Annotated in this window: 54 protein-coding genes and 2 pseudogenes (1 of these 56 only partly in view); 27 read left to right on the top strand and 29 right to left on the bottom strand. The window is 67.1% G+C overall.

Features of this window, described 5'->3' with window-relative positions:
- Positions 1–1,526, top strand: partial view of a sulfite reductase subunit alpha gene (locus H289_RS0121255; RefSeq protein WP_020102843.1) — the 3' portion only. Its footprint begins 217 nt before the window's first position; the window shows 1,526 of its 1,743 coding nt (coding positions 218–1,743); the start codon falls outside the window, past its left edge; its stop codon occupies positions 1,524–1,526.
- Positions 1,516–2,349 carry a ChuX/HutX family heme-like substrate-binding protein gene (locus H289_RS0121250; protein ID WP_029105541.1) on the top strand — a complete coding sequence of 278 codons (834 nt, stop codon included), beginning with the start codon at positions 1,516–1,518 and terminating at the stop codon, positions 2,347–2,349. Before H289_RS0121255 ends, H289_RS0121250 begins: the two co-directional genes overlap by 11 nt.
- Before the next feature lie 5 nt (positions 2,350–2,354).
- Here H289_RS0121250 and H289_RS0121245 read toward each other — a convergent pair whose 3' ends face one another.
- The gene (locus H289_RS0121245; RefSeq protein WP_029105540.1) at positions 2,355–3,593 is read right to left on the bottom strand and encodes a thiolase family protein; all 1,239 of its coding nucleotides are present in this window, start codon (positions 3,591–3,593) and stop codon (positions 2,355–2,357) included.
- Positions 3,594–3,678: 85 nt separating this feature from the next.
- Positions 3,679–4,617 (bottom strand): MerR family transcriptional regulator, encoded by a 939-nt coding sequence (locus tag H289_RS0121235; protein WP_020102840.1) that lies wholly within the window; start codon positions 4,615–4,617, stop codon positions 3,679–3,681.
- Between the two features lie 100 nt (positions 4,618–4,717).
- Between H289_RS0121235 and H289_RS0121230 the strand changes: the two genes are divergently transcribed.
- Together H289_RS0121230 and nei2 are read left to right on the top strand one after the other, a co-directional pair.
- Positions 4,718–5,689, top strand: a complete 972-nt coding sequence (locus H289_RS0121230; RefSeq protein WP_020102839.1) for an NAD(P)H-dependent flavin oxidoreductase — start codon at positions 4,718–4,720, stop codon at positions 5,687–5,689.
- Complete coding sequence (gene nei2, locus H289_RS0121225; protein WP_020102838.1) at positions 5,689–6,489, top strand: endonuclease VIII Nei2; 801 nt, start codon at positions 5,689–5,691, stop codon at positions 6,487–6,489. The genes H289_RS0121230 and nei2 overlap by 1 nt, the downstream gene beginning before the upstream one ends.
- Here nei2 and H289_RS30970 read toward each other — a convergent pair.
- Positions 6,391–7,536, bottom strand: coding sequence for a fatty acid desaturase family protein (locus H289_RS30970; protein WP_051128553.1), 1,146 nt, complete (start codon positions 7,534–7,536; stop codon positions 6,391–6,393). The two genes, nei2 and H289_RS30970, sit on opposite strands and share 99 nt — an antisense overlap.
- A gap of 38 nt (positions 7,537–7,574) precedes the next feature.
- Positions 7,575–8,627: a ferredoxin reductase gene (locus H289_RS0121215; RefSeq protein WP_020102836.1), complete on the bottom strand. Its 1,053-nt coding sequence runs from the start codon at positions 8,625–8,627 to the stop codon at positions 7,575–7,577.
- Between the two features lie 145 nt (positions 8,628–8,772).
- On the opposite strand from H289_RS0121215, the gene H289_RS0121210 reads away from it, so the two are divergent.
- Positions 8,773–9,453, top strand: coding sequence for a TetR family transcriptional regulator (locus H289_RS0121210; RefSeq protein ID WP_020102835.1), 681 nt, complete (start codon positions 8,773–8,775; stop codon positions 9,451–9,453).
- A 10-nt stretch (positions 9,454–9,463) separates the two neighbouring features.
- Positions 9,464–10,237, top strand: coding sequence for an enoyl-CoA hydratase/isomerase family protein (locus H289_RS0121205; protein ID WP_020102834.1), 774 nt, complete (start codon positions 9,464–9,466; stop codon positions 10,235–10,237).
- On the opposite strand, the gene H289_RS0121200 is transcribed toward H289_RS0121205, so the two are convergent.
- The 3 genes from H289_RS0121200 to H289_RS0121190 are packed head-to-tail and all read right to left on the bottom strand — an operon-like array spanning position 10,238 to position 14,012.
- Positions 10,238–10,663: a hypothetical protein gene (locus H289_RS0121200; protein ID WP_020102833.1), complete on the bottom strand. Its 426-nt coding sequence runs from the start codon at positions 10,661–10,663 to the stop codon at positions 10,238–10,240.
- On the bottom strand, positions 10,660–13,569 hold the full coding sequence (locus tag H289_RS0121195; protein WP_020102832.1) for an MMPL/RND family transporter: 2,910 nt from the start codon (positions 13,567–13,569) through the stop codon (positions 10,660–10,662). Before H289_RS0121195 ends, H289_RS0121200 begins: the two co-directional genes overlap by 4 nt.
- Positions 13,566–14,012, bottom strand: coding sequence for an MmpS family transport accessory protein (locus H289_RS0121190; RefSeq protein ID WP_020102831.1), 447 nt, complete (start codon positions 14,010–14,012; stop codon positions 13,566–13,568). Before H289_RS0121190 ends, H289_RS0121195 begins: the two co-directional genes overlap by 4 nt.
- A gap of 144 nt (positions 14,013–14,156) precedes the next feature.
- Between H289_RS0121190 and H289_RS0121185 the strand changes: the two genes are divergently transcribed.
- The gene (locus H289_RS0121185; protein ID WP_020102830.1) at positions 14,157–14,765 is read left to right on the top strand and encodes a TetR/AcrR family transcriptional regulator; all 609 of its coding nucleotides are present in this window, start codon (positions 14,157–14,159) and stop codon (positions 14,763–14,765) included.
- A 7-nt stretch (positions 14,766–14,772) separates the two neighbouring features.
- Here H289_RS0121185 and H289_RS0121180 read toward each other — a convergent pair whose 3' ends face one another.
- Positions 14,773–15,918, bottom strand: a complete 1,146-nt coding sequence (locus H289_RS0121180; protein WP_036421022.1) for a GTP-binding protein — start codon at positions 15,916–15,918, stop codon at positions 14,773–14,775.
- A 127-nt stretch (positions 15,919–16,045) separates the two neighbouring features.
- On the opposite strand from H289_RS0121180, the gene H289_RS0121175 reads away from it, so the two are divergent.
- Positions 16,046–16,594, top strand: a complete 549-nt coding sequence (locus H289_RS0121175; protein WP_020102828.1) for a YceI family protein — start codon at positions 16,046–16,048, stop codon at positions 16,592–16,594.
- A 69-nt stretch (positions 16,595–16,663) separates the two neighbouring features.
- Here the strand turns inward: H289_RS0121175 and H289_RS0121170 are convergent, their stop codons facing one another.
- Both H289_RS0121170 and H289_RS0121165 read right to left on the bottom strand, forming a co-directional pair.
- Positions 16,664–17,302, bottom strand: coding sequence for an HD domain-containing protein (locus tag H289_RS0121170; RefSeq protein WP_029105537.1), 639 nt, complete (start codon positions 17,300–17,302; stop codon positions 16,664–16,666).
- A 106-nt stretch (positions 17,303–17,408) separates the two neighbouring features.
- The gene (locus tag H289_RS0121165) at positions 17,409–17,675 is read right to left on the bottom strand and encodes a UBP-type zinc finger domain-containing protein (RefSeq protein ID WP_020102826.1); all 267 of its coding nucleotides are present in this window, start codon (positions 17,673–17,675) and stop codon (positions 17,409–17,411) included.
- 179 nt (positions 17,676–17,854) lie between these two features.
- Between H289_RS0121165 and H289_RS0121160 the strand changes: the two genes are divergently transcribed.
- The gene (locus tag H289_RS0121160) at positions 17,855–19,036 is read left to right on the top strand and encodes a geranylgeranyl reductase family protein (protein WP_020102825.1); all 1,182 of its coding nucleotides are present in this window, start codon (positions 17,855–17,857) and stop codon (positions 19,034–19,036) included.
- A gap of 5 nt (positions 19,037–19,041) precedes the next feature.
- On the opposite strand, the gene H289_RS0121155 is transcribed toward H289_RS0121160, so the two are convergent.
- The 4 genes from H289_RS0121155 to H289_RS0121140 all read right to left on the bottom strand — a co-directional run bounded on the left by H289_RS0121155 (position 19,042) and on the right by H289_RS0121140 (position 24,103).
- Complete coding sequence (locus H289_RS0121155) at positions 19,042–19,812, bottom strand: SDR family NAD(P)-dependent oxidoreductase (protein ID WP_020102824.1); 771 nt, start codon at positions 19,810–19,812, stop codon at positions 19,042–19,044.
- 205 nt (positions 19,813–20,017) lie between these two features.
- Positions 20,018–20,866, bottom strand: a complete 849-nt coding sequence (locus tag H289_RS0121150; protein ID WP_029105536.1) for a pseudouridine synthase — start codon at positions 20,864–20,866, stop codon at positions 20,018–20,020.
- A gap of 2 nt (positions 20,867–20,868) precedes the next feature.
- Positions 20,869–22,614, bottom strand: coding sequence for a glycerol-3-phosphate dehydrogenase/oxidase (locus H289_RS0121145; RefSeq protein ID WP_020102822.1), 1,746 nt, complete (start codon positions 22,612–22,614; stop codon positions 20,869–20,871).
- 73 nt (positions 22,615–22,687) lie between these two features.
- Positions 22,688–24,103, bottom strand: coding sequence for an NAD(P)H-quinone dehydrogenase (locus tag H289_RS0121140; RefSeq protein WP_020102821.1), 1,416 nt, complete (start codon positions 24,101–24,103; stop codon positions 22,688–22,690).
- Positions 24,104–24,163: 60 nt separating this feature from the next.
- Here H289_RS0121140 and H289_RS0121135 point away from each other — a divergent pair, with 60 nt between their 5' ends.
- On the top strand, positions 24,164–24,631 hold the full coding sequence (locus H289_RS0121135; protein ID WP_029105535.1) for a gamma-glutamylcyclotransferase family protein: 468 nt from the start codon (positions 24,164–24,166) through the stop codon (positions 24,629–24,631).
- Between the two features lie 60 nt (positions 24,632–24,691).
- Here the strand turns inward: H289_RS0121135 and H289_RS0121130 are convergent, their stop codons facing one another.
- The 3 genes from H289_RS0121130 to H289_RS0121120 all read right to left on the bottom strand — a co-directional run bounded on the left by H289_RS0121130 (position 24,692) and on the right by H289_RS0121120 (position 28,185).
- On the bottom strand, positions 24,692–25,579 hold the full coding sequence (locus tag H289_RS0121130; RefSeq protein ID WP_020102819.1) for a type IV toxin-antitoxin system AbiEi family antitoxin: 888 nt from the start codon (positions 25,577–25,579) through the stop codon (positions 24,692–24,694).
- 228 nt (positions 25,580–25,807) lie between these two features.
- The gene (locus H289_RS0121125) at positions 25,808–26,977 is read right to left on the bottom strand and encodes a M20 family metallopeptidase (RefSeq protein WP_020102818.1); all 1,170 of its coding nucleotides are present in this window, start codon (positions 26,975–26,977) and stop codon (positions 25,808–25,810) included.
- The gene (locus H289_RS0121120; protein ID WP_036421082.1) at positions 26,974–28,185 is read right to left on the bottom strand and encodes a M20 family metallopeptidase; all 1,212 of its coding nucleotides are present in this window, start codon (positions 28,183–28,185) and stop codon (positions 26,974–26,976) included. The genes H289_RS0121125 and H289_RS0121120 overlap by 4 nt, the downstream gene beginning before the upstream one ends.
- Before the next feature lies 1 nt (position 28,186).
- Here H289_RS0121120 and H289_RS0121115 point away from each other — a divergent pair, with 1 nt between their 5' ends.
- Both H289_RS0121115 and H289_RS0121110 read left to right on the top strand, forming a co-directional pair.
- A complete protein-coding gene (locus H289_RS0121115) occupies positions 28,187–29,047 on the top strand; it encodes a purine-nucleoside phosphorylase (protein ID WP_081633489.1) in 861 nt (286 codons plus the stop codon).
- A gap of 8 nt (positions 29,048–29,055) precedes the next feature.
- Positions 29,056–30,552 (top strand): annotated as a pseudogene (locus H289_RS0121110) (phospho-sugar mutase); the annotation flags it as partial.
- Between the two features lie 60 nt (positions 30,553–30,612).
- Here the strand turns inward: H289_RS0121110 and upp are convergent.
- The gene (gene upp / locus H289_RS0121105; RefSeq protein ID WP_020102814.1) at positions 30,613–31,236 is read right to left on the bottom strand and encodes a uracil phosphoribosyltransferase; all 624 of its coding nucleotides are present in this window, start codon (positions 31,234–31,236) and stop codon (positions 30,613–30,615) included.
- A gap of 50 nt (positions 31,237–31,286) precedes the next feature.
- Between upp and H289_RS0121100 the strand changes: the two genes are divergently transcribed.
- From H289_RS0121100 to H289_RS0121070, 7 genes are all read left to right on the top strand, one after another.
- Positions 31,287–31,592 (top strand): type VII secretion target, encoded by a 306-nt coding sequence (locus H289_RS0121100; protein ID WP_196810057.1) that lies wholly within the window; start codon positions 31,287–31,289, stop codon positions 31,590–31,592.
- Entirely contained in the window at positions 31,586–32,689 is a 1,104-nt protein-coding gene (locus H289_RS0121095; protein WP_020102812.1) for an NlpC/P60 family protein, read from the top strand. Before H289_RS0121100 ends, H289_RS0121095 begins: the two co-directional genes overlap by 7 nt.
- Positions 32,686–32,874: a hypothetical protein gene (locus H289_RS0121090; RefSeq protein WP_020102811.1), complete on the top strand. Its 189-nt coding sequence runs from the start codon at positions 32,686–32,688 to the stop codon at positions 32,872–32,874. Before H289_RS0121095 ends, H289_RS0121090 begins: the two co-directional genes overlap by 4 nt.
- A gap of 10 nt (positions 32,875–32,884) precedes the next feature.
- Positions 32,885–34,168 carry a protein export chaperone SatS gene (gene satS, locus H289_RS0121085; RefSeq protein ID WP_020102810.1) on the top strand — a complete coding sequence of 428 codons (1,284 nt, stop codon included), beginning with the start codon at positions 32,885–32,887 and terminating at the stop codon, positions 34,166–34,168.
- A 45-nt stretch (positions 34,169–34,213) separates the two neighbouring features.
- Positions 34,214–35,053 (top strand): alpha/beta fold hydrolase, encoded by an 840-nt coding sequence (locus tag H289_RS0121080; protein WP_020102809.1) that lies wholly within the window; start codon positions 34,214–34,216, stop codon positions 35,051–35,053.
- Between the two features lie 193 nt (positions 35,054–35,246).
- Complete coding sequence (locus H289_RS0121075) at positions 35,247–35,723, top strand: MmpS family transport accessory protein (RefSeq protein ID WP_020102808.1); 477 nt, start codon at positions 35,247–35,249, stop codon at positions 35,721–35,723.
- Positions 35,720–38,677, top strand: coding sequence for an MMPL/RND family transporter (locus tag H289_RS0121070; protein ID WP_020102807.1), 2,958 nt, complete (start codon positions 35,720–35,722; stop codon positions 38,675–38,677). The genes H289_RS0121075 and H289_RS0121070 overlap by 4 nt, the downstream gene beginning before the upstream one ends.
- Here the strand turns inward: H289_RS0121070 and H289_RS0121065 are convergent.
- The 3 genes from H289_RS0121065 to H289_RS0121055 form a co-directional block, all read right to left on the bottom strand.
- Positions 38,656–39,741, bottom strand: coding sequence for an adenosine deaminase (locus tag H289_RS0121065; protein WP_020102806.1), 1,086 nt, complete (start codon positions 39,739–39,741; stop codon positions 38,656–38,658). The two genes, H289_RS0121070 and H289_RS0121065, sit on opposite strands and share 22 nt — an antisense overlap.
- Before the next feature lie 28 nt (positions 39,742–39,769).
- Positions 39,770–40,591, bottom strand: a complete 822-nt coding sequence (locus tag H289_RS0121060) for a dienelactone hydrolase family protein (RefSeq protein ID WP_029105530.1) — start codon at positions 40,589–40,591, stop codon at positions 39,770–39,772.
- A gap of 367 nt (positions 40,592–40,958) precedes the next feature.
- A complete protein-coding gene (locus H289_RS0121055) occupies positions 40,959–41,402 on the bottom strand; it encodes a hypothetical protein (protein WP_155944205.1) in 444 nt (147 codons plus the stop codon).
- Between H289_RS0121055 and H289_RS33135 the strand changes: the two genes are divergently transcribed.
- A complete protein-coding gene (locus H289_RS33135) occupies positions 41,389–42,822 on the top strand; it encodes a hypothetical protein (protein ID WP_155944204.1) in 1,434 nt (477 codons plus the stop codon). The two genes, H289_RS0121055 and H289_RS33135, sit on opposite strands and share 14 nt — an antisense overlap.
- Here the strand turns inward: H289_RS33135 and H289_RS0121045 are convergent.
- A complete protein-coding gene (locus H289_RS0121045; RefSeq protein ID WP_020102802.1) occupies positions 42,819–44,108 on the bottom strand; it encodes a thymidine phosphorylase in 1,290 nt (429 codons plus the stop codon). The two genes, H289_RS33135 and H289_RS0121045, sit on opposite strands and share 4 nt — an antisense overlap.
- Positions 44,109–44,193: 85 nt before the next feature.
- On the bottom strand, positions 44,194–44,589 hold the full coding sequence (locus H289_RS0121040) for a cytidine deaminase (protein ID WP_029105528.1): 396 nt from the start codon (positions 44,587–44,589) through the stop codon (positions 44,194–44,196).
- Positions 44,590–44,814: 225 nt separating this feature from the next.
- On the opposite strand from H289_RS0121040, the gene sdhC reads away from it, so the two are divergent.
- Genes sdhC through H289_RS0121020 form a run of 4 tightly spaced genes read left to right on the top strand, consistent with a single transcriptional unit; the run spans position 44,815 to position 48,278 of the window.
- Positions 44,815–45,249 carry a succinate dehydrogenase, cytochrome b556 subunit gene (gene sdhC, locus H289_RS0121035; RefSeq protein WP_081633487.1) on the top strand — a complete coding sequence of 145 codons (435 nt, stop codon included), beginning with the start codon at positions 44,815–44,817 and terminating at the stop codon, positions 45,247–45,249.
- A gap of 59 nt (positions 45,250–45,308) precedes the next feature.
- Positions 45,309–45,728: a succinate dehydrogenase hydrophobic membrane anchor subunit gene (locus H289_RS0121030; protein WP_051128559.1), complete on the top strand. Its 420-nt coding sequence runs from the start codon at positions 45,309–45,311 to the stop codon at positions 45,726–45,728.
- A gap of 8 nt (positions 45,729–45,736) precedes the next feature.
- Positions 45,737–47,491 carry a succinate dehydrogenase flavoprotein subunit gene (sdhA, locus tag H289_RS0121025; RefSeq protein WP_020102798.1) on the top strand — a complete coding sequence of 585 codons (1,755 nt, stop codon included), beginning with the start codon at positions 45,737–45,739 and terminating at the stop codon, positions 47,489–47,491.
- A gap of 1 nt (position 47,492) precedes the next feature.
- Positions 47,493–48,278 (top strand): succinate dehydrogenase iron-sulfur subunit, encoded by a 786-nt coding sequence (locus H289_RS0121020; RefSeq protein WP_020102797.1) that lies wholly within the window; start codon positions 47,493–47,495, stop codon positions 48,276–48,278.
- A 69-nt stretch (positions 48,279–48,347) separates the two neighbouring features.
- Here H289_RS0121020 and H289_RS0121015 read toward each other — a convergent pair whose 3' ends face one another.
- The gene (locus tag H289_RS0121015) at positions 48,348–49,196 is read right to left on the bottom strand and encodes a type IV toxin-antitoxin system AbiEi family antitoxin (RefSeq protein WP_029105526.1); all 849 of its coding nucleotides are present in this window, start codon (positions 49,194–49,196) and stop codon (positions 48,348–48,350) included.
- Between the two features lie 153 nt (positions 49,197–49,349).
- Between H289_RS0121015 and H289_RS0121010 the strand changes: the two genes are divergently transcribed.
- Together H289_RS0121010 and H289_RS0121005 are read left to right on the top strand one after the other, a co-directional pair.
- Positions 49,350–50,327 carry an AurF N-oxygenase family protein gene (locus H289_RS0121010; protein WP_051128552.1) on the top strand — a complete coding sequence of 326 codons (978 nt, stop codon included), beginning with the start codon at positions 49,350–49,352 and terminating at the stop codon, positions 50,325–50,327.
- Positions 50,327–51,757: an FAD-dependent oxidoreductase gene (locus H289_RS0121005; RefSeq protein WP_020102794.1), complete on the top strand. Its 1,431-nt coding sequence runs from the start codon at positions 50,327–50,329 to the stop codon at positions 51,755–51,757. Before H289_RS0121010 ends, H289_RS0121005 begins: the two co-directional genes overlap by 1 nt.
- Here the strand turns inward: H289_RS0121005 and H289_RS0121000 are convergent.
- Positions 51,733–52,467 carry a TetR/AcrR family transcriptional regulator gene (locus tag H289_RS0121000; RefSeq protein WP_029105525.1) on the bottom strand — a complete coding sequence of 245 codons (735 nt, stop codon included), beginning with the start codon at positions 52,465–52,467 and terminating at the stop codon, positions 51,733–51,735. The genes H289_RS0121005 and H289_RS0121000 overlap by 25 nt on opposite strands.
- 50 nt (positions 52,468–52,517) lie before the next feature.
- On the opposite strand from H289_RS0121000, the pseudogene H289_RS0120995 reads away from it, so the two are divergent.
- Positions 52,518–53,129, top strand: a pseudogene (locus H289_RS0120995) (carboxymuconolactone decarboxylase family protein); the annotation flags it as partial.
- A 7-nt stretch (positions 53,130–53,136) separates the two neighbouring features.
- On the opposite strand, the gene H289_RS0120990 reads toward H289_RS0120995, so the two are convergent.
- The 4 genes from H289_RS0120990 to H289_RS33455 all read right to left on the bottom strand — a co-directional run.
- Positions 53,137–53,931, bottom strand: a complete 795-nt coding sequence (locus tag H289_RS0120990; protein WP_231388091.1) for an LLM class flavin-dependent oxidoreductase — start codon at positions 53,929–53,931, stop codon at positions 53,137–53,139.
- A gap of 31 nt (positions 53,932–53,962) precedes the next feature.
- The gene (locus tag H289_RS0120985) at positions 53,963–54,811 is read right to left on the bottom strand and encodes a PhzF family phenazine biosynthesis protein (protein ID WP_029105524.1); all 849 of its coding nucleotides are present in this window, start codon (positions 54,809–54,811) and stop codon (positions 53,963–53,965) included.
- A 192-nt stretch (positions 54,812–55,003) separates the two neighbouring features.
- Positions 55,004–55,435, bottom strand: a complete 432-nt coding sequence (locus H289_RS33460; RefSeq protein WP_020102789.1) for a helix-turn-helix domain-containing protein — start codon at positions 55,433–55,435, stop codon at positions 55,004–55,006.
- 344 nt (positions 55,436–55,779) lie between these two features.
- A partial coding sequence (locus H289_RS33455; protein ID WP_020102788.1) for a DUF6891 domain-containing protein occupies positions 55,780–56,364 on the bottom strand: 585 nt, incomplete at its 5' end.

Here is a 56,364-nt window from a genome sequence, read left to right as displayed (position 1 = left end):
CAGCGGCCAAGTCACAGGGTTTCGACGTCAAGGTCAGCGGACTCGACGAGATCGAACTGGGCGAGTTCGCCGGCCTGAAGTTCGTGCTGATCGTCACCTCGACCTATGGCGAGGGCGAGATGCCCGACAATGCCGAATTGTTCTGGGAGGCGCTGTCGGCGTCGACGGCACCGCGGTTGGAGGGTGTCTCGTTCGGTGTGCTGGCCCTCGGCGACACCGGCTATGACGGCTTCTGCCAGGCCGGCAAGCTGTTCGACATGCGCCTGGAGCAACTCGGCGCGACCCGCGTCGTCCCGCGCACCGACTGCGACGTCGACTACGAGGCACAGGCCGCCGACTGGATCCAGAGTGCACTGATGGCGCTGGTGCCGACATCCGGTGCCAGTGGGCGGCCGTCGGCGCCGCCGCCCAGTGCGGTCGCGCGCTCCGGATGGACGCGGAAGAACCCGTTCGTCGCGGCGTTGGCGGTCAACCGCTTGCTGTCGGGCTCGGGTTCGGACAAGGAGATCCGGCATTACGAATTCGCCTTGGCGGACAGCGGTATCGAATACGAGGCCGGTGACGCGCTGGCTGTGCTGCCGCAGAACAATCCTGCTCTGGTGCAGGCCATCGCCGAGCATTTCCGGGTGTCCGTCGACACGATGGTCGACGGCGAGCCGCTGAGCGAGCTCCTTGGGAATCGCTACGAAATCAGTTCTCCATCAAAAGATTTGCTCGGCGAGGTGGAAAGCCGTGCCGAAAACGAAGAACTGTCGCACGTGCTGCGTGGCGGTGTGAAGGAGAGACTGGACCGCTGGCTGTGGGGTAAGGACATCCTCGACGTGCTGCGCATCGCCGGCGACGACCTGAGCGTCGAAGAATTCGTCGGATTGCTCAAACCCCTTCAGCACCGGGCGTATTCGATCTCATCGAGTGCGCTCGCGCATCCTGATCGGATCCATCTGACGGTGGCCAGCGTGCGCTACGAAATGGGTGGGCGCATGCGCGGCGGCGTGTGCTCGACGTTCCTGGCCGACCGCAGCGAGACGGCGAAAATCTTCCTGCAACCGAACAAGTCGTTCCGGGTACCAGCCGATAACGACGTGCCGATGATCATGGTCGGTCCCGGCACCGGCATCGCACCATTCCGGGCGTTCCTGCAAGAACGCGAAAAGCGCGGTGCCGGCGGCCGCAACTGGCTGTTCTTCGGCGACCAGCATCGCGCGGACGACTACGTCTACGAAGACGAACTGACGGCGTGGCAGGCCTCCGGCCTTCTGGACCGACTGGACCTGGCGTTCTCGCGCGATCAGCGCGAGAAGGTCTATGTGCAGCACCGGATGCGCGAAAACGGCAAAGAACTGTTCGGCTGGCTCCAGGACGGTGGCCACTTCTACGTCTGTGGCGACGCGTTACGGATGGCCAAAGACGTCGACCAGGCTCTGCACGATGTGGTCGCCGAACACGGCGGACTCGATCATGACGCCGCCACTGACTACGTCAACGAACTCAAACGCGAGAAGCGGTACGTGCGCGATGTGTACTGACGGTCGACGATGCCCGAACTGCCCCGCGGGGCGGCTTGCGGCCGGCAGCCGCGCACTGGCCGAAGCGCTGCCCGCGCTGGGCACGGTGGTCTCGGTGACCGCCAATGATGCTGCGCTACTGTCGCAGACCGGCGAGTATGGCGCGGTCGCGCACCCCGGTGAAGCGCTCGTGTACAACGAGGATCGGATCGGACTACGGATCTCGCCCAGTGTGGTCGGGTACCGGACCTCGCGGGCACTGACACTGCTCGACGACTTCGGCACGCACCGCGCCTATCTGACACCGTTGACGGACCAGCTTGTGGTGGAGGCACTCTCGACTACACCGGCCGACGCATCAGAGCCTGTGTCGCCGGTCGACTGGGGTGCCGTCAACTGGGCCGACACCGATCAACTCGACCATCTCGACGATCTGTCGCACGCGCGCTACCAGGTGCTTCCATTTCAGGGCGCCCGGCGGATCGTTCCTGCAGTGGTTCCTCACCTCTTGGCGTATCTGGTGTCCGAGGGGCTGGGTTTCACGGTCGCTGTGCGCGGCGGCGGGTGCGTGCAGCTACACCGCGGCCGGGCGTCGATGGCAGATGGGGCGAACCAACATTTCGCGGTGATATTCGGGGCAGCACGATATGCCGTTGACCCCGTGCAGCTTTCGGAATGCTGGGTGACCCGCGCGCATGGCATATCCGGGCCGACGTCAGCGATCGAGCTGTACGACCACAGCCGCCACTGCGTGACGGTTCTGACGCAGACCGGAGCCGTGTGCGAGCACGTCCGGAAACCCTGGGAAGCCATGGTGGCATCGTTGCCGACCTGCGAGGACTAGAAAACTCAGGCAGCAGAAGGGTTTTCGATCACAATCGCGACGCCCTGACCTGATCCGACGCAGACGCCGATGGCCCCGTACCGGGCGTTGCGCTCGCGCAGTTCGGTGGCCAGGGTCAGGACGTACCGGGCCCCGGTGGCGCCGAACGGGTGACCGATCGCCACGGCACCGCCATTGGGCGTGAGCTTCTCGTCGGGCACGACGAACCCGTCGAGCTGATTCGGCAGCTCCCGCAACACCCCGAGGGCCTGCGCGCTGAACGCCTCGTGGACCTCCCAGACATCGATCTGTTCGGGCCTCAGCCCGGCACGTTTGATGGCCAGGGGCAGCGCCCACGCCGGTGCGAGACCCATGAACAGCGGGTCGATCCCGTACACCGCCGAGGACACCACCCGCGCCAACGGCTCGACGCCGAGTTCCGCCGCGCGCTCCCCCGACGCCAGCACCAGCGCGCTGGCGCCATCGGTGAGTGGTGTCGAGTTGGCCGCGGTCATCTGCGTGGTTCCCGGCTGCGGGCGCAGCGCCGCCAGCTGCTCGGCCGTGGTCTCGTCGCGGATGAACTCGTCGTGCTCGAAAAGCCGCACGGGCGACTTCTTCGTCGCGGCGATCTCGACCGGCATGATCTCCTTGGCCAGGCGCCCGGAATCGCGGGCCGCCTTGGCATTTCGCTGCGTGCGCAGCGCGAAGGCGTCGATCTCCTCGCGCGTCAGACCGTAGCGATCGGCGACCTTTTGCGCGGTCTCGATCATGCTGATGTACGCGTTGCGCGCCAGCAGCGCGGGGTTGGGTGGACCACCGGCACCGGCCCACATGGTGTCGAGCAGGATGACCGGCCCGCGCGGTGCGAACGGCGCGTCGCCTTTCATGTAGGCCCAGCCCGATCGCGACATCGACTCGACGCCGCAGGCCATCCCCACGCCCAGATCGCCGGCCCGGATTGCGTGCGCGACGTTGATCGTGGCGCTCAGCGACGACCCGCAGAACCGGTTGATCGTCGTCCCGGCCACGGTGTCCGGGAAGCCCGCGGCGAGCGCCGCCCAGCGGGCGACGTCACCCATCCCCTCGTGCACCGGATTCACACAGCCGGCGACGACGTCCTCGATGGCTCCGAGCTCGACGCCGACGCGTTCGCACGCGCCCTTCATCGTCATGCCGAGGAGGTCGTCGGTGCGGATGTGCGACAGCGAACTGCCGTACCGCGCAAATGGAGTGCGGACACCACCAAGCACAAATGCTTCTGTCATCAACCGTCTCCCGCTCGATGTCGAGCCGAGCGTACGTCGAACGTGAACGTGATCGCGCGGATCTCGAGAAAGTCGACGATCGGGTTCACGCTCGGCGCAGCCAGTCGAGCACCTGCTGCGCGTGGGTGTTCGGCGGGAAGATCGGATAGAAGACGTGCTCGATCCGGCTGTCCCGGATCACCAGCGTGAGGCGGGTGTAGAGCCGAGGATGCTTGTCTGCGGCGAAGGTCGGGAGCCGCAGCGCGTCGGCCAGCGCGAACGTCTCGTCCGACAACATGTGGAACGGCAGCCGCAGCCGCCGCACCACTTCGGCCTGGTAGTCGACATCCTGGCTGGACAGTCCCCAGACCTGGCTCGCCCCAGCGGCTTTCAGCTCGGCGAAATGGTCGCGGAAGTCGCACGCCTCGGTGGAACATCCCCGAGCCCCGGGAATCGCGTCCCAGCCCGCGGGGAGGTCGGCACCGGGACGGCCGGTCAGCGGATACAGGTACAGAATCGTCCGGCCCGCCGGCAGCTGACGCAGCTGGACGTCACCACCGCCGCTCGACCTCAGCGTGATGTCCGGGACCGGCAGCCCGACCAGATGATCAGCCGCACCGTCGTTTTCGGGAACGGGCAGGCCGGCGGGGAGCGTCGTGAAATCTGTCAACAGTTCATCCTTCTTGTCGAATGCTCGGCACGCGGCGGCGTCGAGCCGCGCCGCGAGGTCCTGCCGCCGCTGTGTCAGCGACGCGATGGTCTCGTCGAGGACCGCGATGCTGTCCCGATACGCCGCAAGCGACTCGGGGCACTCGTCGCTGTGTTCGTGGCCATGACGAAGGCAGTCGATGAACGGCCCGGCCTTCGATGGGGCGATGCCGACCGCGGCGAGCGCACGCACCTCGCTGACGATCTGCACGTCCTCTTCGGTGTAATCCCGGTAGCCATTGGGCAGACGCGACGGCACCAGGAGGCCGAGGTCCTCGTAGTACCGCACGGCCTTGGTCGACGCGCCCGTCAGCCGGGCCAGCTCAGAAATCTGCATGGTCAATGTCCTCAGCCCAGAGGGTAAACATTGCCGCCGGGGGCAAGGTCAACTTCCGCGGCCGCCGGACCCATTCATGCCGGGCTCCTAGAGTGAAGCCATGCCCCTGCACACCCCGCTGACGGAACTGTTCGGCATCGACCACCCGATCGTCCTGGCCCCGATGGGCGACGTATCCGGTGGCCGGCTGGCAGCCGCGGTATCGGAAGGTGGCGGGCTGGGCCTGATCGGCGGCGGCCGCGGTGACCTCACGATGCTCGCCGCTGAATGCCAGCTGGCCAAGCAGGGCACCGAAAAGCCCTGGGGCGTCGGCCTACTCACCTGGGCGGTGAACCCGGAGATCATCGACTGGGTGATCGCGCAGCAGCCCGCCGCCATCATCTTGTCGTTCGGCGACCCCGCCCCGTTCGCCAAGGCCATCCACGACGCCGGCATCCCGCTGCTGTCCCAGGTGCACAGCCTCGATGAGGCCAAGCAGGCGCTCGACGCCGGAGTCCAGGTACTGGTCGCGCAGGGCCGGGAGGCCGGGGGCCACCACGGCGGCAGGTCGACGCTGCCGTTCGTGCCTGCGGTCGTCGACATCGCGCACGGCATCCCGGTTCTTGCCGCCGGTGGGATAGCAGACGGCCGCGGCCTGGCGGCTGCGCTGACCCTCGGCGCGGCGGGCGCCATGATCGGCACCCGATTCGAGGCCACCCACGAGTCCCTGCTCAGCGCCGCCGAGTCCAAGGTCATGCTGAAAGCGAAGGCGGCGGACACCACCAGCGGCCGCGCCATCGACATCGCCGCGCGCCCTGTCGAAACGCGTTGGCCGGCCGAGTATCCGGCGCGTACCGTGCGCAGCGTCTTCACCGACGAGTGGCAGGACCGCGACGCCGAGCTCGACGCGGATCCCAAGGCACAGCAGGAGTTCCGCACCAAGGTGGCCGAGCTGCACATGGATTACGTGCCGATCTGGGCCGGTGAGGCCCTCGACCTCATCGATGAGCTGGAGCTGGCCACTCCCCTGGTCCAGAAGATCGCGCACGATGCCGAACGCGCGCTGACCCGAGCCCACGCCTACATCCGCTGATGCCCGAAGGCGACACGGTTTTTCACACCGCAGCGATCCTCCGCGAGGCGCTGCAGGGAAAGACGCTGACGCGCTGCGACATTCGCGTGCCGAAGTTCGCCACCGTCGACCTCACCGGCCAGACGGTCGAGGACGTCATCAGCCGCGGCAAGCACCTGTTCATCCGGACCGCCGAGGCCAGCATCCATTCGCATCTCAAGATGGAGGGCAAGTGGCAGGTCAACACCAGGCCCCGCCGGCCCGACCACAAGACGAGAATCATCCTGGAAACCAAGGACATCCAAGCGGTGGGTTCAGAACTCGGCACCCTGGAAGTCCTCAAACGGGACCACGACGAGGAACCCGTCAAACACCTCGGCCCGGACCTTCTCGGCCCGGACTGGGATCCACACCGGGCAGCCCAGAACCTCACCCAGGACCCGGACAGGGCGCTGCATGAAGCGCTACTCGACCAACGCAACCTCGCGGGCGTCGGCAACGTCTACGCCAATGAGCTGTGCTTCATCGTCGGCCGCCGCCCGACCGCCCCGGTCAGCACAGTGAAAGACCCGCTGCGGCTGGCGCAGCGGGCCCGGGACATGTTGTGGTTGAACAGAAACCGATGGAACCGCACGACAACGGGCGATACCCGACCCGGCCGTCAACTCTGGGTGTACGGCCGGGCCGGGCAGGCGTGTCGCAGGTGCGGGACGCTGATCGAATCAGGCGACCGGAACCGGCACCAGAACCTCGACGTCGTCGGCGACCTCAACAACCTCACTGACCGGATCACCTTCTGGTGCCCGCTTTGTCAGCCATGAGTCCGGGAGGGCCAGGCGGCAGATCTTCTTGACCACCGAGAAGAACTGCTTGTGGATCGGACCGCTGTTGTAGGGCAGGTCGTACTTCTCGCACAGTGCCTTGACCTCGGGCGAGATTTCCGCGTAACGGTGCGCCGGGATGTCGGGGAACAGGTGGTGCTCGATCTGGAACGACAGGTTGCCGCTGAAGATGTGGAACCACTTGCCGCCAGACAGGTTCGCCGAACCCAGCAGCTGGCGGTAGTACCACTGGCCGCGGGTCTCGCTCTTGGTCTCCTCGATGGTGAACTCGTGGGTGCCCTCGGGGAAGTGACCGCAGAAGATGATCACGTACGACCACACGTTGCGCATCAGGTTGGCGGTCATGTTGCCGGCGAACACGAACGGCAGGAACGGTCCGGCCAGCAGCGGGAACGCCACGTAGTCCTTGACGGTCTGCTTGCGGACCTTCGCCCACATCTCACGCAGCATGTCCTTCTTGTCCCGCAGGCGGATTTCACCGCTGCGGATGCGCTCGGTCTCCAGCTCGTGCAGCGCGACGCCGTACTGGAAGAACACCATCAGCAGGAAGGCGTAGACCGGGTTGCCCAGGTAGTACGGGCTCCACTTCTGGTCCTCGCTCATCCGCAGGATGCCGTAGCCGATGTCGCGGTCCATGTCGACGATGTTGGTGTAGGTGTGGTGCATGTAGTTGTGCGAGTGTCGCCACTGGTTGGACGGGCAGGCCGAATCCCATTCGAAGTTCTGGCCGCGCAGCGCCGGGTCACCCATCCAGTCGTACTGGCCGTGCATGACGTTGTGGCCGATCTCCATGTTGTCCAGGATTTTCGACAGACCGAGCATCACGGTGCCGACGGGCCAGGCCGGCGGCAGGAACAGCAGGGCGCGGCCACCGACCTCCAGCTTGCGCTGCATGGCGATGATGTTGCGGATGTAGTCGGAGTCGCGGTCTCCGAGGTCGGCGAGGTGGCGTTCGCGGATGGTGTCGAGCGCGCGGCCGAATTCGTCGAACTGCTCGGGGGTCATGGGGGCGGGACGTTGAGCCATGGTTCGTCTCCTTTGAGTGTGTGGGCTGGTGGGGTGGTCTAGAGGTCGATCTGGACGTCGCCGCACGGGGCGGTCACGCAGATTTCGATGTTTTCGTCGGGCGCGGTCGAGACGGCGCCGGTGATCAGGTTCTTCACGGGGCCGCTGATCTTCTTGCGGGTGCAGGTGTGGCAGATGCCCATCCGGCAGCCGCTGGTCGGGTTCAGGCCGGCGGCCTCGGCCTGCTCGAGGATCGAGCGGCCGTCATCGACGACGTCGACCTTGCTCCCGGTGAAGGCGACGTTGCCGCCGGAGGCGTCGGTCGGGACGGCGATGACCGGGGGCACGAAGCTCTCGGACTGCGCGCCCGGCAGCAGGTCCTTGACCGCGTCGACCAAGGCCGGCGGGCCGCAGACGAACACGGCATCGGGGTTGGGCATGGCGGCGGCCAGGTGATCCGGGCCGAAGTGGCCGCTGAGGTCGCCGCGGTTGGACCGGGTGTAGCTGTGCAGCACCTTCACGCCGGGTGTCGCCGCCAGCTCGGTGGCGTACGCGGCCTCTTCGGGGTTGCGGGCGTAGTGGAGGAACGCGACCTCGCCGTCGAAGTTCTCCTCACGCAGCGTGCGCAGCATCGACAGCACCGGGGTGATGCCGCTGCCGCCCGAGACCAGCAGGATGCGGCGCGGGCGCTGCTCGGGGAGGACGAAGTCACCGCCGACGGAGTCGAGGTGGACGACCATGCCGGGCTCGGCGTGCTCGAACAGGTGGGTGGAGACCAGGCCGCCGTCGTGCAGGCCGACGGTCAGTTCGATGACCGGGCTGCCCTCGGAGTTGGCCGGCGAGTAGCACCGGGTGCGGCGACGGCCGTCGATCTCGACGGTCAGGTTGATGTGCTGGCCGGCTTTGAAGCCCTGCCAGGCGTCGTTGGGCTGCAGGGTCAGGGTGACACTGCGCGGCGTCTGCCGACGGACCGCGACCACCTTGGCGCGGGCATCGTTGACAGTCCAGGTGCGGTCGAAAACCTCGGTGTACCGGTCCACGCCATGCGGGCCGGTGAGGATGCCAACCAGGGCGGAGCGCCGTACTCGGCGGCTCAAAGTTTCGGTGAACATATGTACACAGTGACCGACTTCAACCGTTCGCGTCAAGACTTAAAGTGCAGGTTGTTGCTCGGATCACACGGTGAACATCCGTACTCATAACTCATACACATTTGTATCCATCTGCGGTTTCGGTGTGCTGTGTAAACTTTGTTCGGTGAACAGTCGTACCCCTGGTTCACGCGACCGGAGGTCCAGCCGCTCATCAAGCTCTCGCGTCCAGGACAACCTCTCTCGCGAAGAGCGCAAGGAAGCCACCCGCCGCGCCATCATCGCGGCCGCCCTCAAGCTGCTCGACGAGGACAGTTTCAGCGCGCTCAGCCTGCGTGAGGTCACCCGCGAGGCCGGCATCGTGCCGGCGGCCTTCTATCGGCACTTCGAAACCATGGACGCCCTCGGCCTGGTCCTGATCGACGAGTCGTTCCGCGCCCTGCGGGAAATGCTCCGTGGTGGCCGCGCCGGCCAACTCGACCCCAAACGCATCATCGAGTCCTCGGTCGACATCCTGTTCAACAGCGTCGCCGAACGCCCCGAGCACTGGCGCTTCATCAGCCGTGAACGCAACAGCGGTGTCACCGCGCTGCGCTATGCGATCCGCACGGAAATCCGGTTGATCACCTCAGAGCTCGCGATCGACCTGGGCCGGCTGCCCGGGCTCACCACCTGGAGCGCCGAGGACCTGAACATCGTGGCCGGGCTGTTCGTCAACACGATGATGACCACCGCCGAATCCATCGACGACGCCAACGACGCCAAGGCACTGGACGACGTCAAGCGGACCGCGCGCAAGCAGCTGCGCATGATCGCCGTCGGCGTGGCCGGGTGGCACAGCGGCTAACGTCAGGCGCATGACAACGCTGTCGCTCGCCTATCCACGCCCTGATATCGCCGTCCTCACGCTGAACCGGCCGGAAAAACTCAACGCGCTGAATTTCGAACTCGTCGAGGCCCTGCACAGCACGCTCGAGGAGATCCACCGGAACAACGAGTGCCGTGTCGTCGTGCTCACCGGCGCCGGCCGCGGATTCTGTTCCGGCCTGGACCTTTCCGACCCCAACCCCCCGGAAGCCGGTGGCGGACTGGAATTTCCGCGCTCGGGCATGCGCTGGCAGGAACGTATCGCCGAGCTGACCACCCGAATCCAGAATCTGCGCCAGCCGGTGATCGCCGCGGTCAACGGGCCCGCATACGGCGGCGGCTTCGCCATCGCGCTGGCCGCCGACATCCGCATCGCGGGACCCGGCGCACGGTTCTGCACCCAGTTCATCAAGCTGGGCATCGGCGGCTGCGACATCGGGGTGAGCTACACCCTTCCCCGGATCGTCGGCGCCGGGCAGGCATTCGATCTGATTCTCACGGCCCGGACGGTCGAGGCCGACGAGGCACTGCGCCTGGGCCTGGTCTCGCGACTGTCGGACGACGACGTCGTCGCTGACGCCCTGGCCATCGCCGAAACCCTGTGCAGCTACGGGAAATTCGGTGTCGAGTCGACCAAGCAGGTGCTGTGGGCCAACCTCGAGGCCCCCAGCCTGCAGGCCGCACTGCACGTCGAGAACCGCAGCCAGATTCTCGCCGCCTCGGCCCACATCGATTTGGCAGCAAAGGCTTTCGGCCCCCGGTAGCTAGGGCACGCGCTTCTTCAATCGTGCCACCCGATGCAGCTGGCCGAAGATGTTCATCGAAGTCAGCATCGGGATGCCGCCGACGAAAGTGCGGAATGACGGATGGCCGCCGTGGACCTGCAGTTCATACATGCAGCCGACCACATAGAAGAAGCCCATCGTGAACAGCAGCGCGGGAATCGCGTAGGCGAGCGGTGAGCCGGCGTCGGACACCAGTTCCTTCGCGTAGTCGATCTCGTCCTGCGACATCGGTTGGCCCTCGCGCACTTTGGCCAGTACGGCTTTGTGGGCGCCCACCTGTTCACCCAGTGCGGCGGGTGGCCGCCGCTCCAGCCCGCGGATGTAGACGAAGACGCATGCGAGACAGATCAGTGCCATCAGCCCGGCGAGGATGGTCAGGCCGCCCCACAGTTCGATGCCCGTCATGCGTCTCCTCCGTACCGTCGCGCACCTGCACCCGATCCCGTGACCGCCGGATCGCCGTCTTCCCACAACAACAGTTGGCGCACGGCCGAGCGGGATCCGTAGGGCTGCAGCATCTGGCTGGCGGGGCGTGGCCGTACCTTGAGCGGCCACCAGAACCACCGGCCGAGCAGCGCCGCGATGGCCGGTGTCATGAACGAGCGCACGATCAACGTGTCGAACAGCAGCCCGAGGGCGATTGTCGTGCCGATCTGGCCGAGCACTCGAAGGTCCGCGAACACGAAGGACGCCATGGTCGCGGCGAACACCAGCCCGGCAGAGGTGACCACCGCGCCGGACCCCGCCATCGCGCGGATGATGCCGGTGTTGATACCGGCGTGGATCTCCTCCTTGAACCGCGAGACCAGCAGCAGGTTGTAGTCCGACCCCACCGCCAACAGCAGAATGACGGCCAGCGCCAACACGATCCAGTACAGCTCGATGCCGAAGATGTCCTGCCAGATCAGTACAGAGAGTCCGAACGATGCGCCCAGCGACAGCGCCACGGTACCGACGATGATGACGGCGGCGACGATGCTGCGGGTGATGAACATCATCACCAGCAGGATCAGACTCAGCGCGGCGATACCGGCGATCATGAGGTCGTATTTGGCGCCGTCCTGAATGTCCTTGTAGGTGGCCGCGGTTCCGGCGAGATAGACCTTCGAGCCGCCCAACGGCGTCCCCTTGACGGCCTGCTGCGCGGCATGCCTGATGGCGGCGATGTGCGAAATGCCTTCCGGCGTCGCGGGATCGCCGTCGTGCGTGATGATCATGCGGGCGGCCTTGCCGTCGGGCGACATGAACAGCTTCATACCGCGCTGGAACTCGGGGTTGGTGAACGCCTCCGGCGGTAGATAGAAGGAGTCGTCGGTCTTCGACGCGTCGTACGCCTGGCCCAGTGCGGTGGCGTTCTGCAGCGATGCGGCAGCCTGGTCGTTGAGCCCTTTGTTCGTGGCGTAATTGGTCATCGTCAGTTCGCGGTTGGTCTGCTGGCTGGCGATCTGCGGCGGGATCAACGCGAGCAGCTTCGGCTGCAGCGCATCGAGTTTGGCGATGCTCCCCGCGACGTCGTTCAGCTGATCGGTCAGGTCGTCGATGCCGTCGAGCGCGTCGAATATGGACCGCAGGGCAGCGCAGACCGGGATGTCGTAGCAGTGCGGTTCCCAGTAGAAGTAGTTGCGCAGCGGGCGGAAGAAGTCGTCGAAGTTGGCGATCTTGTCGCGCAGATCCTGGGCCGTCGCGACCGTCTGCTGAAACGCCGTGGCCTGCTCGTGGGTGATACCGCTCGACTGCTGTTGCAGCGCATACTGTTGCCGCAGAATGTCGATCGAGTTGTTGATCACCTCGACCTGCTTGAGCAGGTCGGCGCTACGTGCCTGCTGGAAGGGCAGGTTGTTGATCTGGCCGGCGTTCCCGGCGCTGATCAGGAACGGTATCGACGAGTGGTCCAGCGGCGTCCCCAGCGGCCGGGTGATCGACTGCACCTGCGCGATGCCGTCGGTGTGGAAGACGGCTTTCGCGACGCGCTCGAGCAGGATCATGTCGGTGGAGTTCCGCAGATCGTGATCGGCTTCGATCATGAGCAGTTCGGGATTGAGCCGGGCCTGGGAGAAGTGCCGTTCGGCGGCGGCGTAGCCGATGTTGGCGGGCGCGTCGGCCGGCATGTACGGGCGGGTGTCGTAACTCGTCTTGTACCCGGGCAGGGCGATCAGGCCGATGAGGGCCACCGCGACGGTGACCGCCAGGATGGGACCGGGCCAACGCACGATGGCCGTACCGATGCGCCGCCAGCCCTGAGTCTGCAGCTGGCGCACGGGTTCGAAGAGACCGAAGTGCCGGCCGATGCACAACAGCGCGGGCGCGAGCGTCAACGCGGCGACCACGGCTACGAGAACGCCTGTGCCGGCCGGGATTCCGAGGCTCTCGAAGTACGGCAGCCGGGTGAACGTCAGGCAGAACACCGCGCCGGCGATCGTCAGGCCCGATCCCAGGATGATGTGTGACGTCCCGTGATACATGGTGTGGTACGCCTCGACCCGGTCCTGCCCCGCATACCGGGCCTCATGGAAGCGGCCGATGAGGAATATCGCGTAATCGGTACCCGCGGCAATGACCAAGAGCGTCAACAGGTTTGTCGAGTACGTCGACAGCTCGATGATGCCGGCGTTGGCCAGCGACGCGACGACGCCACGAGAGGCCGTCAGCTCCATCATCACGGTGAAGATCACCACGATCACCGTCGTGATCCGGCGGTACAGCGAGAACAGCATCACCATGATGACGCCGATGGTGATCAGGGTGGTCTTCAGCGTGCCGTGCCGGCCCACCTCGAACTGGTCGGTGATCAGGGGCGCAGCGCCGGTGAGATACACCTTCAAACCTGATGGCGACGGGGTGGATTCGATGATCTTGCGGACGGAGTCGACGGACTCGTTGGCCAGCGACTCACCCTGATTGCCGGCGAGATAGACCTGCACCAGTGCGGCCTTGCCGTCGGCGCTCTGCGAACCGGCTGCCGTCAGCGGGTCGCCCCAGAAGTTCTGCACGTGCTGGACATGTTTGGTGTCGGCGGTGAGCTTCTCGATCAGGCCGTCGTAGTAGTGGTGCGCGTCCGCCCCCAAGGGCTTGTCGCCCTCCAGGACGATCATGGCCGAACTGTCGGAGTTGAACTCCTGGAACACCTTGCCGATCTGCTTCGCCGCCTGCAGCGACGGCGCGTCCGTCGGACTCAGCGACACGTTGTGCGACTCGGCGACGGTCTCCAATTGCGGCACAAAGACATTCGTGACGACGGCCAACGCCAGCCAGAAGAAGGCGATCAGCACCGAGTATCGCCGGATGAAGTCGGGCACGCGGTTGGCGCTCATCCGGATTTGTCCAGACAGTAGGTGAAGGCGTGCACGGTATTGACCGTTCTCTCGTCCTTGACGGCGTCATCAATCGTGATGCGGCAGCCGATCGAGTTGCTGTCGCCTTGGGCTTGCAGGTTGACGAACACCGCGGGCTGCGTGGTGGTCGTGTCGTAGGTCCACGGCAAGGTGACGGCGTCGGCGCGCTGTGGTTGGGCATTGACGTCCAGGTAGGTGACGGTGGCCACGGTGCCCGGCGGCCCGTAGACCTCCATCACCACATGTTTGGGGTTGAACGGCACGATGTCGTTCACCGCACCGCTTGGGGTCGAGGTGACGTCATGCGAGGCGAAGATGCCGTGCAATCGGTACACCGCGAACCCGGCGACCACGACCACCACCACGGCCACCACATACATCCAGTGCCGGCCGAGTCGGCGTCTGATCGAAACCTGCTGCATCCGTGCCCCTTTCAATCCGTACGCGGGGCACGGACTGCGCGGAACGCCTTCTAGCGTGGCTGATCAAGAAGGTTGACGGTATGACAGTAGACCCGCTGGGGCTATAATTCAACACGTAAAGAATTCTGTGAATCAGGGAGTCGAATGAGCCAGCGACCCACCCGCGGTGGACGCCGCCCGGGCCCCAGCGGCACGCGTGAGGCGATCGAGGAAACCGCACGAAAGCTGTTCGCGGAATTGGGATACGAGCGGACCTCCCTGCGGCAGATCGCGCTGCAGGCCGGCGTCGACCCGGCGCTGGTCAGCCACTTCTACGGCAAGAAGCGCGACCTGTTCCTCGCGGTGGTCGAGCTGCCGGTCGAGCCCGCCACGGTCATCGGCCGGGTGCTCGACGGCGACAAGGACTCGGCGGGGCTGCGGTTGGCGACGTTCATCCTCGAGGTTCTCGACGATGAAGTGCGGCGACAACCCATGATCGGCATGGTGCGCGCCGCCACGGCCGAACCGGAAGCCGCGAAGCTGGTCCGGGATTTCCTGGCGCGCAAGATCATTGCGCCCATCGCCGAAGGACTGGGCTCCGCCGATGCCGACTACCGCGCCGCGCTCGTCATGTCACAGGTCAACGGTTTCGCGATGGCGCGGTACGTCATCGGACTCGAACCGCTGGCCAACCGTTCGAACGAACAGCTCGCCGCCGACCTCGGCGTCACACTGCAGCGCTACCTGCTCGGCGACCTCGCGCCAGGCCGGTAGCCCGGATTCAGACGTGACTGTGCGCCGCGGTCCACGCCGGCAGCGGATCCGCGTAACGCAGCCAGGCGCTCGTGCCGGCCGCCACTTCGTCGTCGGTGAGGAGCGCCGCGTCGAGAAGCGCTCGTACCTTGCCTGCTTCGAGGCGGATACCGATGAAAACGATCTCCTGACCGGGCTCGATGTCGGTGCTCGTCCAGTACTGGGCGGGCTCGATGGTGAGGTTGGGGCCGGCCTGCGACCAGATGGCGGCGATGTTCGGCCGGGTGGCGATCCAGCAGAAACCCTTGCTGCGCAACAGACCTCGCACCTGATCGAGGGCGTCGGCGAGTCGCTGCGGATGGAACGGACGGTCAGCGCGGAACGTCATGCTGCTGATGCCGTATTCCTCGGTTTCGGGGGTGTGCCCGTTGGCGATCTCTTCGTCCCACCCGGGCGCCTCCGCGGCAAGTTCCGGATCGAACAATCCGGTGTCCAAAACGGTTGCCAGCGGCACGATCCCGTGCTCGGTGCGCTCGATCCGCGCGTTGGGATTCAGACGCCGCACGACGGCCTCGACGGTCGCGATCGTCTTGGCGCTCACGAGGTCGGTCTTGTTGATGAGGATGACGTCGGCGAACTCGACCTGATCGACCAGCAGGTCGGCGATGTTGCGCCCGTCGCCGTCGGCCACCGCGAGGTTCCGGTCGGTGAGCGCTTCCCCGCGCGCCAGTTCCGGCAGGAAGGTGCACGCGTCGATGACGGTGACCATCGTGTCGAGGCGGGCGAGCTCAGCAAGGACGAAGCCGTCCTCGAACTCCCAGCTGAAGGTCGCCGCCACCGGCATCGGCTCGGAGATGCCCGTCGATTCGATCACGATCTGGTCGAATCGGTTCTGCCGGGCCAGATCCGCGACCGCGGTGATGAGGTCTTCACGCAGCGTGCAGCAGATGCATCCGTTGGTGAGCTCGACGAGCTTCTCTTCGGTCCGGTCGAGGTGACCCTGGCCGGCAATCAGGGCCGCGTCGATGTTCACCTCGCTCATGTCGTTCACGATCACCGCAACCCGGCGACCCTCCCGGTTGGCGAGGATGTGATTGAGCAGCGTCGTTTTGCCGGCTCCCAGGAAGCCCGAAAGCACGGTCACAGGGATCAGGTCAGCTGAGGTCGAGGGCATGCCTTAACGATAATCATTTTCATTAAGGAATGCGAGCCGGCGGTCGGAAATAATCCGGACCGTAGTCCGGTTGGAGATCGTCAGAGGCCGGACAAGCCGGCCCTCGAACCAAGCAAAGGACAGGCACATGACCTCCACCGCAACCTCTCCCCTCAGCGTCGGCACCTGGGCGATCGACACCGCACACTCCACGGTCGAGTTCTCGGTACGCCACCTGATGGTCAGCAAGGTCCGCGGCAAGTTCGAGAACTTCAGCGGTGCCATCACCGTCGATGCCGACGGCACCCCGTCGGTCACCGCCGAGATCGACGTGACGTCCCTCAACACCGGCAACGAGCAGCGCGATGGCCACGTCAAGTCGGCCGACTTCTTCGACGCCGAGAACCACCCCGTCGCGACCTTCGTCTCGACCGCCGTGCGGCCCAACGGCGATGCGTACCTGCTCGACGGCAACCTGACGATCAAGGGCAACACCCGCCCGGTCACCCTGAACCTGGAGTTCAACGGTGTGAGCCCCGGCATGGGCAACGGCGAGGTCTCCGGCTACGAAGCGTCAGTTGTCATCAACCGCAAGGACTTCGGCGTCGACCTCGACCTGCCGATGGAGACCGGTGGCGCCGTCGTCGGCGACAAGGTGACCATCACCCTCGACATCGAGGCCGTCAAGCAGGCCTGATTCGACGGCAATGCCGGGCCGGGTTTTCCCTTTGTCCTGTCGCCCGGCCCGGCATTGCCCTCGCCGCCGTTACTCCGGCCAGGCGTTGCGCTGAATGAGATCAACCATGTTCGTGCGTTCGAACGACGGATCGAAGTGTGCGAGCACGTCGTCGTTCATCGTTCCGAACGTGGTGAGCGGCCGGTTGACCATGCCGTCGTTGAATGCCCGCAGGATGCGGTTCTTGAAGTCGGGACGCGGATGGGCGGCAACCACTTCGGCGCGCTGCTCTTCGCTGATCTCGTCGAGACCCAGTCCGATGACGTCGGTTTCGACGCCCAGAATCACCACCGCGACCTCGGGCGCCAGGTGGTGCGGAACCTCTGGCGTGGTGTGCAACGCGATCGCCAGCCACACATTCGTCGCCTCCTGCTCGCTACGACCGAAGTCCAGCAACAGTTTTCGAGCCAGGTCGGCCCCATCGATCTCGAATCGTTGATGCGTCGTGCCGTACTCCGTGGTCAGACCCAGGTCGTGGAACATGCCGCCCACGTAGGCAAGTTCCGGGTCGACGTCGAGGCCGCGCGCGGCCGCTTTCAACGAGCCCCACAGGAACACCCGGCGGGAGTGGTTGAACAAGGTGTCGTCGGTCGACTTCCGAACGATCGAGGTGGCCTCCCGGACCAGCTCTGTGTCCGGAATCGTCACTCCTGCAATAACTTCGGGCATGGCTCGCAACTTCCGTCGGACTTGATTGGACACAGTCCATTTTGTCCGCGGATCGGCCGTACCTACAGAGCACGCGGAGCCATGCATCCCACAGATCAGGACACGGTCAGACGTACTTCTCGTGCACGTAGCACCACCGCCAGTTCTCACCCGGCTCGAAGGACTGCACGATCTCGTGGCCCGGCGTCTTTGCATGCGCACTGGCGTGTTTCATCGGCGACGAATCACAACAGCCGACGTGGCCGCACGTGAGGCACAGCCGCAGATGCACCCACCGGGTGCCGGCCGCGATGCAGTCCTGGCAGCCCTTCGTGGTCTGCGGGGTGACCAGGCGGACGTTCTTCAAGTGCGAGTCGCCGAAGATGGATGCCACGCCATCCACGGTAGCCCCGTCGCGCCCGGATTACCGGGACGCGCCCGGCCGCACGTCCGATCTGCGATCGTTCCGCCAACGCCAGATGGTCGACGACCCGCACCGGTAAGTTGGCCACCTGGCGGCTCCACACGAAACCTGATGAACTGGAGCCACTTCGGGACGGACGGGGCGGGACGATGGCACAGCGGTATGACGTCGTCGTCGCTGGTGGTGGTCCGTCGGGCTCGGCCGCCGCATGGCAGGCGGCGCAGGTGGGCGCCAAGGTACTGGTCGTGGACAAAGCGGAGTTTCCCCGGGACAAGCCGTGTGGCGACGGATTGACCGCCCGCGCCGTCAGTTACCTGCAGAAGATGGGCCTGGCCGACGAAGTCTCCACCTTCCACCGGGTCGACCGCGTCACGGTGTTCAGCCCGAGCCGATGGGAGATGTCCTTCCCGCGGCGCCCCGGGATGCCCGACCACGGACGTACCGTCAGCCGTACGCATTTGGACACCGTGTTGCTCAGGCACGCCGAAAAGGCCGGCGCAGAAGTACGTGAGGGCGCCGAAGCGGCAGGCCCTGAACTCGATGCCGCCGGTCGGGTGGTCGGCCTGGTCCTCAAGACCGGGGAGAAGATCTCGGCGGACGCGGTCATCGCCGCCGACGGCGCGTACTCGCCCGTCAAGCGAGCGCTGAACATCGACTCGCGGTACAACGGCTACTCGGCCATCGCGATCCGCGCGGAGATGCACACCAACCGGCCCGACACCGATTCGCTCGACATCCACCTCAAGCTGCAGTTCCAGGGCGACCAGTTGCCCGGCTACGGCTGGGTGTTCCCGATGGGCAACGGCGTCCTCAACATCGGCGTCGGCTATGTCAACTGTTACCGCAACTGGCAGGCCATCAACGCCACGCAGCTACTCGGCGAATTCCTGGCATCCCTGCCGCATGACTGGGAGCTGCCGTCGATCGCGGAATTGAAGAAGAGCAAGAGTGTTCGGGCGTGGCGACTACCGATGGGTTTCACCGCGTGGCCGCCGTGGCGGCCGGGCGTCGTCTTCACCGGCGACGCACTCGGCGCCGCCAAACCGGTTTCCGGCGCGGGCATTTCGAAGGCGCTCGAGGCCGGCCTGGTCGCCGGCGAATGCGTGATCGCGGCGCTGCAGAACGGCGGCCCCGACGACTTCACCAACTACACCCAGCGGCTGGACGCTGCCTGGGGCCGGGAGTACCGGATGGGCCGCTTCGGACACAAGCTCGCCGGTATCCCGGCCATTCCGAACACGGGCATCAAGCTGCTCGACAAAGGATTCGTCCGCGCCGGCGCGCTCAGAGTGATGTACGGGAAGTCGTACGGCCCCCTGCATACGTACTGACGGCCCTAGCGCGGCGTCCCGCCACCATCGACGATGACAACCTGCCCGGTGATGTAACTGCCCGCGCCCGAACACAACAGCAGCGCGGTGCCCACCAATTCGTCGGGGTTGGCCAGCCGCTTCAACAGCGTGTTGGACGCCATCGCGTCGATCATCGGTTGCGGGTTGTTCCGCACCATGTCGGTGTCGACAGGACCGGGTGCGATGGCGTTGACCCGGATGCCGTCGGCGGCGTAGGCGGCCGCCATCGAGCGGGTGAACGACAGCAGCGCCGCCTTGCCCGCGGCGTACATCGACACGAACGGCGCGAACTGAAAGGCGCCGACCGACGACATGTTCAGGACCGCCGCGGCCGGGCTCGCCTTCAAGTGCGGCAAGGCCTTCTGGATCAGGAACACCGGACCACGCAGGTTCGAGTCGTACGACTTGGCCCACGCCTCGGGCGTCATCTCACCCAGCGGCTGAGCCAGCGCGTTGGCCGCGTTGTTGACGAGAACGTCGATGCCGCCGAACTCCGCGACGGTGGCGTCCACCAGCCGGTCGAGATCGTCGAGGTTGCCCATGTTCACGGGCACGCCGATCGCCTTGCCACCCAGTCCACGCAGATGCTCGGCCGCGGCCTCGCACGCGTCGGGCTTGCGGCTGGCCACCACCAGATTGGCACCGGCCAGCGCGAACCCCTCGGCCATGGCGAGGCCGATACCGCGCGTCCCGCCGGTCACGATGACGGTGCGGTCGGTCATGTCGAACAGGCGGTCAAATGTGGTGCGGTCCATGGCTAGCAGTAGATCACAGGGTTTTGCGGTGCCTGCCGGATCGCACCATTGAGCGGGCACAATGCCGCCAAGCGAATGTCGGCGTGTCACCGGTCGGCGTGTCGGCTCTCCTGCGGCACTTGCGATTTGGAGCGGTCAACTTTCCTTGACGCGTCAGGGAAAGTTGACGGCTTCAGATCGAACATGCCAAGGGAGAGGCGACGGACTACTGAAATTCGCGCCCGCTCACGAACTCACGCTCCGCCCCCGTCACCGGATCGACGAACGCCAGCCGATGCGCCAGCAGCTGAAGCGGCGTCGAGAAGTCACCGGCAGGAACATCAAGCACCGTGGGGTACAACGGGTCACCGTCGATGGGCAACCCGAGCGAGTTCATGTGCACGCGCAGCTGGTGGGTCCGGCCCGTGGCGGGCGTCAGCCGGAACAGACCATCCCCCACCGGCTCGACGAGAGTCACCGCGTTGACGTCGCCGGGCTCGATGACGGCCTGTAAAGAACCGCGCCGCTTCACAATTCGATTTCGCAGCTCGACGGGCCCGGACAGCGTCCCGGCCGACGACCGCGCCAGATACGTCTTGGACACCCCACCCGAGGCGAACATCGTCTGATACGCCCCACGGACCTCGCGGCGGGCGGTGAACACGAGCACGCCGGCAGTCAGCCGGTCCAGCCGGTGTGCCGGCGAGAGCTCCCACAACCCCATGGCCCGCCGTAGCCGCACCAGCGCCGTCTGCACCACGTGCCCACCGCGCGGCATGGTGGCGAGGAAGTGCGGCTTGTCGACCACGACGATGTTCTCGTCGCGGTACAGCACCGGCACGTCGAACGGGACGACGACCTCGTCGGGCAGGTCCCGGTACCAGTAGATGAACGCGCCGACCGGCAGCTCCGTCGCGTCGGAGACAACCGATCCGTCAGCGCAAAGCACCTCGCCGGCAAGGACTTTCGCGGCCGCCTCGTCGCCGAACCGGGACCGCAGCTCAGCCAGTACCGGCCCGCCGTGCACCCGTAGCCGGGCAGGCCCGATCCCCTCGTATCCGGGACGGACGGGCAGACTCAATCGAGCGGTACCGGCTCGAGAATCTCGGACCGGGCTTCGGGAGCCGCCGCGCGCAGCGCATCGGCCGATTCGTCGTCGGGCTGCGTCTGCGACAGTACCTCGGCCTCCACGCGCGCCAGGTACGTCGCGACCTCGCGGTCGACGTCTTCGGCACTCCAACCCAGCACCGGCGCAACAACTTCCGCGACCTCGCGGGCACAGTCGACGCCGCGGTGCTGGTACTCGATGGAGATCCGCATGCGGCGGGCCAGGATGTCCTCGAGGTGCAGGGCACCCTCGGCCGCGGCCGCGTACCAGGCCTCGACCTTCAGGTACACCGGCGCCTCGGTGATGGGTTCCAGCAGCTCGGGCCGGTCGGCAGCCATGTCCAGCACCTCGCCGATCAGCGAGCCGTAGCGGTCCAGCAGGTGCCGCACCCGGTAGGGATGCAGACCGTAGTGCTGGCCCACGTGTTCGGTCTGGTTGATCAGCGCGAAGTAGCCGTCGGCGCCCAGCAGCGGCACCTTCTCGGTGATCGACGGCGCCACCCGCGTCGGCACGAACTCACTGGCCGCGTCGATGGCGTCCTCGCCCATCACCCGGTAGGTGGTGTACTTGCCGCCGGCGATGGCCACCAGGCCCGGGGCCGGCACCGCGACCGCGTGCTCGCGGGACAGCTTCGAGGTCTCCTCGCTCTCACCGGCCAGCAGCGGGCGCAGGCCCGCGTAGACGCCGTCGATGTCGTCGTGGTTGAGCGGGGTGGCCAGCACCTTGTTGACGTGCCCGAGGATGTAGTCGATGTCGGCCTTGGTCGCCGCCGGGTGCGCCAGGTCGAGGTTCCAGTCGGTGTCGGTCGTGCCGATGATCCAGTGTGTGCCCCACGGGATGACGAACAGCACCGACTTCTCGGTGCGCAGGATGATCGCCACTTCGCTGACGATGCGGTCCCGCGGGACGACGATGTGCACGCCCTTGGAGGCGCGGACCCGGAACCGGCCGCGCTGCTTCGACAGGGCCTGAATCTCGTCGGTCCACACGCCGGTGGCGTTGACCACGACGTGGCCGCACACCTCCGTCACCGCACCGGTCTCGGAGTCGCGGACCCGGACGCCCGTGACCCGGTCACCCTCGCGCAGCAGTGCCACGACCTGCGTCGAGGTGCGGACGACGGCGCCATAGTGCGCCGCGGTGCGGGCGACGGTCATGGTGTGCCGCGCGTCATCGACGACGGTGTCGTAGTAGCGGATCGCGCCGATCAGCGAGCTGCGCTTGAGCCCGGGTGCCAGCCGCAGCGCGCCGGCCTTGAGCAGGTGCTTCTGGGCGGGCACCGACTTGGCGCCACCCAGCTGGTCGTACAGGAAGATGCCGGCGGCGATGTAGGGACGCTCCCAGATCCGCTTGGTCAGCGGGAACAGGAACGGCAACGGCTTCACGAGATGCGGCGCCAGCGTCGTCAGGGACAGTTCGCGTTCGTACAGCGCCTCACGCACCAGACCGAACTCGAGCTGCTCCAGGTAGCGCAGGCCGCCGTGGAACATCTTGCTGCTGCGGCTGGAGGTGCCGGACGCGAAGTCGCGCGCCTCGACCAGTGCGACCTTCAGGCCGCGCGTCGCCGCGTCGAGCGCCGCACCGGCACCGACGACACCGCCGCCGATCACGATGACGTCGAACTGCTCGGAGCCCAACCGATTCCACGCGGTCTCGCGCTGCGCGGGACTCAGCAGGGTCTGCCCATTGCCCGGACCGGGAATCGGGTCACTCACTGCGGAACTCCTCGTGGTTACTCGTCGGTAGGCCTTGCGTGACCGAGCCTACGTGGTCGGCCCTGTTCGCGCGTCAGTCCAGATCGTCATGAGCCATGAGCCGGCGTGCCGCCTCGACGATCGAGCCCGAGAACGACGGATACACCGACAACGTCTGAGCGAGGTCTGTCACCGAGATGCGGTTCTGCACCGCGAGCGCGATCGGCAGGATCAGCTCGGAGGCGATCGGTGCCACCACGACACCGCCGATCACCACACCGGTGGCGGGCCGGCAGAAGATCTTGACGAAACCCCTCCGCACCAACGACATCTTGGCTCGGGCGTTGGTGGTCAGCGGCAGCATCAGTGTGCGGGCGGGGACGGTGCCGGCGTCGATCGCCGACTGCGGCACCCCGACGGCGGCGATCTCGGGGCGGGTGAACACCGCGGCCGCGACCGTCCGCAGCTTGATCGGCGAAACCCCTTCACCCAGAGCGTGATACATCGCGATGCGGCCCTGCATGGCGGCCACCGAGGCCAGCGGCAGCAGGCCCGTGCAGTCGCCGGCCGCGTAGATGCCCGGCGCCTTGGTGCGCGAGACCCGGTCGACCGTCAGGTAGTTGCCGGGGCCGAGCTCGATGCCGGCCTTCTCCAGCCCCAGGCCCGAGGTGTTGGGCACCGACCCGATGCTCATCAACGCGTGGCTGCCCTCCACGACGCGGCCGTCGGCCAGGCTCACCTTGATGCCGGTTTCGGTACGGACCACCGAATCGGCGCGGGCGTTCTTGACCAACGTCACACCGCGCTCGGAGAACACCTCCTCCAGCACCGCGGCGGCGTCGGAATCCTCGTGCGGCAGGATCTGGTCGCGGCTGGCCACGACCGTGACCTTGACGCCGAGTTCGGTGTAGGCATTGCAGAACTCGGCGCCGGTGACACCGGAACCCACGATGACCAGGTGCTCGGGCAGGTCGGTGAGGTCGTACAGCTGACGCCAGTTCAGGATGCGTTCGCCGTCGGGTTTTGCGTTGGGCAGCACGCGGGGGCTGGCGCCCGTGGCGATCAGCACGACGTCGGCCTTGAGCACGCCGGTCCGGCCATCGGGCGTCGTGACCTTGACCCGGTGATGGGCCATTCCCGGAATGCTGTCGACCAGCTCACCGCAACCCGCCACCACGTTGACGCCGGCCCGCAACAGCTGCCCGCCGATGTCGACCGACTGACTGCGCGCCAGCGTCTTGACACGGTTGTTGATCTGCGGCAACGAGATCTTGGCGTCCTCGATCTTGATGTCGAAGCCCAGCCCGTCGGCCCTACGCAGCTCGGTGCGCACGCCGCTGGACGCGATGAACGTCTTGGACGGCACGCAGTCCCAGAGCACGCAGGCACCGCCGATGCCGTCACGGTCGACGACGGTCACCTCGGTTGCCTGCGGGCCGTAACCGGCGGCAACCAGGGCTGCCTCATATCCGGCGGGACCGCCGCCGATGATCACGATGCGGGTAGCCACGGCTACATCTAACCCCGAGTTGGGTGTTGGTCGCCGGACAACAAGCCGTAGGCTTGCCGGGTGCCGCTCTACGCCGCTTACGGATCGAACATGCATCCGGAGCAGATGCTTCAGCGGGCCCCTCATTCTCCGATGGCGGCCACGGGGTGGCTGCACGGCTGGCGACTGACGTTCGCCGGCGCGGACATCGGCTGGGAGGGCGCGCTGGCGACGCTGGTCGAGGATCCGCTCTCGAAGGTCTTCGTCGTGCTCTACGACATGACCCGCGAGGACGAGGAACGCCTGGACCGCTGGGAAGGCTCCGAGCTGGGGATCCACAAGAAGATCCGCTGCCGGGTGCACCGGGTGTCGTCGGACACCTCGACCGAGCCCGTGCTGGCCTGGTTGTACGTGGTCGACGCCTGGGAAGGCGGCCTGCCCTCAGCCCGGTACCTCGGCGTCATGGCCGAGGCAGCCGAGATCGCCGGCGCCCCCGCGGACTACGTCCACCACCTCCGCACGCGCCCCTCCCGCAACATCGGTCCTTAACCCGCGAGCGGCCGTGTTTGTACAGCGACACACCGTGTTTCGCGTGCAATTTGAGGCCACTCACGCGGCCTGAGCGCGACCAAACTGCGCATTGATTCGTGCGACCAACTCGTCCGGGCGATACCGGACGTCCTCGAACACCATCGAGATCGCCGTCCATCCGACGTCCATCAGTGCCGAGCTGCGCTCGCGGTCGGCCAACATCGCATCCGGTCCGCTATGCCAATCCAATCCGTCGTACTCGGCGGCGACCATGTACTGCGGCCACGCAAAATCCAGCCGACGCAACTTTCCCCGGCCGTCGATGACCTCGTACTGCAGCTCGGGCATCGGTAGGCCACCATCGATCATCACGAGGCGCGCCTCGCTCTCCATCGGCGACTCGGCGCGTGGATCCGCGATGGGCAACATCTCCCTCACGACGACGATTCCGCGACGTCCGGCCTGCTTGGTCACCGCCCGCGACAGCTCCACCCGGTCGCAGGTACCGGAACGCAGAGCAGCATCGAGCGTCGCCAGTACGCGCGGCCTTCGCAATGAGCGCGCCACTTCAATCGCAGTCCATGCCGGCGCGGTCGCAGGCCTCCCCTGCGCGATCGCCATCGGTGCGCCGTCGCGGCGATGGATCACCAGACCGTCGGCGTGCCGAAGGTGCGAACCCACTGGATTGAGGACGTGCAGATCCTTCGGATTCTCGGTGTCGAATCCGTAGAGCGCCGCCGCCGTCCCCAGGCACACCGGGACCGGCTTGCCCGCCGCGAGGTCAAGGCCGCGCAAGCGCGTCCAATCGTCGGGCTCACCGCGTGAGTAGATGCCTTGCCAAATACGTTCCAGTGCACCCGTTTTGAGATGGGAGTCAAAGGTCCTGCGGGACAGCACCTGCAGAATCTGAGCGCTGGTGGCCACCCCATACTGGCGGTCGAACAGCGCTTGTAGGTCGGCGTTCACAACATCGATGCTCGGTATCGACGGCGGCTGCCGAAAGACGCTTCACGTGATCTGTGGATCAATCACGAACTGTGGAATTTCGCGGTACGTGGAGGGCACGCAGATCAGTGCGCAGTTCGCGGCCCCTCGCCATCCGTGAGCGGCCCCTCAATGCACGGCAAACACGGCGTGTCGGCGTACAAACACGGCCGCTCGCGGGATGAGCAGACACCCACGCGCCGCTCGCGGCTAAAAGGCAGCGGCCTGCTCGACGATGTTGACCAGCACCCGGACGCCGACGGCGAGGGCGCGTTCGTCGAGGTCGAAGTTGGGCTGGTGCAGGTCGAGTTGCGGGCCGACGCCGGGCCACACGCCCAGGCGCGCCATGGCGCCCGGCACCTCTTCGAGATACCACGAGAAGTCTTCGCCGCCACCGGATTGCTTGGTGTCGGCAAGCGCATCGGGGCCCAGCGCCTCGATGGCGTGGGTCATGATCCGCGTCGACAGCTCCTCGTTCACCACCGGCGGGACGCCACGGCGGTACAGCACCGTGTGATCCACGTTGAGCGGCTCAAGCAGCGACGAAACGATCTCGCGGACAATCGATTCCATCTCGACCCAGGCGTCACGGCTGGCGGTGCGGATGGTGCCGGCCAGGGTGCCCGTCTGCGGAATGGCGTTCGAGGCAAACCCGGCGTTGACCGCGCCCCACACCATGACGGTGCTGTGCCGCGGATCGACGCGGCGCGACAGGATGCCGGGGACGCCGGTGATCAGCGAGCCGAGCGCGTAGACCAGATCACCCGTGAGGTGCGGGCGGGACGTATGCCCACCCGGCGAGTGCAGAGCGATCTCGATCTGATCGGCGGCCGAGGTGATGGGCCCCGGAATCGTGGCGACCTTGCCGACCTCGAGCCGCGGATCACAGTGCAACGCAAAGATTCTGGACACCCCGGCCAGCGCGCCCGCGGAGATCGCGTCCAGGGCGCCGCCGGGCATCAGCTCCTCGGCGGCCTGGAACACCAGGCGCACGCCGACCGGCAGCGTCGGCGCGGACGCCAGCGCCAGCCCGGCGCCCAACAAGACCGAGGTGTGGCCGTCGTGCCCGCAGGCGTGCGCCACGTTGGGGACCGTCGAGGCGAAGGGCAGGCCGGTGCGCTCGTCCATCGGCAGCGCGTCCATGTCGGCACGCAGGGCGATCCGCGGCCGGTCCTCGGGGCCGAAGTCACACGTCAGACCGGTGCCGCCGGGCAGAATCTTCGGGTTCAACCCGGCCTCGGCGAGCCGCGTCGCGACGAACTTGGTGGTCTCGAACTCCTGCCGGCCCAACTCGGGGTTGGCGTGCAGATGCCGCCGCCAGCCGACCAGGTCACCGTAGTTCGTGGCCAGCCAGCGCTCGGCGTGGTCCGAGAGGGTCATCCGCGCCCTGCCTTCACTTGTCGCTGAACCGCTGCCCGGTCCGCCATCTTCTGCAATACCCGGGCCCGCTCGTCGGGTGTCTGCGCCAGCGCAACGACGGTGCGCGCCAACATGATCGCACCCTCGGTCACGGCCTTGTCCGCACTCGGCCCCGCCGCGGCCGCGGTGAACTCCGGCTGGTGGATCGACGCCCCGTTGGCCTCGATCCCGACGACCGGGTGGATACCCGGCATCACCTGCGTGACGTTACCCATGTCGGTACTACCAAGCGGCACAGACACTTCCAGGTCCGTCGGCAGCGGGGTACGGCCCAGACGCTCCATCTCGGCGCGGAACACCGTCGTCAACCACGGATCGGGCGTCAGCGCGTCGTACCGCGGCGACACCTCCGTCACCTCGTGCGTGCAGCCCGCCGCCAAGGCGCCGGCCGCGAAGCAGGAGAACATCCGCACTTCCAGCTCGTCGAGCGACGCCGAGTCCGTGGCCCGCATCGTGTACAGCAATTCCGTATGCGCCGGAATCACATTCGGCGCCTGACCGCCGTCGGTGACGATGCCGTGCACCATCTGGCCCGGCGTCAACTGCTGACGCAGCAGCCCGATCGCCACCTGCGCGACCGTCACCGCATCGGCGGCATTGATGCCCAGGTAGGGCGCGACGGCGGCGTGCGACTCGCGTCCGCGGTAGGCCACCGACACCTCCGACAGCGCCAGGGACCGCGCGCCCGCGATGTCGACCGGCCCGGGGTGCAGCATCACCGATGCCGCGACGTCGTCGAACACGCCGGCGTTCAGCAGCAACGCTTTCCCGCCGCCGGCCTCTTCGGCGGGCGTGCCGATCAACGCCACGGTGATGCCGATCTCGTCGGCGACCTCGGCCAGTGCCAGCGCGGTGCCGACCGCCGATGCGGCAATGATGTTGTGCCCACACGCATGTCCGATGCCGGGCAGCGCGTCGTACTCGGCACAGATGCCGACCACCAGCTCGCCACTGCCGTAGTCGGCACGAAATGCGGTGTCCAGACCACCAGCGGCCCGGGTGACGTGAAAGCCGCGCTCGGCCGCGAGCGCCTGGGTCTTGGCGCAGCTCCGGTGCTCCGCGAAAGCCAGTTCCGGTTCGGCGTGGATCGAGTGCGACAGCTCGATCAGATCGGCACGGTGACGCGCGACGGCATCGGTGACCGTCTGCAGCGCGTCTCCCGTGAGCATCATGGAAGTATCGCACCGGCCCGTTCGGCCGCGGTCGGCAACTAAGGTGGACGCCGTGACCGATCCGCAGGCCACCCCTGACTCCGCCGCCACTGCGGCCGCCACCGGCATCCGTGACCGCACCGGCATCGCCGGCTTCGATGTGGCTGTCATCCTCGGTTCCGGCTGGGCGCCGGCCGCCGCGGTCCTGGGCGAGCCGACAGCCTCCATCGCGATGGGTGACCTGCCCGGATTCACCCCACCGACCGCGTCGGGTCATGGCGGCCAGGTACTCGCGCTGCAGGTCGGCGGCCGCAATGTGCTGGTCCTGATGGGCCGCATCCACGCCTACGAGGGCCACGACCTGCGGCATGTCGTCCACCCGGTGCGCACCGCCATCGCGGCCGGCGCGAGCACCGTGGTGCTGACCAACGCCGCCGGCGGCCTGCGCGCGGAGTACTCGGTGGGCCAGCCGGTCCTGATCAGCGACCACCTGAACCTGACGGCGCGGTCGCCGCTGGTGGGGGCGCAGTTCGTCGACCTGGTCGACGCCTACTCACCGCGGCTGCGGGCGCTGGCCCGCGCGGTCGACCCGTCGCTGACCGAAGGGGTGTACGCCGGGCTGCCCGGCCCGCACTACGAGACGCCCGCCGAGATCCGGATGCTGCGGACCCTCGGCGCCGATCTGGTCGGCATGTCGACGGTGCACGAGACCATCGCGGCCCGCGCCGGCGGCGCCGAGGTGCTGGGCATCTCGATGGTGACCAACCTGGCGGCCGGGATGACCGGCGAGCCGCTGAGCCACGCCGAGGTCCTGGAAGCCGGACGCCAGTCAGCGACCCGGATGGGGACGCTGCTGGGCGAGGTGCTGGCGCGGTTGTGACCGGCACACCCCTGACCTTCGGCACCGCAGGCCTGCGTGGCCCCATGCGTGAGGGCCTCGACGCCATGAACGTCACCACCGTTAGCCGCGCGACCTGGGCCGTGGCGAAGGTGCTCAAGGACCGTTGCCTGGGCGGGTCGACGGTTGTCGTCGGTCGCGACGCGCGGCACCACTCCGACGAATTCGCGACGGCGACGGCGGAAATCTTTGCCGCCGAGGGGTTTTCCGTCGTCCTGCTCCCCCATCCGGCGCCCACCCCGGTCGTGGCATATGCGGTGCGGCAGCTCAATGCTGTTGCCGGCGTACAGATCACCGCGTCGCACAATCCACCGGCCGACAATGGCTACAAGGTGTACTTCGACGGCGGCATCCAGATCGTCCCGCCCACCGACCTCGACATCGAAACGGCGATGCGCCAGGCGCCGGCCGAGATCGCCCGGCAGCTCGTCACGCCCACCGACGAAACCCTCATCGGGCAGTACGCGCGACGGGCCGGGTCGCTACGCCGGGCCCGAGGCGACGTCCGGGTGGCGTTGACGGCCATGCACGGCGTCGGCGGCGCGCTGGCGGTCGACGTGTTGAACCGCGCCGGCATCACCGATATCCACACGGTCGCAACACAGTTCGAACCCGACCCGCACTTCCCCACCGTCGCATTCCCTAACCCCGAGGAACCCGGCGCCACCGACCTACTGTTGGCGCTGGCCGCCGAGAACGACGCCGTGGTCGCCATCGCCCTCGATCCCGACGCGGACCGCTGCGCCGTCGGGATCCCGACCGCACAAGGCTGGCGCATGCTGTCCGGCAACGAAACCGGTTGGCTACTGGGCGATTACCTGTTGTCGAACCTGGCTCACGACGAAGGCAAGAAGACGGTGGTCGCCAGCTCACTCGTCTCGTCGCAGCTGCTCGCGAAGATCGCCGCCGCGTACGGGGCCCACCACGTCGAAACCCTGACAGGCTTCAAATGGCTCGCCCGCGCCGACAACGACATCCCCGGTGCCACGCTGCGGTACGCCTATGAAGAGGCCATCGGGCACTGCGTCGACCCCGACGCCGTCCGCGACAAGGACGGCATCAGTGCGGCCGTGGTGGTCTGCGATCTGGTTGTGGCACTGCGCGATCAAGGCGAGACGGTGCAGGATCGGCTGGACGCGCTGGCCGCGAAATTCGGCGTCCACGTCACCGGCGCGGTCTCGGTACACACCGATGCCGACGCGGTGATGGTGCGCCTGCGCGCCGAGCCACCGACTCAGATCGCGGGTGTGCCGGTCCGTCTCGAGGACCTGGCTCAACTCCGCGGCCAGCGGCGCACCGACGCCCTGATCTTCACCGGCGACGGCCTGCGGGTGGCGGTGCGCCCGTCGGGAACCGAGCCGAAGATCAAGTGTTACATCGAAGTCGGCAAGCCGCCGACTGCCGATCTGGCTGCCTCGCGGGCCGTCGCCGAATCAGAACTGGCAAGAATCCGGGCCGCCGTGGCTGACCTGCTGGCCCCGGCCTGACAGCTCCAGACCGCAAGTGTTGCAAGACAAGACGACACGCCGAGACGCGCAACGTCACCGTCAGCGTGGACCGAACTGCCGATCCCCCGCATCACCCAGGCCCGGCACGATGTAGGCATCGTCGTTCAGCGAGGTGTCGACGGTGGCAGTGAACAACTTCAGTGACGGAACCGCCTTCTCCACCAACGCAATTCCCTCCGGCGCACACACCACGCACACGGCGGTGATGTCGTCGGCGCCGCGGTCGACCAGGAGCTGCAGGGTGTACGCCAGCGACCCACCAGTGGCCAGCATCGGGTCGAGCACCATCACCGGCCGGCCACTGAGGTCCGCCGGCAGGGACTCCAGATACGGCGTCGGCTGGTGCGTGGTCTCGTCACGGGCCATGCCGACGAAGCCGACCTGAGCCTCCGGAATCAGCGCGTGTGCCTGGTCGACCATGCCCAGACCGGCCCGCAGCACCGGGACCAACAACGGCGGGTTCGACAGCCGCGAACCGGTGCACGTCGCTACCGGGGTCTGCACCGGCAGCTCTTCGCTCGCCAGCGCGCGTGTGGCCTCGTAGACCAACATCAGCGTCAGGTCGCGCAATGCGGCCCGGAACCCGGCATTGTCGGTGCGCTCGTCGCGCAGCGTGGTCAGCCGCGCCGCGGCCAGTGGGTGATCGACGACCCGGACATCCATGGGCGCCAACATTAATGGAACCGAACCGGCGCGGCGGCCGTCTTATCCACATGATCGGAAACCTGACCGTGGACCCGTCAGCCCTGCACAGCCTGTCCGCGGACTACCGCGGTCACAGCACCGAGCTGGCCGCGCACGCCGCGGACCTGACCGCCATCGCGCGACAGTTCAACGTGTTCGGGCCCGTGGGCGAAGCCTTTGCCGCAGCCCTGGCACAGGCGACGCACCAGCAGGCCCAGTTGGCATATCGCCTCAGCGCCCATCTCGACACCGGCGCCGCAACGGCCACTGCCACCGCGGACAACTTCATCGACGCCGACCAGAGCGTCGGCGGCCGGATCGGAACCTGGTGGTGACGGGCTCGCTGGCCGCCGCACTGGCGGCCCCGATCCGGGAGGTGCGGGCGTTGGTCGGTCCAGCCGGCCCCGATCCGGCCGAAGCCCTGCGCGCGGTGCAGTCCGGTCTCGACGGCGTCGCGGCCGGCGCAGACAGTACGTGGCAGCAGGCCCAGGGCCAGTGGACCGGCGCGGCAGCAGGCAGCGCGGGCCAGTTCGCGAGCGCGGCGGTCACCGCCATCGTGGCGATGGCGCTGTCGGCCGGTCAGCTGAGCACGCACACGGAGCTGGCCGCAGCCGCCGTGACCCGGGCCCGCGAACGACTCGACACCATCCTGCGGAACTTCGAGGCCAGGGCCACCGAACTGGAAGCCACCCTCGAATCCCCGGCCGACGCCGCCGCGCTCATCGACGAAGCCGGCCGCGCCCTCGATGAGGCCATCACCGTCGTCGACGAGCTGCACACCGAGCTCGCCGCTCAGGCCGAGCAGATCACCGCGACGACGAGCGCCCCTGTACCCCCGAGTCACGGGTCACCTTGGGAGGCAAGCGGATCAGGGGCCGGGCCGGGCATGAACGTGCCGAGCCTCGGCACGTCGTCGGGACAGGGCGCCGGTTGGGGCAGCGGACTCGGCGCACTCGCCACTCCCGCAGCGCACGCCGCCCAGACCGCGCTCGGAGCACGAAACCACCGCCGGCCACCCGACCCCGAGAAATTCGGTGCCGGTGAAGCCATCACGCTGCCCGACGGCAGTACCGCCACCGCACCCAACAAAGTCGCTGCCGACGCGGTGCGGCACGCCCTCACCCAACTCGGTGTGCCGTACGTGTGGGGTGGCACGACGCCCGGCGTGGGGCTGGACTGCAGCGGCCTGACGCAGTGGGCGTATCACGAGGCCGGACTCAACCTGCCGCGGCTGGCGCAGGAGCAGGACGTCGGCGCCGCCGTGGACCGCGGCTCGCTGCGCCCGGGTGACCTGGCGGTCTGGGATGGCCACGTCGCGATGATCGTCGGGAACGGCCTCATGGTGGAAGCAGGCGATCCGGTGCAGCTGTCCCCGATCCGAACGACCAACCTGAATCAGGGTTTCCACGGCTTCTTCCGCCCGACGGCATGACCGCTGCCGACTACGACGACGCGATGGCCCGTGCCCGCGCGGCGCTCGCGGTACTGAAGCGCGCCGCCGCGGAGCTGTCGACGCCGGGCCACGACGCCGAAGCCGCCGGCGCCGTCCTCCGCCACCTGCGCGACGATCTGCACCGACAAGATGCCCCCAGCGTGGCCGAACCCACACGTCGATAGGCTGTGCCGCATGGCTGCTGACATCGTGCCGGTTCGGCTCGGGTTGACCAATGGCGATCTGTACACCCTGTGGGCGCCGCTGTGGCGCGATTCCGACGACGAGTGGGAAGCGTTCCTCGGCCACGGGGACGACCTCTACGCGTTCGAATCCGTCGCTGACCTGGCCGCTTTCGTGCGGACCAACAACGACAACGACCTCGCCGACCACCCCAAGTGGAAGGCGCTCGGCGAGGCCAACGCCCACCGCCTGAACCCCGACGAGAGCCACCTGCACGACCTGGTCGGCGTGCCCGAGCTGGTCGCCGAGAAGCCCACCGAGGAGTCCGTCACCGCACTGCGGCGGACGCTTCAGGTCGTCGGCGCGCTCGGCTCGGTCTGCGACCTGATCGCGGTCGCGAAGTTCTTCAACGGCAACCCCGTGCTGTCGACGCTCGGCGGCGGCGCCGAGGCCTACTCCGGCCGGGCCGGCCGTAAGCGCTGGGCCGACATCGAGGCCGCCGTCGGCCGCAGCTGGGACCACGTGCTGGACGCCATCGACGCCCTGGTGACCACCCCCGAGGTCGACGCCAAGGCCGCCGAGAAGGCCCAGGCCGAGCTCGACGAGCCCGCGCCCGAGCCCGAGGAAGACGAACTCGACGAGGTCGACGAGACCGGCGCCGACGACGTCGTGATCGAAGACGAGGTGGACACCGACTCCGAGGAGGCGGCCCTCACCGCGCAGGCCGAGCGTCAGCTGCTCGGCAGTGACGAGGACTTCTGGGAGCGCGTCGGCATCGACCCGATCCGCATCATGACGAACGGCGGCACGCTCTACACGCTGCGCTGCTACTACAACGACCAGCCGCGGTTCCTCGGCCGCAACGGCCGCGTCACCGTCTTCAGCTCGGAGCGCACGCTGGCCCGCTACCTGGCCGACGAGCACGAGAGCGACCTGTCCAGCTTCGAGGCGTACAGCGACATCCGCACCGCGGCCACCGACGGCTCGCTGCAGATCCGCGTCACCGAGGACAACGTCTACGTGCTCAGTGGTCTGTCCGACGACATCGCCGACGGCCCCGAGGCCGTCGACCGCGAGCAGCTGGACCTGGCGGTCGAGTTCGTCCGCGACGTCTGCGATTACGCCGAGGACGGCACCGCCGACAAGTACCTGACCACCAGCCAGCCGCTGGGCAAGTTCGTCGGGCACGTGCTGGAGCCCGAGACCGTCGGCGCCCCGTCGAAGCCGTACGCCGAGGCCGTCGCCCAGTGGGAGACGCTGGAGCGTTTCGTCGAGTCGCGCCTGCGTCAGGAATGACGCGCGCTGCGATGAGTTAGGGCCGCCGGTCGGGTCTGCACTGGCATGACCCAGACCAGCGCCCAGCCCATCGTCCGAAACCTCGCCGTTCCCGGCGCCACCCTGCAGTACGAAGTTCGCGGCAGCGGGCCGGTGCTCGCCGTCATCGGTTCGCCCATGACGGCATCCGAGTTCGCCGCGGTGGCCGACGCCCTGGCCGTCGACCACACCGTCGTGACGTACGACCCGCGCGGGCTCGGCGCCAGCCCCATCGACGATCCCGCGCAGGACTCGACGCCCGAACTGCGGGCCGACGACGTCGCCGCGATCCTCGAGGATCTCGGCGCCGGTCCAGCGGACGTGTTCGGTTCCAGCGGCGGCGCGGTCACCGGCCTGGCGCTGGCCGCCAAGCACCCGGGCTGGGTGCGGACGCTGATCGCGCACGAGCCACCGCTGCTGGAGTTGTTGCCCGCCTCGGAAGCCGCGAAGCAGCGCGCGGCGACGAACGACATCATCGCCACGTTCCACAGCGACGGTCCCGGCGCGGCCATGGCGAAATTCATGGCGACCGCGGGCTTCGACGAGTCCGACGACGGAGCGCCGGTACCGCAGGGGCCGCCGCCCGCGTCCGACGAGATGGCCAAGCAACTCGCCGACCTGTCCCGCTTCTTCAACCACGAATTGCTGTGCACCACAACGTATGTGCCTGATCACGAGGCATTGAAGGCCAGCCGGATCGTGGTGGGCATCGGCGCCGATTCCGCGCATCTCATCACCCACGGCACCTCGGTGGCGCTGTGCGCCCTGCTGGGCGTCGAACCCGTCATCTTCCCGGGCGATCACGGCGGGTTCATGAGTGCGCCCGCCGAATTCGCCGACGCGCTGCGGGCCGTTCTATCTGACTGAAACCCCAAGTCACCCGGCCACCGCCCGCGCTCACAGCCGACACACAACTTCGCCGCGTTGCAAAATTAGTTAGCAAGGCGTAAGAATTTCCCAAGAATCCGCTGAGTGAGCGGAGCCGCCCGGCAAGGGCACGAGGGCAGCAAGCTTGATCGTCGGGGATTCGGTCAGCGCGCGTTGAGCGGAAGGTGGTCGGGTGCGGTCAGAGTCGACTGGGCAACAAGGGAAGCAGGCGCCGAAGGGCCTGCTGAAGAAGATCTGGATACCGCTTGTGCTGGCCGCCGTATTGGCGGTGTCGGGCCTCGTGGTGTCCCGCCTGCACACGAAGTTCGGGTCCGAGAACCTCAACGCGCATGCCGGCGCGGGCATCGAGATCGTCCAGTTCAACCCCAAGGTCCTGGTGTACGAGGTCTACGGACCGCCCGGAACCTCGGCCGACATCAGCTACTTCGATCCCGACGCCAACGTGCACTCGGTAAGCGCCGCACTGCCGTGGTCCATCACCCTGTCCACCACGCTGCCGACCGTCAGCGCGAACCTGATGGCGCGCAGCGCCAGTGAGCAGAGCAGCGACCACATCGGCTGCCGCGTCACGGTGAACGGCACCGTCCGCGAGGAGCAGTCCGCCGACGGCGTCAACGCCCAGACCTACTGCCTGGTGAAGTCCGCATGACCGACACACTCGAGACACAGCACAAGCCGGCCGAAAAACGGCCGAAATTCGCTCACGCCCTACGCATCCTGTCGGTGCCGATCATCCTGTTCTGGCTCGCGATCGCCGTCCTGGTGAACGTCATCGCGCCGCCGCTGGAGGTCGTCGGCGAGCTGCACGCCGCACCGATGGCCCCCGAGGACGCCCCGTCTATGCACGCGATGAAGTTGATGGGCGCCAACTTCAAGGAGTTCAACTCCAACAGCACGATCATGATCGTCGTCGAGGGCAAGGAACCTCTGGGTCCGGACGCCCACAAGTACTACGACGAGATCATTCGCAAGCTCCAGCAGGACCCCGAGCACATCCAGCACATCCAGGATTTCTGGGGTGACACGCTGACCGCGGCCGGTGCGCAGAGCGCCGACGGCAAGGCGTCGTACGTGATGATCAACCTCGCCGGCGAGCAGGGCATGACGCTCGCCAACGAGGGCGTCGACGCCGTCCGCAAGGTCATCCAGGAGACCAAGGCGCCGCCGGGAGTCCAGGCGCACGTCGCCGGTCCCGCCGCGCTGACCGACGACATGCACGTCATCGGCAACGCGAGCCTGATCATGATCACGCTGATCACCCTCGCCGCGATCGCGGGCATGCTGCTGGTGGTCTACCGCTCGGTCCGGACCACCCTCGTCCAGCTGTTCCTGACGTTCCTGGCGCTGCTGACCGCGCGCGGCGTGGTGTCGGTCCTCGCCACCCACGACGTGTTCGGGCTGACGACCTTCGCAGGCAACATCCTGACGATGCTGGCCATCGCCGCGGCCACCGACTACGGCATCTTCATCTTCGGGCGGTATCGCGAAGACCGCGGCATCGGCCTGGACCGGGACGACTCGTACTACGCGACGTTCAAGTCCGTCGCCCCCGTGATCGTGGGTTCCGGCCTGACCATCGCCGGCGCGACGTACTGCCTGAGTTTCTGCCGCCTGCCGTACTTCACGACGATGGGCGCACCGGTCGCGATCGGCATGCTCGTCGTCGTCGCGATCTCGGTGACGCTGGGCCCGGCCGTCCTGTACCTCGGCAGCCGCGTCGGGATGTACGAGTCCAAGCGGCCGCCGCAGAGCCGCTTCTGGCGCCGCATCGGGACGGCCGTGGTGCGTTGGCCCGCACCGATTCTGGTGGCCAGTCTCTTCGTCGTGCTCGTCGGCATCGTCGCCATCCCCGGCTACAAGCCGGCGTACAACGACCGCTACTACCTGCCCGAGGACGCCCCGGTGAACGTCGGCTTCGCCGCCGCCGACCGGCACTTCACGCAGGCCCGCATGAACCCGGACATCCTGATGGTCGAGTCCACCCACGACATGCGCAATCCCGCGGACATGCTGGTGCTCAACAAGATCGCGAGCAACGTGATGCACACCGACGGCATCGCGATGGTGCAGAGCATCACCCGGCCGCTGGGTATCCCCATTCAGCACAGCTCGATTCCGTTCCAGACGAGCGTCTCGGGCCAGACCAGCAACATGAACCTGCCGTTCCAGCGCAAGCAGCTGGAGGACCAGCTCCGGATGGTCGACGCCACCAACGTGTCGATCAGCATCCTGGAGAAGCAGTACGCGCTGTCGCTCGAGCAGACCAAGCTGACGCAGGACTCGGCCCGTAAGTCGCAGGCGCTCCTCGAGGTCACCGAGGAGATGCGGAACAACATCGCCAACTTCGATGACCAGTTCCGGCCGATGCGCAACTACTTCTACTGGGAACCGCACTGCTTCGACATCCCGATGTGCGCGGCGATGCGGTCGGTGTTCGACTCCCTGGACGGCATCGATGAGCTGACGGACCGGACCGGCGACGTCCAGGTCAACACCGACAAGCTGGCCGACCTGGCACCGAAGCTGACGGCACTGCTCCCCCAGACCATCGCGTCGATGAAGACCAGCCGGGACCTGTCGCTGGCGTCGTACAACTCGCAGAAGGCCCTCATCGACCAGATGCAGGCCATGAACGACACCGCGCTGTCGATGGGTGCCGCCTTCGACGGCGCCAAGAACGACGACCTGTTCTACCTGCCGCCCGAGGCCTTCCAGAACCCGGACTTCGAGCGCGGCCTGAAGATGTTCATGTCGCCGGACGGCAAGTCGGCGCGCATGTTCATCACCCACCAGACCGACCCCGCGACGGTCGACGGGATCAACCGCGTCGAGTCCGAACGTAAGGCTGCCCAAGACGCCTTGAAGATGTCGTCCCTGTCGGACGCCAAGATCTACCTCGGCGGCGTCGCGGCGACCTACAAGGACATGGCCGACGGCGCCCGCTACGACCTGATGATCGCCGTCATCTCCTCACTGACGCTGATCTTCATGATCATGCTGATCCTGACCCGCAGCGCCGTCGCGGCGCTGACGATCGTCGGCACCGCGGGCAGCTCCATCGCCGCGTCGTTCGGCATCTCGGTGCTGCTGTGGCAGGACCTGTTCGGGATTCAGGTGCAGTGGCTGGTCATGCTGATGTCGGTCATCATCCTGTTGGCGGTCGGCTCGGACTACAACCTGCTGCTGGTCTCCCGGTTCCAGGACGAGATCCACGCCGGCCTCAAGACCGGCATCATCCGGTCCATGGCCGGCACAGGCGGTGTCGTCACCTCGGCCGGACTGGTGTTCGCGGCCACCATGGCCGGCATGATGGCCAGCAAGCTGATCGTGCTGGCGCAGATGGGTTCGACCATCGCGATCGGTCTGCTGATCGACACCTTCATCGTGCGGTCGCTGCTGATGCCGTCGATCGCGGTGCTGCTCGGCCGCTGGTTCTGGTGGCCGCAGGTGGTGCACCCGCGCGGCAAGTACAACACCGAGAAGTTCGTGCCCAAGGCGTTCCAGCAGCCCGCCCAGCAGGAGACGGTGTCGGCGGGCGCGGCCGGGCGCTCCGGCTTCGTCGACGACACCCCGACCGACAGCTACCCGACCAGCACGGCGTAGCGCGGTTTGATGACGTCGTCGATGATCGCCAGCCGCTCGTCGAACGGGATGAAGGCCGACTTCATGGCGTTGATGGTGAACCGCTGCAGGTCGGTCCAGCCGTAGCCGAACTCGTTCACGAGGAGCGCCATCTCCTGCGTCATGGTGGTGTCGCTCATCAGGCGGTTGTCGGTGTTCACGGTGACGCGGAAGCGGAGCCGCGCCAGCTGGTCGAACGGATGCTCGGCGATGCTGGCCGCGGCGCCGGTCTGCACGTTGCTGCTCGGGCACATCTCCAGCGGAATTCGCTTGTCGCGCACGATGTTCGCCACCCGACCCAAGTGGAAGGTACCGTCCGGCCCCTCCTCGATGTCGTCGACGATGCGGACGCCGTGGCCCAGGCGATCAGCGCCGCAGAACGCGATCGCCTCGTGGATGGACGGCAGGCCGAAGGCCTCACCGGCGTGAATCGTGAACCGCGCGTTGTTGCCCCGCATGTATTCGAAGGCATCGAGGTGGCGGGTCGGAGGGTAACCGGCCTCGGCACCGGCGATGTCGAAGCCGACCACACCCCGGTCGCGGAACCGGATGGCCAACTCGGCGATCTCGCGAGACCGGGCGGCGTGCCGCATGGCGGTGACCAGACAGCGGACCGTCGTCACCTGCCCGGCCGCGGCCGCCGCCTTCTCGCCGTCCGCGAACCCGGCCAGCACCGCGTCCACGACCTCGTCCAGCACCAGGCCGCCGTCGATGTGCAGTTCGGGTGCGAACCGCACCTCGGCGTAGACGACGTTGTCGGCGGCCAGATCCTCGACGCATTCGTACGCGACGCGGTACAGCGCATCGGTGGTCTGCATGACGCCGACGGTGTGCGCGAACGGCTCGAGATACCGGACGAGCGATCCGCTGTGCGCCTGGGTGCGGAACCACTTCGCGAGCTCGTCGACATCCATGGTGGGCAGGTCGCCGTAGCCGCTCTGTTCGGCCAGCTCCACCACCGTGGCGGGACGGAGCCCGCCGTCGAGGTGATCGTGCAACAGCGCTTTCGGTGCCTGCTTGATCTGATCCAGCGTCAGGGTGGTCATCCGTCCATCTTGCGCCGGATCGTCGCTTTTAGCCCGCCGGCTCGTCCGCCAGCAGCAGCCGCGTCCGGAACAGATCCAGCACCTGGTCCAGCGCCGCCCGGGTGGCCTGGCCCGGCTCGTCGATCAGGTGCTCGGTGACCACCGAGTGCGGTGGGAGCCGCGCATCCGGGTTGGCGTCGGCGTCCTCGAGTTCGACGGCGATGAAGGCGTCACCCAGCTGCTCGCGCAGGAAGTCGAAACGCTCTGCGGGAACCAGCTTGTCGCTCTTGAACCGCATGCCGATGACGTTGAGTCCGCGCGCGCAGCGGCCTTTGACGACCTCCAGGTCGGCCGGCGAGATGTCGATGTTGCGGCGCTGTTTGGCGGTCAGACCCAGCGGCATCGACGGCTGGGAGAGCACCGGCGCCAGGATGACGTCGTCGGTGGCCATCGCCAGGGCGTAGCCGCCGGTGAAGCACATGCCGATGGCGCCGACGCCGGGACCGCCGCAGCGCTCGTGTTCGGCACGGGCCAGGGCCCGCAGCCAGTCGACAACCGGAGACGTCTTGCCGGTCGCGAGGATGGTGAATTCCTTGCTGATGCACGACGGGACGACGGACGCCATGCCCTTGAGCGCCGCCAGATTACTGGCGTTGGGGTCCAGGCCCGGGATGCCGAAAAGGTGCGGCAGCACGGCGGTACAACCCAGGTCGGCGACCTTGCGGGCGAAGTCGAGAACCTTGGGCGTGATGCCGGGTATCTCGGCGATCACGATGACGGCCGGGCCGGTGCCCTTCCGAAAGACCGTGCGGGTCGTGCCGTCGTGGGTGAACTCGGTGCGCTCGAAGTCGCGGAGGTCATCGTCAGCCATGGGCATGACCCTAGCCGTGGACCCCCACCAGAGCCATGGATGACTTTTCGCCCACCGCGAATCGGCCACGACCTGGCCAATCGAAGAAATTTACGGGTATGTCTATTTCTGTGGGTTACCTGTGCGTAAATTTAGCCGGGCTGATCAATCAGCCGACATCCGCGATTTACACAACTGAGGGGGAATCCATGGCAGGTAGGCACCGGAAGCAGAGCGAAGCCCGGAAACTGCCGGTATCAGGCTGGTTGAGCGCGAGCGCCGCGGCAGTCGGCATCGGCGCAGCTCTGCTGGCGCCCACCGCCGTTGCGTCGGCGCAGACCGGCAGCGGTGACAGCGGCGGCCACTCATCGTCCTCCGCCCCGTCCGGTCAGGGCACGGGTAAGACCGAATCGGGCACCAAGACGGACTCGGGCACCGACCACGCCGGGTCGTCGAAGCCGAAGCCCAACAAGCGGAACCAGGCGAACAAGAACTCGCCCGCAAAAGCCAACTCCCCCGCAGCTTCCGCGCGGCAACCCCGCAGCTCGGCGGAGACCACGCCCAGTCGCCCGACGTCGTCCACACCGAAGACCAAAGCCGTATCGAAGGCCGAGACCCATTCTCCGGCAAAGGCTTCGGCCGTATCGCCCGCAGCTGCCGACTCTCCGGCCGCGGCGACTTCACCGCGGCCGGCCGCAGCCGCCGCAGTGGCCGCCGTGTTCTCGGCCCAGCCGGCAAGCGCGACCGCGAAGATCGGGACGACCACCCCGGTGTCCCTGGCGGCCACGCCGAACACGGCACCGAATCCGTTGGCGCCGATGATCGCGATCACCACCGGGTTGCTCAACTCGATCGGCCGCGACCTGCGCAACTCCGCCCACACCATCGGCACCGAGGGCGGCCGCGTGTTCGCATTCTTCGTCAGCAACGGCACCGCCGACCATCCCAATGCGGGCATCCTGCTCGGCAACGGATTCAGCTACACCGCTGCCACGTGCCTCACCATCTGCAATGGCGGGCGTAGCGGCCTCATCGGCAACGGCGGCAACGGTTTTGGCGGTGGCAGAGGCGCCAGCGCACAGCTCATCGGCCACGGCGGCAACGGCAGCAACGCCGTGACCGCCGGCGCCAACGGCGGCCGCGGTGGCAATGGCGGTGTGTTCTGGGGCAACGGCGGACACGGCGGCAACGGCGCGTCCGCGACGGCGCCGGGCGGCAAGGGCGGCGCCGGCGGCGACGGCGGCAACACCGGCCAATGGGCCTGGTTGAGCACGGCAGGCAATGGCGGTGCCGGCGGCAACGGGGCCGCCGGCACCGCAGGCGCTGCCGGGGTGGGTGGCGGTACCGACGCCGCCGCCAACGGTGGCAACGCCACGAAGGGCGGCGACGGTGGGGCGGGCGGCCACGGTGGCAGCGCCGGATTCAACAGCTACATCTCGAGTGGCGGCAACGGCGGCAACGGCGGCAACGCCGGAGCCGGTGCGGCCGGCGGCGCCGCGGCGACCGCTGCCAGTGGCAACGGCGGCAAGGGCGGTGACGGCAGCAATGGCGGCGCCGGTGGCGCAGGCGGCTGGGGCGGCAACTCGTCGGCCGCCTATGGCCGCAATGGCAGCGGAGGCAACGGCGGCAAGGGCGGCAACGCCGGCCTTGCCGCGAACGGTGCGGACGGCGCGAACGGTACTTCGGCCACCAAGGACGGCGGCAAGGGCGGCGACGGCGGCTCGGCCGGACTGAACGGCGCCGGCGGCGCCTTCGGCTGGGAGGGATTTGGCGCCGGCCTCGCCGGCAACCGGGGAACCGCCGGTGTGAACGGCGCCACGAATGTCCTGAAGGGCAACGGCAGCGGCGGTAAGGGCGGCAACGGCTACAGCTACAACGGCACCGGTACCGGCTCCGCCGGTGGCAAGGGCGGCAGCGGCGGCAACGGCGGCAAGTACGGCAACGGCGGCATGGGCGGTAACGGCGGCAATGCCGACTCCGGTTCCGGCAACTCCGGCACCGGCCAGAGCGCGGGCAGCGGCGGCACGGGCGGAATCGGCGGAAACGGTGGCGCCGGCGGATCCATCGCCGGCGACGGTGGCAACGGCGGAAACGGCGGTACCGGTGGCAACGGCGGCAACGGATCCGGTGGCGCCACCGCCGGCGGGGCCGGCACCGGCGGCGCCTCGGGAACCGGCGGCGCCGCTCCCAAGGGCACCCCGGGCGTCGCCGGCACCCCGGGCCAGAACGGTCAGCCGGGCATCCAGAGCTAGCTGATCCGGTCGATCACCAGCGGCCTCGACGGTGGCCGGCCGTCACTGATGGTCCAGCCACCGTCGAGTTCCGCGAGTGCCGACGGCAGCCTCTCGGGGGTCTCGGTGTACAGCGTGAACAGGGTCTCGCCGGCGGTGACGGGTTCGCCGCTGCGCCGGTGGACGCACAGCCCCGCCCCGGCCTGCACCGGGTCTCCGGGCTGGGCCCGTCCCGCACCGAGCCGCCACACCGCCATCGCCACCGCCATGGCGTCGACGTCGCCCATCACCCCGCTTCGCGACGCCACGACCGTCTCGGTGTGCGTCCCCATCGGCAGGGGCGCCTCGGGATCGCCGCCCTGCGCGGCGATCAGTTGCCGGAAGCAGTCCATCGCGGTGCCGTCGGTCAGGGTCTGCGCTGGGTCGACGCCGTCGAGGCCGGCCACGTCGAGCATCTCGCGCGCCAGGGCGATGGTCAGCTCGACGACGTCGTCGGGTCCGCCGCCGGCCAGCACCTCCAGCGACTCGGCCACCTCGATCGCGTTGCCGACCGCGCGGCCCAGCGGCCGATCCATGTCCGTGAGCAGTGCGCGGGTCGGAACGCCGTACGCGGTGCCGAGGTCGACCATGGTGCGCGCCAGCTCGCGCGACTCGGCCTCCGTCTTGAGAAACGCGCCGCGACCGACCTTGACGTCCAGCACCAGCGAGCGCGCGCCCTCGGCCAGTTTCTTGCTCATGATCGAGCTGGCGATGAGTGGAAGCGATTCCGTCGTGCCCGTGACGTCGCGCAGGGCGTAGATCTTGCGGTCGGCCGGCGCCAGGTCCCCGGCCGCGAAGACCGCCGCCCCGATACCGGAAAGCTGTTGGCGGATACGGTCTTTCGACAGCTCGGCGGTGAAGCCGGGAATCGCTTCCAGCTTGTCCAACGTGCCGCCCGTGTGCCCGAGGCCACGGCCCGCGGCCTGCGGGACGGCGCCGCCACAGGCCAGGACGACGGGCACCAGCGGGATGGTGATCTTGTCGCCGACGCCGCCGGTGGAGTGCTTGTCCACCAGCGCGAGCGGCCGGCCGTCGCGCCTCAGGTCGGTGAAATCGAAGCGCTCCCCCGAGCCGACCATGGCCGCCGTCCAGCGGGCGATCTCGGCCGGGGTCATGCCGCGCAGGAAGATCGCCATCAACAAGGCCGACATCTGCGCGTCGGCGACGCGTCCGTGGGTGTAGCCGTCGATCACCCAGTCGATCGCGGCGTCGGACAACACACCGCCGTCGCGTTTCGTGCGAATGACTGTCGGGGCATCGAACGACATCGCTGAGATCCTCCTGCCGGGGCCTCGAGCGGCCCCATCGAAACTGGTTACCGACGGGTAATCAGAAGTGTTGCACCGCTTGGCGTTACCGGCGGTTCAGGTCGTCGGGCCCGAAGGCGTCGGGCAGCAGTTCGACCAGGGGCCGCGGACCCGATACGTGATCGATCAACATGGCCGGCCCACCGTGCTCGAGCAGCACCTGCCGACAGCGTCCGCACGGCATCAGCACGGCCCCGGAGCCGTCCACACACGCCAGCGCGAGCAGCCGTCCACCACCGCTGGAATGTAGGGCGCAGACCACAGCACACTCCGCGCAGAGGCCAAGGCCATATGAGACATTTTCCACATTGCAGCCCACCACGATTCGGCCGTCGTCGACCAGCGCGGCGGCCCCCACGGGGAAGTTCGAATAGGGCGCATAGGCACCCCGGGAAGCAGCTATTGCGTTGTCCTGCAACAGCTTCCAGTCAATTTCCGGCATCACCGACACCCCGTTCCCGGCACCCCGGCACCGCCCCGAGACCCGACCCGACTACCCAGTAAGTTAATGTAGGCAAACCTAATTTCCGACGCGGGTTGCCCATTCCCCCCACACGCTAGTTCTGACTGTGCGCAAATTGGGATTAGAGTCGCCCCGAGGTTTGGGCTCGGCACGCGAAAAAGTTGCTGCCGGGTCATGCGTCCACCGACGGCGTTGGAGGTCGAAATGAGTACAGCGGCAGCCGCGGAATCCGCCATACCCGCGCCGCGTTCATCACAGAAGCGACGGAGCCTGTATCGCGGAGACCCGGGCATGTGGTCCTGGGTGCTACACCGCATCACCGGTGCCACCATCTTCTTCTTCTTGCTGGTCCACGTTCTGGACACGGCTCTGGTCCGGGTCAGCCCCGAGGCCTACAACGAGGTGATCAACACCTACAAGACGCCGATCATCGGGCTCATGGAGATGGGCCTGGTCGCGGCGGTGCTCTACCACGCCCTCAACGGCGTGCGAGTCATTCTGATCGACTTCTGGCAGCAGGGACCCAAGTACCAGCGGGTCATGCTGTGGACCATCCTGGCCATCTGGATCGCGGTCGTCATCGCCGCAGTTGGGGTAGAGGGCATGCACATGGTTGAGCACTACGGGTGGCTCAAGTGACCACGCATACCGATTCCGGCGCCGCCGAGGCGCGCCGCGGGGGCCGTCCGGCCCCGGTCATGGAGCGCGAGCACGACCGCCCCGCCGCCCTCGACCACCCGCGCGCCCCCCGGCGCGCCCGTGGCATCCCGTACTTCGAGAAGTACGCCTGGTTGTTCATGCGCTTCTCCGGCGCCGCTCTGGTGCTGCTCGCCCTCGGCCACCTGTTCATCGGGCTGATCTGGCAGAACGGCGTCTACCGCATCGACTTCAACTACGTCGCAGAGCGGTGGGCCTCCCCCTTCTGGCAGATCTGGGACATGGCGCTGCTGTGGCTGGCGCTGGTGCACGGCGCCAACGGCATGCGCACCATCATCGGTGACTACGCCCGCAAGAACACCACCAAGTTCTGGCTGAACTCGATTCTGCTGCTGGCCACCGGATTCACCCTGGTGCTGGGCAGCTACGTGCTCGTCACCTTCGACGCGAACATCAAGTAGGGACGCAGATGATTCAGGAACATCGCTACGACGTCGTCATCGTCGGTGCCGGTGGCGCGGGTATGCGCGCGGCCGTGGAATCCGGCCCGCGCGTGCGCACCGCCGTGCTGACCAAGCTGTACCCGACGCGTTCGCACACCGGTGCCGCGCAGGGTGGCATGTGTGCCGCGCTCGCCAATGTCGAGGACGACAACTGGGAGTGGCACACCTTCGACACCGTCAAGGGTGGCGACTACCTCGCTGACCAGGACGCCGTCGAGGTCATGTGCAAGGAAGCCATCGACGCCGTGCTGGACCTCGAGAAGATGGGCATGCCGTTCAACCGGACGCCCGAGGGCCGCATCGACCAGCGTCGCTTCGGCGGTCACACCCGTGACCATGGCAAGGCCCCCGTCCGCCGCGCCTGCTACGCCGCCGACCGCACCGGCCACATGATCCTGCAGACGCTGTACCAAAACTGCGTCAAGCACGACGTCCAGTTCTTCAACGAGTTCTACGCCCTCGACGTGGTCCTCACCGAAACCCCCGGCGGTCCCGTCGCCACCGGCATCATCGCCTACGAGCTGGCCACCGGCGACATCCACATCTTCCACGCCAAGGCGATCGTCTTCGCCACCGGCGGCTCGGGCCGGATGTACAAGACCACCTCCAACGCCCACACCCTCACCGGTGACGGCCTGGGCATCATCTTCCGCAAGGGACTTCCCTTGGAGGACATGGAGTTCCACCAGTTCCACCCGACAGGCCTGGCCGGCCTCGGCATCCTGATCTCGGAAGCCGTGCGCGGTGAAGGTGGGCGTCTGCTCAACGCCGAAGGCGAACGCTTCATGGAGCGCTACGCCCCCACCATCGTCGACCTCGCGCCGCGTGACATCGTGGCCCGCTCGATGGTGCTGGAGGTCCTCGAGGGCCGCGGCGCCGGACCCAACAAGGACTACGTCTACATCGACGTGCGCCACCTCGGTGAAGAGGTGCTGGAGGCCAAGCTTCCGGACATCACCGAATTCGCCCGCACCTACCTGGGCGTCGACCCCGTCACCGAACTGGTGCCGGTGTACCCGACCTGCCACTACGTCATGGGCGGCATCCCGACCACGATCAACGGCCAGGTGCTGCGCGACAACGTCAACATCGTGCCGGGTCTGTACGCCGCCGGTGAGTGCGCCTGCGTCTCGGTGCACGGCGCCAACCGCCTCGGCACCAACTCGCTGCTCGACATCAACGTGTTCGGCCGTCGCGCCGGCATCGCGGCCGCCGAGTACGCGCAGAACCACAACTACGTCGAACTGCCGGACAACCCGGCCGACATGGTCGTGGGCTGGGTCGGCGACATCCTGTCCGACCACGGCAACGAGCGCGTCGCCGACATCCGCACCGCGCTGCAGCAGTCGATGGACAACAACGCCGCGGTGTTCCGCACCGAGGAGACCCTCAAGCAGGCGCTGACGGACATCCACGCGCTGAAGGAGCGGTACAGCCGAATCACGGTGCACGACAAGGGCAAGCGCTACAACAGCGACCTGCTCGAGGCCATCGAGCTGGGCTTCCTGCTCGAGCTGGCCGAGGTCACCGTCGTCGGTGCGCTGAACCGCAAGGAGTCGCGTGGCGGCCACGCCCGCGAGGACTACCCGGACCGCGACGACACCAACTACATGCGCCACACCATGGCCTACAAGCAGGGCGCCGACCTCCTGTCCGATATCCGGTTGGACTACAAGCCTGTCGTCCAGACCCGGTACGAGCCGATGGAACGGAAGTACTGACATGAGTGCACCCGTATTGGACAAGCCCGAAGCCGGCGACCCGCCGCTGCCTCCGGTGCCCGAAGGCGCCGTCATGGTCACGCTGAAGATCGCCCGGTTCAACCCGGAGAACCCGGACGCCGCCGGTTTCCAGAGCTTCCGCGTGCCGTGCCTGCCCAGCGACCGGTTGCTGAACCTGCTGCTGTACGTGAAGGGCTACCTTGACGGCACGCTGACGTTCCGCCGGTCCTGCGCGCACGGCGTGTGTGGCTCGGACGCCATGCGCATCAACGGTGTGAACCGGCTGGCCTGCAAGGTCCTCATGCGCGACCTGCTGCCGAAGAAGCCCGGCAAGGACCTGACCATCACCATCGAGCCCATCCGCGGCCTGCCCGTGGAGAAGGACCTCGTGGTGGACATGGAGCCGTTCTTCGACGCCTACCGCGCCGTGAAGCCGTTCCTCATCACGTCGGGCAATCCCCCGACCCGTGAGCGCATCCAGTCGCAGACCGACCGCGCCCGCTTCGACGACACCACCAAGTGCATCCTGTGCGCCTGCTGCACCACCTCGTGCCCGGTGTACTGGAGCGAGGGCTCGTACTTCGGCCCCGCCGCCATCGTCAACGCGCACCGGTTCATCTTCGATTCGCGTGACGAGGCCGCCGCCGAGCGCCTCGACATCCTCAACGAGGTCGACGGTGTGTGGCGCTGCCGCACCACCTTCAACTGCACCGAGGCCTGCCCCCGCGGCATCCAGGTGACCAAGGCGATCCAGGAAGTCAAGCGCGCCTTGATGTTTGCCCGCTAGATCGTTTTTCTTCGAGTGTTGGCTTGTGTTCGAGATTCATTGAAATTCTCGAACACAAGCCAACTTTCGTTAGTAGGGCCCACCCGCGCCGCGTAGCTCAGCTCGGGTCCGGGCGATGATGGTCCCCGGACGGGCGCGCAGCAGGTCTGCGCCGACCCGAACAATGCGCCACCCGAGGTCCCGATACTCCACGTCTTGGTCGATGTCGCGAGTCCGCCGACGAGGGTCCTCCCAGTGCTGAATGCCGTCGTACTGGACGCCGACCTTCCATTCTGGCCAGCCCATGTCGATACGCCCGACGAGATATCTGCCGTCGAATACCTCGATCTGGGTCCTCGACGGCCGCATGCCGTTGTCGGTGAACAACAGTCGCAGCCGGGTCTCCTGCGGCGACTCCCCGCCATAGTCGGCGAGGTCAAGCACCTGCTCTAGCTGCCTCAGTCCTCGAGCTCCAGGATGGCGATCGGCAAGTGTTTGCACTTGAGGGAGTTTCAAGTTGGTGGCCTGGAGCAACGCGTCCACCCGGCTGACGGCGACCGTCAGCCCTTTTCGTCGCCCGAGGTCGAATGCCGTTCTTGCCGGCGTCGTGACGTTGATGCCCCGTACCCGACACATCTCGTCGTCAGCCAGCCTGTCGCTGCGGATGAGAATGCCAGGTGGCCGCGTCCTGCTCGCCTGGTTGAGCTCTGCGGGGTGCCTGGCATCGATCCATAGCGAGCCGTGCAGGGCGGCGGCCGACAACCCGACCACAGTCGCCCTGCGCTCGGACCACAGCCACGCCGCGACGGCTTTGTCGATGGGTGTGAGCTTCTGACCGCGGGGAACGTACACGTTGCGGTGCACCGCGTCATATCGGGTCCTGAGTTGGTATCGATTGACCCTGCCCACGGCCAGCGCCTCGGTCCCCAAGAACGGCATGTGGATAAGACGTGTGCGCCACCTGCCCGGTTCCACCCTCATCGAGTGTTGGCCTGTGTGCGACAAATGTGCGAAATCTCGAACGCAACCGAACACTCGGCGGGAAGAAAGTCAGGTATTTACTGGGACCACTGTTCCCGGTAAATTGGAGACATGACTAAGGCAATGGAGCCCGGTTACCAGAACCTCCTCGATGTGTTGTCGGAAGGCTCGGTGCGGCGCCGCTTCGACCCCTACCTCGACATCGCGTGGGATGCCCCGGACATGCAGATCGACCTCAACGATCCGCGCTGGGTGCTGTCGCCCACCATCGACCCGCTGGGCGCCACCGAGTGGTACCAGAGCCAGCCGCTGGAGCGGCAGATCGAGATCGGCCGCTGGCGGACGCTCAACACCGTCAAGGTGGGCGCGGCGTTCGAGAGCATCCTGATCCGCGGGCTGATGGCCTTCATCATGAAGCTGCCCAACAACTCCCCCGAGTTCCGGTACGCGCTCCACGAGATGACCGAGGAGTGCAACCACATCCAGATGTTCCAGGAGCTGGTCAACCGCTCCGGGACCGACGTGCCGGGCATGCGCAAGCTGTTCTTCCGGTTGTCGCCGTACATCGGCCTGGTCGGCCAGTACTCGCCGACGGCGTTCATGGCGGGCATCCTCGCCGGCGAGGAGCCCATCGACCACTTCCAGAAGGGCATGATCCGCAACGGCGCCAACCTGCCGCCGGCAGTGCTGCGCACCATGCAGATCCACATCGCCGAGGAAGCCCGGCACATCTCGTGGGCCAACGAATTCCTCAAGACCCACATGCCAGAACGGTCGTGGCGCTTCAAAGCGTTCGCCACCGTCGCCTTCCCGCTGACGCTGCGCTGGCTGGCGCACGAGATCATGGGCTCGTCGAAGTCGTTCGGCAAGCAGTTCGACATCCCGGAAGACGTGATGCGGCAAGCCTTCTGGCGCAGCCCACAGTCGCGGAAGATCATGGCGAGTTTCTTCGACGAGACCCGCGCACTGGCCGAGGAGATCGGCCTGATGAACCGCGTCGGCCGCTGGATGTGGAAGCGCTGCGGCATCGCCGGTGAGACGGCCCGCTACCGCAGCGCGCCCAACCGCGAGGCACAGTTGATCGCCTGATGCCCCACGTCATCACGCAGTCCTGCTGCAGCGACGCGTCCTGCGTCTATGCCTGTCCGGTCAACTGCATTCACCCCACGCCGGACGAACCCGACTTCCACACCGCCGAGATGCTCTACATCGATCCGGTGGAGTGCGTCGACTGCGGTGCGTGCGTGACGGCCTGCCCGGTCGACGCCATCAAGCACGACGGTTCACTGGAGCCGACCGAGCAGGTCTTCCTCGAGCTCAACGCGGATTTCTACAAGGAACCCCGGCCGCGCCCGCTGCTGGCGCCCGTCGTTCCCCCACTGCAGGTCCGGGCTCCCGGAGCCATCAGTGTGGCCATCGTCGGGTCCGGCCCGGCCGCCATGTACGCCGCCGACGAGGTGCTGACCATCCCGGCAGCCCGCGTCCGGATGTACGAGCGACTCCCTCAGTCCGGTGGGCTCGCGCGCTTCGGCGTCGCGCCGGACCATCGGCGCACCCGGGCCGTGTCCCGGCAGTTCGACACCATTGCTGCCGACCCGCGGCTCGAGCTGCTGACCGGCGTCGAGGTCGGCTCCGACATCACCCACCAGCAGCTGCTCGCCGAGCACGACGCCGTCATCTACGCCGTCGGCGCATCGACGGACCGTCCGCTCGACGTACCCGGCGCAGACCTGCCGGGCGTCAGCTCGGCCACCCGTTTCGTCGCTTGGTACAACGGACATCCCGACTTCGCCGACGCCGTCTTCGACTTGTCGCAGCCACGCGCGGTCGTCATCGGCAACGGCAATGTCGCGCTCGACGTCGCCCGGATTCTCACCACCGATCCGGATCGCCTCGCCGCCACCGACATCGCACCGCACGCGTTGAAAGCCTTGCGGCAGAGCAAAATCGAGAAAGTCGTCGTCGTCGGACGACGGGGTCTGGCGCAGTCGGCGTTCACTGTGCCGGAGCTGGTAGGCCTGACGTCGATGCCCGACGTCGACGTCGTCGTCTCAGCACAGGACCTGGCGGCACTGCCGGACACCGATGCGCGCGCCCGCATCCTGCACGACCTGCCAAGACGGCCTGGCAACCGCTGCATCGTCCTGGAGTATCTGCAGTCGCCCACCGCCATTGCGCGCACCGCGGCCGGACTGGACATCGAGTTCGCCCGCAACGAACTGGTGGCGGCGGCCGACGGCACCATCAAGGTGAAGCCGACCGGCGACCTGCACACCGTCAATGCCGGACTGGTGCTCACGTCGATCGGCTACCGGGGACGGCCCGTGGCCGACCTGCCGTTCGACGCGGCGCGGGGCACCGTCCCCAACGACAAGGGCCGGGTCGACGGCGTCGCCGCCACCTATGTGACCGGCTGGATCAAACGCGGCCCGACGGGGTTCATCGGCACCAACAAGTCGTGCGCGCAGGAGACCGTGCGCAGCCTGGTGGCCGACTACAACGCGGGGTTGTTGGCCTGACGGTTCGCCAGCGCGGCCACCACGGCGACGAGCGGTTCATCACGACTGACCTCGAACCCGATGGCCCGCGCGGCACCGTCGATGACGTACCACGTGAAGTCGGCGAGGTGGTCGATCATCTCTTCGCGGGTGTGCGTCGGTTCCGGGGTGCGCACCCAGGCGAACAGCGTCTCCTCGACCATGGTCACGATCGCCAGCGGGACGAGTTTGAACGCGCTGTCCTCGACGCCGATCGCCAGCTGGATGGCGGCAATGATGCCGTCGGCGCGTTCGATGATGCGCAGCTTCAGCTCGCCCACGGCGTCGAGCGTCTGGTCCCCTTCGAACGACGGGCCACTGCGCGCGAACTCGTTGAGCCGCGGATGGTCGATCATCCAGTCCGCGACAGCCTCGATGGTGCGAGTCAGAATCTCGCGCAGCGAGCCCTCGCTGATGTCCAGCTTGCCGACGAGGACGGACCCGAAGTCGTCGATCAGGTACGACCGCACCCGTCGCTCGAGTTCCTCCTTGCCGGAGGTCTGCCGGTAGATCACCGACTTCGCGACGCCAGCGCGCTTGGCGATGGCGGCGACGGAGATGTCGGCGCCGGGCGGGCTCTCTTCGAGCAGTTCGATCATCGCCAGCAGGATCTGGGCCCGGCGTTCGGCGTTGTGCTGCTCCCACCGCGCCTCGTACCCACTCACCGGGGCGGAGTTCGGGGCCACAGACATGTGTCTTACGGTAGCCGCCGCCTTCTCATGTGATGCCCGCCACACCCCTGTCACACCTCGGGACGCTGTCTCGTCCAACCGGTATGACCACAACACCACGCATCGAACCCCTGCCCCCGCAACGCGCCGGCCTGCTGACCCGGCTCATGTACCGCTACGCCAAGCGTGAGTTCGGCGAGGTGCCCGAACCGTTCACGGTGGCGGCGCACCACCCGCGGCTGTTGGTCGCCAACGCCGTGCACGAGACCCTGCTCAAGAACGGTTCCAAGACGCTGCCCGACTCGGTCCGCGACCTCGCCGTGTTCTGGACCGCACGGACCGTGGGCTGCTCCTGGTGCGTCGACTTCGGCACCATGCTGATGCGCCTGGAGAGCCTGGATGTGGACCGGCTCAAGCACATCGACGATTACGCGACCTCGCCGCTGTTCACCGACGACGAGCGGGCCGCCATCGCCTACGCCGACGCGATGACCACCGATCCGCACAACGTGACCGACGAACAGGTCGACGATCTCAAGCGCCGGTTCGGTGAGGCCGGCGTCATCGAGCTGACCTATCAGATCGGCGTGGAGAACATGCGGTCCCGGATGTACGCGGCGCTGGGGATCACCGAGCAGGGCTTCAGCTCCGGCGACGCGTGCCGGGTGCCGTGGGCCGAGTGATGTGAAGTCAGCCGGGTCGGCCGGCCTCGATCACCTGGAGCACCCGGTCGGGGCGGTCGCCCGGCCAGAAGGCGTGCATCGCCCAGGTAGCGCCGGCCGTAGCGAACTCGGCCGCGTCCGTGCCCGGCTTGGTCTTCACCGCAATGTCGAAACCTTCACGGCTGCCGCGCAATTGTTCGATGGTGTCGGCAATCTGGGCGACCGTCGACGCATCGCCGGTGAGCGGAAAGATACCGTCATGCCGGGCGGCTCGTTCGACGGGCTTGCCGTCATGTCGTGCTGTGCCGAACCACAATGGGATCCGCGGCTGCGGCGCCCCATCGGGCACAGCACGGACGCCCTCGACGATCAGTTCACCGTGATGAGTGACCGTCTCGCCGGCCCATAACGCCGTCAACACGCCGACACCTTCATCGAGTATGCGGCCACGTCGACGCGCGTCGATATTCTCCCCGACGGCTGAGTACTCGCGACCCCGGTCATCGCCGGTTCCCAAACCCAGGACGAGCCGCCCTCGACTGAGCCGATCCAGCGTTGCAGTCTCTCGCGCGAGTTTGAGGATTCGCCGGCGCGGCAATGGAGTCACCATGGGCCCCAAGCGAATTCGACTCGTGTTGGCCGCGGCAGCGGCCAACACGACCCAGGGGTCTGCGATCTCCCAGTCCCCACCTATCGGGCTCAGCACGTGGTCCCAGACAAACAGGCCGTCCCAGCCCGACTCCTCGGCGGCGATCGCAATGTCGATGATGGCTTGGGGATCGGCCAACTCTCCGAGTGGCGGCATGAAGATCGCGTGGTGCACCAAGCCACCGTAGCGCCGGTGGCGATCGGGCTCAGTGGGCGATCGGGACCGCCCCACCCGATACCACGATGCCGCCGGTGTCAGGCACCGTGACCGTCAGCAGACTGGGGCGACCGACGTGCTCCCCCTGACGGATGCGGACGGTTCGGTCGCCGGCGAAGCCGAGGACCTCGCGGAGGTAGGCACCCGTGGCCGCGGCCGCGGACCCAGTTGCGGGATCTTCGTTGATCCGGCCGACCGGGAACAGGTTCCGAGCGAGGAACTCGTCGGACGCTGTCCGGTGGAGCACGGTCACCGTGCCGGTCCAGCCCCGCTCGTCCATCAGGGCGGCCAATGGTGCAGGCGCGAAACGGAATTGGTGAAATACTTCGCGGTCGGCGAGCGAGATGATCGGGTGCCAGTTACCGGCGAACGATTCGCGCACCGGAAGCGCTGAATCCAGGTCGCCTGGCACCAGCCCCAGCAACTCGAGAAGTGCGGCGAGTGCGGTGGCATCGATGTCGCGGATCTGTGGCGGCACGCTGGTGAAGGCGACTGTCACCTCGCCGTCGGAATCTGTCGATGTCATGTCGACCTCCCCCGCTGCTGTCATGAAGGTGAACGTGCCCGTGCCCCGTCGTTCGGTGAGCGCGACGGCCGTGGCGACGGTGGCGTGGCCGCAGAACGGCACCTCGGCCGCCGGCGAGAAGTACCGCACCCGGTAGTGCCCCAGCTCGGCACCCGCACTGTCGACGATGAACGCGGTCTCCGCGTACCCGACCTCAGCAGCGATCTCCTGCATGCGTTGCGCGCTGAGTGCGGATGCGTCAAGCACCACTCCCGCCGGGTTACCACCGCCAGGGGTCGCCGCAAACGCGCTGTATCGCAGAATCTCCGTCACGCCCACCAGTGTGCCGTTGTTTTGGTGGCGCGATCGACAAGGTCGGCGGGTAATCCGGAATCATGAAGCGCCAGACCGTCAGTCGCAGTGCTTAGCGTGTCGCCGACGCAGCTGGCCGGTGCGGTGAACGACTGCGGATAGGTGGCCGGTGTTCTTCGTTGCTGAACGCCACTCTGCGCCGTGGACTGGTTCCTAGTCGGTGTCCGGCTGGTTGGTGACCGTGGTGATTCGTCCGATGTCGTCGAATCCGATCGCGGCCTGTCCGTGTGTTGCCTGCAGGATGTCCTCGCGGATGTCGGGTGGCAGGGTGAGCAGTGCCGTGGTGATTGCGCGGACTTCCGGCGCGTGTGCCATTTCCAGCCAGCACAATTCAGCTTCCAAGTACCTGGTGTAGGCACTGTCGGCATCCGTGAAATAGGCGACGGACACACCGAAGAAGTCGGCGAGTGGCCGCAGCATGTCCAGGCGGGGGTGGGTGCGGCGGCCGGAGCGTAGCTGGGAAAGGTAGGGCGCAGACATCTCAATCCCGCGGGCACGCAGGGCTTTGATCACTTCGTAGTTGCGCAGCGGGCCGCGGCCAGGTGGTCGGATCGTGTCGAACAACCGGTTGAGACGCGCCGCCACAGTGTGGGGATCGATCGACTCCTTCCTGCGGTGGTGTCGTTTCCGGAACGTGGCGTGAGCCTGCTGCGTCTGGTTTGAGGTATGCCCATCACTGTCTGCGGCTCGTGGCCCGGTCACCGCGTCCGGTATCGCAGCAACAAGCCGCTCGAAGTCAATAAGGTTGGTATCGAGGCGATTTCGATTCACCTGTGCAGACATGGTCATTTGACTTTCCCCCTGGCTCTGTCACCCTCCCCAGAGTGACTGCGCGCGCTGGTAGTTCGCGCATGCATAGACATGCATGCGCAGCTCGGGAGTTTTGATGACGTGATGTTTTCACCGCGCCCTCCCTGTTTCGAGTGGCTTCACGCGGCCCGTGGTGACAGTGGCTTTCGCCAGTCGTGGATTTGTAGTGCGATGCGTTCGTGGCGCGAGCCGGACCACTGCGCTGTGAGACCACAGCGTGTGGCCGCGGCTACGATCTGCTCGCCCAGGAGCACTTCGCTGCGCTCGACGGATTCTCTCCTGGCAGCTCCATCACCGCGCCCGGCCGCATCGACCAGTTCTTTCGGCAGTCGGCTGTGGTGGGTCCAGGTACTGAATGCAAGGTAGAGCAACGGATCCGGGGTGCCAAGCCGATCGGCGTCCTGCGCATGGAAGTACACGTAGGCCCACTCGCGATACGGATAATCCGCACCGGCGTCATCGGTGGGCGTGCGTTCGTCATCGATGGCGTCGAACGCGCAGTTGTTGCAGCACATGAAGCACATCCGGCCAAGGATGCCCTCCGCCTCCAGTTGCGCGAACATCTGTTGCAGTCGCCCGAAATCGCCGGTGTCCGGCCAAGATTGCTGCTCGGCAATCCGCTGGTCCCACATCGAGTCCAACAGATCGATGGCCGCGTCCGCGGTGATGTCGCTGTCGCCGTCGATCTGCGACAGTACCGACTC

The sequence above is a fragment of the Mycobacterium sp. 360MFTsu5.1 genome, assembly GCF_000383495.1.
Taxonomy (GTDB): Bacteria; Actinomycetota; Actinomycetes; order Mycobacteriales; family Mycobacteriaceae; genus Mycobacterium; species Mycobacterium mucogenicum_B.
The sequence above is the reverse complement of the archived record's forward strand: the minus strand, read 5'-3'. Positions and strand labels throughout refer to the sequence as shown.

Coding starts and splice junctions, on each gene's coding strand:
- H289_RS0121250 (WP_029105541.1), top strand. CDS start 1,516: ATGTGTACTGACGGTCGACGATGCCCGAACTGCCCCGCGGGGCGGCTT.
- H289_RS0121245 (WP_029105540.1), bottom strand. CDS start 3,593: ATGACAGAAGCATTTGTGCTTGGTGGTGTCCGCACTCCATTTGCGCGG.
- H289_RS0121235 (WP_020102840.1), bottom strand. CDS start 4,617: ATGCAGATTTCTGAGCTGGCCCGGCTGACGGGCGCGTCGACCAAGGCC.
- H289_RS0121230 (WP_020102839.1), top strand. CDS start 4,718: ATGCCCCTGCACACCCCGCTGACGGAACTGTTCGGCATCGACCACCCG.
- nei2 (WP_020102838.1), top strand. CDS start 5,689: ATGCCCGAAGGCGACACGGTTTTTCACACCGCAGCGATCCTCCGCGAG.
- H289_RS30970 (WP_051128553.1), bottom strand. CDS start 7,536: ATGGCTCAACGTCCCGCCCCCATGACCCCCGAGCAGTTCGACGAATTC.
- H289_RS0121215 (WP_020102836.1), bottom strand. CDS start 8,627: ATGTTCACCGAAACTTTGAGCCGCCGAGTACGGCGCTCCGCCCTGGTT.
- H289_RS0121205 (WP_020102834.1), top strand. CDS start 9,464: ATGACAACGCTGTCGCTCGCCTATCCACGCCCTGATATCGCCGTCCTC.
- H289_RS0121200 (WP_020102833.1), bottom strand. CDS start 10,663: ATGACGGGCATCGAACTGTGGGGCGGCCTGACCATCCTCGCCGGGCTG.
- H289_RS0121195 (WP_020102832.1), bottom strand. CDS start 13,569: ATGAGCGCCAACCGCGTGCCCGACTTCATCCGGCGATACTCGGTGCTG.
- H289_RS0121190 (WP_020102831.1), bottom strand. CDS start 14,012: ATGCAGCAGGTTTCGATCAGACGCCGACTCGGCCGGCACTGGATGTAT.
- H289_RS0121185 (WP_020102830.1), top strand. CDS start 14,157: ATGAGCCAGCGACCCACCCGCGGTGGACGCCGCCCGGGCCCCAGCGGC.
- H289_RS0121180 (WP_036421022.1), bottom strand. CDS start 15,918: ATGCCCTCGACCTCAGCTGACCTGATCCCTGTGACCGTGCTTTCGGGC.
- H289_RS0121175 (WP_020102828.1), top strand. CDS start 16,046: ATGACCTCCACCGCAACCTCTCCCCTCAGCGTCGGCACCTGGGCGATC.
- H289_RS0121170 (WP_029105537.1), bottom strand. CDS start 17,302: ATGCCCGAAGTTATTGCAGGAGTGACGATTCCGGACACAGAGCTGGTC.
- H289_RS0121160 (WP_020102825.1), top strand. CDS start 17,855: ATGGCACAGCGGTATGACGTCGTCGTCGCTGGTGGTGGTCCGTCGGGC.
- H289_RS0121155 (WP_020102824.1), bottom strand. CDS start 19,812: ATGGACCGCACCACATTTGACCGCCTGTTCGACATGACCGACCGCACC.
- H289_RS0121125 (WP_020102818.1), bottom strand. CDS start 26,977: ATGACCCTCTCGGACCACGCCGAGCGCTGGCTGGCCACGAACTACGGT.
- H289_RS0121120 (WP_036421082.1), bottom strand. CDS start 28,185: ATGCTCACGGGAGACGCGCTGCAGACGGTCACCGATGCCGTCGCGCGT.
- H289_RS0121115 (WP_081633489.1), top strand. CDS start 28,187: ATGGAAGTATCGCACCGGCCCGTTCGGCCGCGGTCGGCAACTAAGGTG.
- upp (WP_020102814.1), bottom strand. CDS start 31,236: ATGGATGTCCGGGTCGTCGATCACCCACTGGCCGCGGCGCGGCTGACC.
- H289_RS0121100 (WP_196810057.1), top strand. CDS start 31,287: ATGATCGGAAACCTGACCGTGGACCCGTCAGCCCTGCACAGCCTGTCC.
- H289_RS0121090 (WP_020102811.1), top strand. CDS start 32,686: ATGACCGCTGCCGACTACGACGACGCGATGGCCCGTGCCCGCGCGGCG.
- satS (WP_020102810.1), top strand. CDS start 32,885: ATGGCTGCTGACATCGTGCCGGTTCGGCTCGGGTTGACCAATGGCGAT.
- H289_RS0121080 (WP_020102809.1), top strand. CDS start 34,214: ATGACCCAGACCAGCGCCCAGCCCATCGTCCGAAACCTCGCCGTTCCC.
- H289_RS0121070 (WP_020102807.1), top strand. CDS start 35,720: ATGACCGACACACTCGAGACACAGCACAAGCCGGCCGAAAAACGGCCG.
- H289_RS0121065 (WP_020102806.1), bottom strand. CDS start 39,741: ATGACCACCCTGACGCTGGATCAGATCAAGCAGGCACCGAAAGCGCTG.
- H289_RS0121060 (WP_029105530.1), bottom strand. CDS start 40,591: ATGGCTGACGATGACCTCCGCGACTTCGAGCGCACCGAGTTCACCCAC.
- H289_RS33135 (WP_155944204.1), top strand. CDS start 41,389: ATGATCGCGATCACCACCGGGTTGCTCAACTCGATCGGCCGCGACCTG.
- H289_RS0121045 (WP_020102802.1), bottom strand. CDS start 44,108: ATGTCGTTCGATGCCCCGACAGTCATTCGCACGAAACGCGACGGCGGT.
- H289_RS0121040 (WP_029105528.1), bottom strand. CDS start 44,589: ATGCCGGAAATTGACTGGAAGCTGTTGCAGGACAACGCAATAGCTGCT.
- sdhC (WP_081633487.1), top strand. CDS start 44,815: ATGAGTACAGCGGCAGCCGCGGAATCCGCCATACCCGCGCCGCGTTCA.
- H289_RS0121030 (WP_051128559.1), top strand. CDS start 45,309: ATGGAGCGCGAGCACGACCGCCCCGCCGCCCTCGACCACCCGCGCGCC.
- sdhA (WP_020102798.1), top strand. CDS start 45,737: ATGATTCAGGAACATCGCTACGACGTCGTCATCGTCGGTGCCGGTGGC.
- H289_RS0121020 (WP_020102797.1), top strand. CDS start 47,493: ATGAGTGCACCCGTATTGGACAAGCCCGAAGCCGGCGACCCGCCGCTG.
- H289_RS0121015 (WP_029105526.1), bottom strand. CDS start 49,196: ATGCCGTTCTTGGGGACCGAGGCGCTGGCCGTGGGCAGGGTCAATCGA.
- H289_RS0121010 (WP_051128552.1), top strand. CDS start 49,350: ATGACTAAGGCAATGGAGCCCGGTTACCAGAACCTCCTCGATGTGTTG.
- H289_RS0121005 (WP_020102794.1), top strand. CDS start 50,327: ATGCCCCACGTCATCACGCAGTCCTGCTGCAGCGACGCGTCCTGCGTC.
- H289_RS0121000 (WP_029105525.1), bottom strand. CDS start 52,467: ATGTCTGTGGCCCCGAACTCCGCCCCGGTGAGTGGGTACGAGGCGCGG.